Annotated in this window: 61 protein-coding genes, 3 tRNA genes and 2 rRNA genes (1 of these 66 running past the window's edge); 43 read left to right on the forward strand and 23 right to left on the reverse strand. The window is 65.9% G+C overall.

Going from position 1 to position 51,752, the window contains the following annotated elements; translation table 11 throughout:
* The 4 genes from DJ018_RS12525 to DJ018_RS12540 form a co-directional block, all read left to right on the forward strand.
* Window positions 1-108 (forward strand): 23S ribosomal RNA (locus DJ018_RS12525); the annotation flags it as partial.
* Window positions 109-183: 75 nt separating this feature from the next.
* A 5S ribosomal RNA gene (rrf, locus tag DJ018_RS12530) occupies window positions 184-298 on the forward strand.
* A 56-nt stretch (window positions 299-354) separates the two neighbouring features.
* Window positions 355-431, forward strand: a tRNA-Met gene (locus tag DJ018_RS12535).
* A gap of 146 nt (window positions 432-577) precedes the next feature.
* On the forward strand, window positions 578-859 hold the full coding sequence (locus DJ018_RS12540) for a hypothetical protein (protein WP_240609542.1): 282 nt from the start codon (window positions 578-580) through the stop codon (window positions 857-859).
* On the opposite strand, the gene DJ018_RS12545 is transcribed toward DJ018_RS12540, so the two are convergent.
* Both DJ018_RS12545 and DJ018_RS12550 read right to left on the reverse strand, forming a co-directional pair.
* Window positions 852-2,039, reverse strand: a complete 1,188-nt coding sequence (locus tag DJ018_RS12545; protein ID WP_111515313.1) for a YihY/virulence factor BrkB family protein — start codon at window positions 2,037-2,039, stop codon at window positions 852-854. The genes DJ018_RS12540 and DJ018_RS12545 overlap by 8 nt on opposite strands.
* 73 nt (window positions 2,040-2,112) lie before the next feature.
* A complete protein-coding gene (locus tag DJ018_RS12550) occupies window positions 2,113-3,996 on the reverse strand; it encodes an ABC-F family ATP-binding cassette domain-containing protein (protein ID WP_111515314.1) in 1,884 nt (627 codons plus the stop codon).
* Window positions 3,997-4,247: 251 nt separating this feature from the next.
* Between DJ018_RS12550 and ndk the strand changes: the two genes are divergently transcribed.
* Window positions 4,248-4,667 carry a nucleoside-diphosphate kinase gene (ndk, locus tag DJ018_RS12555; RefSeq protein ID WP_111515315.1) on the forward strand — a complete coding sequence of 140 codons (420 nt, stop codon included), beginning with the start codon at window positions 4,248-4,250 and terminating at the stop codon, window positions 4,665-4,667.
* Between the two features lie 119 nt (window positions 4,668-4,786).
* Window positions 4,787-5,143, forward strand: a complete 357-nt coding sequence (locus DJ018_RS12560) for a DUF6481 family protein (protein ID WP_111515316.1) — start codon at window positions 4,787-4,789, stop codon at window positions 5,141-5,143.
* Between the two features lies 1 nt (window position 5,144).
* Here DJ018_RS12560 and DJ018_RS12565 read toward each other — a convergent pair whose 3' ends face one another.
* Window positions 5,145-5,357 carry a DUF2188 domain-containing protein gene (locus tag DJ018_RS12565; protein WP_111515317.1) on the reverse strand — a complete coding sequence of 71 codons (213 nt, stop codon included), beginning with the start codon at window positions 5,355-5,357 and terminating at the stop codon, window positions 5,145-5,147.
* 243 nt (window positions 5,358-5,600) lie between these two features.
* On the opposite strand from DJ018_RS12565, the gene DJ018_RS12570 reads away from it, so the two are divergent.
* On the forward strand, window positions 5,601-6,290 hold the full coding sequence (locus DJ018_RS12570; RefSeq protein ID WP_111515733.1) for an alternative oxidase: 690 nt from the start codon (window positions 5,601-5,603) through the stop codon (window positions 6,288-6,290).
* A 65-nt stretch (window positions 6,291-6,355) separates the two neighbouring features.
* On the opposite strand, the gene DJ018_RS19655 is transcribed toward DJ018_RS12570, so the two are convergent.
* A complete protein-coding gene (locus DJ018_RS19655) occupies window positions 6,356-6,916 on the reverse strand; it encodes a YidB family protein (protein WP_111515318.1) in 561 nt (186 codons plus the stop codon).
* Between the two features lie 116 nt (window positions 6,917-7,032).
* Here DJ018_RS19655 and DJ018_RS19205 point away from each other — a divergent pair, with 116 nt between their 5' ends.
* Window positions 7,033-7,209 (forward strand): hypothetical protein, encoded by a 177-nt coding sequence (locus DJ018_RS19205; RefSeq protein WP_165842911.1) that lies wholly within the window; start codon window positions 7,033-7,035, stop codon window positions 7,207-7,209.
* A gap of 6 nt (window positions 7,210-7,215) precedes the next feature.
* Here the strand turns inward: DJ018_RS19205 and DJ018_RS12580 are convergent, their stop codons facing one another.
* Window positions 7,216-7,803, reverse strand: coding sequence for an HAD-IB family hydrolase (locus tag DJ018_RS12580; protein ID WP_240609543.1), 588 nt, complete (start codon window positions 7,801-7,803; stop codon window positions 7,216-7,218).
* Window positions 7,804-8,096: 293 nt separating this feature from the next.
* Here DJ018_RS12580 and clpX point away from each other — a divergent pair, with 293 nt between their 5' ends.
* Window positions 8,097-9,359, forward strand: coding sequence for an ATP-dependent Clp protease ATP-binding subunit ClpX (gene clpX, locus DJ018_RS12585; RefSeq protein WP_111515320.1), 1,263 nt, complete (start codon window positions 8,097-8,099; stop codon window positions 9,357-9,359).
* 110 nt (window positions 9,360-9,469) lie between these two features.
* Window positions 9,470-9,943: a surface-adhesin E family protein gene (locus tag DJ018_RS12590; protein WP_111515321.1), complete on the forward strand. Its 474-nt coding sequence runs from the start codon at window positions 9,470-9,472 to the stop codon at window positions 9,941-9,943.
* 4 nt (window positions 9,944-9,947) lie between these two features.
* On the opposite strand, the gene DJ018_RS12595 is transcribed toward DJ018_RS12590, so the two are convergent.
* Window positions 9,948-10,397: a hypothetical protein gene (locus DJ018_RS12595; protein ID WP_111515322.1), complete on the reverse strand. Its 450-nt coding sequence runs from the start codon at window positions 10,395-10,397 to the stop codon at window positions 9,948-9,950.
* Window positions 10,398-10,638: 241 nt separating this feature from the next.
* Here DJ018_RS12595 and DJ018_RS12600 point away from each other — a divergent pair, with 241 nt between their 5' ends.
* Both DJ018_RS12600 and DJ018_RS12605 read left to right on the forward strand, forming a co-directional pair.
* The gene (locus DJ018_RS12600) at window positions 10,639-11,256 is read left to right on the forward strand and encodes an ATP-dependent Clp protease proteolytic subunit (protein ID WP_111515323.1); all 618 of its coding nucleotides are present in this window, start codon (window positions 10,639-10,641) and stop codon (window positions 11,254-11,256) included.
* Window positions 11,257-11,391: 135 nt separating this feature from the next.
* The gene (locus tag DJ018_RS12605) at window positions 11,392-12,282 is read left to right on the forward strand and encodes a class I SAM-dependent methyltransferase (protein ID WP_111515324.1); all 891 of its coding nucleotides are present in this window, start codon (window positions 11,392-11,394) and stop codon (window positions 12,280-12,282) included.
* Window positions 12,283-12,307: 25 nt separating this feature from the next.
* Here the strand turns inward: DJ018_RS12605 and DJ018_RS19210 are convergent, their stop codons facing one another.
* Together DJ018_RS19210 and DJ018_RS12610 are read right to left on the reverse strand one after the other, a co-directional pair.
* On the reverse strand, window positions 12,308-12,481 hold the full coding sequence (locus DJ018_RS19210) for a hypothetical protein (protein WP_165842912.1): 174 nt from the start codon (window positions 12,479-12,481) through the stop codon (window positions 12,308-12,310).
* Window positions 12,482-12,527: 46 nt separating this feature from the next.
* Window positions 12,528-13,346: an FkbM family methyltransferase gene (locus DJ018_RS12610; protein WP_111515325.1), complete on the reverse strand. Its 819-nt coding sequence runs from the start codon at window positions 13,344-13,346 to the stop codon at window positions 12,528-12,530.
* Between the two features lie 89 nt (window positions 13,347-13,435).
* Between DJ018_RS12610 and DJ018_RS12615 the strand changes: the two genes are divergently transcribed.
* Window positions 13,436-13,520: transfer RNA gene (locus tag DJ018_RS12615), tRNA-Leu, on the forward strand.
* 167 nt (window positions 13,521-13,687) lie between these two features.
* Window positions 13,688-15,046: a trigger factor gene (gene tig / locus DJ018_RS12620; RefSeq protein WP_276309830.1), complete on the forward strand. Its 1,359-nt coding sequence runs from the start codon at window positions 13,688-13,690 to the stop codon at window positions 15,044-15,046.
* Window positions 15,047-15,145: 99 nt separating this feature from the next.
* Here the strand turns inward: tig and DJ018_RS18970 are convergent, their stop codons facing one another.
* Both DJ018_RS18970 and purM read right to left on the reverse strand, forming a co-directional pair.
* Window positions 15,146-15,424, reverse strand: coding sequence for a hypothetical protein (locus tag DJ018_RS18970; protein WP_133254283.1), 279 nt, complete (start codon window positions 15,422-15,424; stop codon window positions 15,146-15,148).
* A 67-nt stretch (window positions 15,425-15,491) separates the two neighbouring features.
* Complete coding sequence (purM, locus tag DJ018_RS12625) at window positions 15,492-16,517, reverse strand: phosphoribosylformylglycinamidine cyclo-ligase (protein WP_111515327.1); 1,026 nt, start codon at window positions 16,515-16,517, stop codon at window positions 15,492-15,494.
* 79 nt (window positions 16,518-16,596) lie between these two features.
* On the opposite strand from purM, the gene rnd reads away from it, so the two are divergent.
* Window positions 16,597-17,778, forward strand: coding sequence for a ribonuclease D (gene rnd, locus DJ018_RS12630; protein ID WP_111515328.1), 1,182 nt, complete (start codon window positions 16,597-16,599; stop codon window positions 17,776-17,778).
* A gap of 64 nt (window positions 17,779-17,842) precedes the next feature.
* On the opposite strand, the gene DJ018_RS12635 is transcribed toward rnd, so the two are convergent.
* From DJ018_RS12635 to DJ018_RS12655, 5 genes are all read right to left on the reverse strand, one after another.
* Window positions 17,843-19,336: a Ppx/GppA phosphatase family protein gene (locus DJ018_RS12635; RefSeq protein WP_111515329.1), complete on the reverse strand. Its 1,494-nt coding sequence runs from the start codon at window positions 19,334-19,336 to the stop codon at window positions 17,843-17,845.
* The gene (locus tag DJ018_RS12640; protein WP_111515330.1) at window positions 19,317-21,524 is read right to left on the reverse strand and encodes an RNA degradosome polyphosphate kinase; all 2,208 of its coding nucleotides are present in this window, start codon (window positions 21,522-21,524) and stop codon (window positions 19,317-19,319) included. The genes DJ018_RS12635 and DJ018_RS12640 overlap by 20 nt, the downstream gene beginning before the upstream one ends.
* A 68-nt stretch (window positions 21,525-21,592) precedes the next feature.
* Window positions 21,593-22,255 carry a P-loop NTPase family protein gene (locus DJ018_RS12645; RefSeq protein WP_111515331.1) on the reverse strand — a complete coding sequence of 221 codons (663 nt, stop codon included), beginning with the start codon at window positions 22,253-22,255 and terminating at the stop codon, window positions 21,593-21,595.
* A gap of 105 nt (window positions 22,256-22,360) precedes the next feature.
* The gene (locus DJ018_RS12650) at window positions 22,361-23,125 is read right to left on the reverse strand and encodes an arginyltransferase (protein WP_111515332.1); all 765 of its coding nucleotides are present in this window, start codon (window positions 23,123-23,125) and stop codon (window positions 22,361-22,363) included.
* Window positions 23,126-23,198: 73 nt separating this feature from the next.
* Window positions 23,199-24,104: a flagellar motor protein MotB gene (locus tag DJ018_RS12655; protein ID WP_111515333.1), complete on the reverse strand. Its 906-nt coding sequence runs from the start codon at window positions 24,102-24,104 to the stop codon at window positions 23,199-23,201.
* A gap of 83 nt (window positions 24,105-24,187) precedes the next feature.
* Between DJ018_RS12655 and DJ018_RS12660 the strand changes: the two genes are divergently transcribed.
* The gene (locus DJ018_RS12660; RefSeq protein ID WP_111515334.1) at window positions 24,188-24,694 is read left to right on the forward strand and encodes a GNAT family N-acetyltransferase; all 507 of its coding nucleotides are present in this window, start codon (window positions 24,188-24,190) and stop codon (window positions 24,692-24,694) included.
* On the opposite strand, the gene DJ018_RS12665 is transcribed toward DJ018_RS12660, so the two are convergent.
* Window positions 24,679-25,065, reverse strand: a complete 387-nt coding sequence (locus tag DJ018_RS12665; RefSeq protein WP_111515335.1) for an NUDIX hydrolase — start codon at window positions 25,063-25,065, stop codon at window positions 24,679-24,681. The genes DJ018_RS12660 and DJ018_RS12665 overlap by 16 nt on opposite strands.
* On the reverse strand, window positions 25,062-26,072 hold the full coding sequence (gene hemB, locus DJ018_RS12670) for a porphobilinogen synthase (RefSeq protein WP_111515336.1): 1,011 nt from the start codon (window positions 26,070-26,072) through the stop codon (window positions 25,062-25,064). Before hemB ends, DJ018_RS12665 begins: the two co-directional genes overlap by 4 nt.
* A gap of 82 nt (window positions 26,073-26,154) precedes the next feature.
* Here hemB and DJ018_RS12675 point away from each other — a divergent pair, with 82 nt between their 5' ends.
* The 5 genes from DJ018_RS12675 (at window position 26,155) to hemA (ending at window position 31,455) form a co-directional block, all read left to right on the forward strand.
* A complete protein-coding gene (locus DJ018_RS12675) occupies window positions 26,155-27,294 on the forward strand; it encodes an isobutyryl-CoA dehydrogenase (protein ID WP_111515337.1) in 1,140 nt (379 codons plus the stop codon).
* Window positions 27,291-28,349, forward strand: a complete 1,059-nt coding sequence (locus DJ018_RS12680; RefSeq protein ID WP_111515338.1) for an enoyl-CoA hydratase/isomerase family protein — start codon at window positions 27,291-27,293, stop codon at window positions 28,347-28,349. The genes DJ018_RS12675 and DJ018_RS12680 overlap by 4 nt, the downstream gene beginning before the upstream one ends.
* Window positions 28,350-28,386: 37 nt before the next feature.
* Complete coding sequence (locus DJ018_RS12685; protein ID WP_165842913.1) at window positions 28,387-29,157, forward strand: class I SAM-dependent methyltransferase; 771 nt, start codon at window positions 28,387-28,389, stop codon at window positions 29,155-29,157.
* Between the two features lie 22 nt (window positions 29,158-29,179).
* Complete coding sequence (mmsB, locus tag DJ018_RS12690; protein WP_111515339.1) at window positions 29,180-30,073, forward strand: 3-hydroxyisobutyrate dehydrogenase; 894 nt, start codon at window positions 29,180-29,182, stop codon at window positions 30,071-30,073.
* A gap of 152 nt (window positions 30,074-30,225) precedes the next feature.
* On the forward strand, window positions 30,226-31,455 hold the full coding sequence (gene hemA / locus DJ018_RS12695; RefSeq protein WP_111515340.1) for a 5-aminolevulinate synthase: 1,230 nt from the start codon (window positions 30,226-30,228) through the stop codon (window positions 31,453-31,455).
* A gap of 251 nt (window positions 31,456-31,706) precedes the next feature.
* On the opposite strand, the gene DJ018_RS12700 is transcribed toward hemA, so the two are convergent.
* Together DJ018_RS12700 and DJ018_RS12705 are read right to left on the reverse strand one after the other, a co-directional pair.
* Window positions 31,707-31,949: a hypothetical protein gene (locus DJ018_RS12700; protein ID WP_111515341.1), complete on the reverse strand. Its 243-nt coding sequence runs from the start codon at window positions 31,947-31,949 to the stop codon at window positions 31,707-31,709.
* On the reverse strand, window positions 31,949-32,383 hold the full coding sequence (locus DJ018_RS12705; RefSeq protein ID WP_111515342.1) for a Ros/MucR family transcriptional regulator: 435 nt from the start codon (window positions 32,381-32,383) through the stop codon (window positions 31,949-31,951). Before DJ018_RS12705 ends, DJ018_RS12700 begins: the two co-directional genes overlap by 1 nt.
* Before the next feature lie 187 nt (window positions 32,384-32,570).
* Here DJ018_RS12705 and glyA point away from each other — a divergent pair, with 187 nt between their 5' ends.
* From glyA to DJ018_RS12750, 9 genes are all read left to right on the forward strand, one after another.
* Window positions 32,571-33,860 carry a serine hydroxymethyltransferase gene (glyA, locus tag DJ018_RS12710; protein WP_111515735.1) on the forward strand — a complete coding sequence of 430 codons (1,290 nt, stop codon included), beginning with the start codon at window positions 32,571-32,573 and terminating at the stop codon, window positions 33,858-33,860.
* 32 nt (window positions 33,861-33,892) lie between these two features.
* Window positions 33,893-34,366 carry a transcriptional regulator NrdR gene (nrdR, locus tag DJ018_RS12715; RefSeq protein WP_111515343.1) on the forward strand — a complete coding sequence of 158 codons (474 nt, stop codon included), beginning with the start codon at window positions 33,893-33,895 and terminating at the stop codon, window positions 34,364-34,366.
* Between the two features lie 18 nt (window positions 34,367-34,384).
* Window positions 34,385-35,032, forward strand: a complete 648-nt coding sequence (locus DJ018_RS12720) for a RibD family protein (protein ID WP_111515344.1) — start codon at window positions 34,385-34,387, stop codon at window positions 35,030-35,032.
* Window positions 35,033-35,623, forward strand: coding sequence for a riboflavin synthase (locus DJ018_RS12725; protein WP_111515345.1), 591 nt, complete (start codon window positions 35,033-35,035; stop codon window positions 35,621-35,623).
* Window positions 35,624-35,661: 38 nt separating this feature from the next.
* Window positions 35,662-36,123: a 6,7-dimethyl-8-ribityllumazine synthase gene (ribH, locus tag DJ018_RS12730; RefSeq protein WP_111515346.1), complete on the forward strand. Its 462-nt coding sequence runs from the start codon at window positions 35,662-35,664 to the stop codon at window positions 36,121-36,123.
* Window positions 36,120-36,566 carry a transcription antitermination factor NusB gene (nusB, locus tag DJ018_RS12735; RefSeq protein ID WP_111515347.1) on the forward strand — a complete coding sequence of 149 codons (447 nt, stop codon included), beginning with the start codon at window positions 36,120-36,122 and terminating at the stop codon, window positions 36,564-36,566. The genes ribH and nusB overlap by 4 nt, the downstream gene beginning before the upstream one ends.
* Window positions 36,553-37,500, forward strand: a complete 948-nt coding sequence (thiL, locus tag DJ018_RS12740; RefSeq protein ID WP_111515348.1) for a thiamine-phosphate kinase — start codon at window positions 36,553-36,555, stop codon at window positions 37,498-37,500. Before nusB ends, thiL begins: the two co-directional genes overlap by 14 nt.
* Window positions 37,501-37,571: 71 nt before the next feature.
* Complete coding sequence (locus DJ018_RS12745; protein WP_111515349.1) at window positions 37,572-38,621, forward strand: type III polyketide synthase; 1,050 nt, start codon at window positions 37,572-37,574, stop codon at window positions 38,619-38,621.
* On the forward strand, window positions 38,618-39,124 hold the full coding sequence (locus tag DJ018_RS12750) for an isoprenylcysteine carboxyl methyltransferase family protein (protein WP_111515350.1): 507 nt from the start codon (window positions 38,618-38,620) through the stop codon (window positions 39,122-39,124). Before DJ018_RS12745 ends, DJ018_RS12750 begins: the two co-directional genes overlap by 4 nt.
* On the opposite strand, the gene DJ018_RS12755 is transcribed toward DJ018_RS12750, so the two are convergent.
* Window positions 39,121-40,065: an aspartyl protease family protein gene (locus tag DJ018_RS12755; protein WP_111515351.1), complete on the reverse strand. Its 945-nt coding sequence runs from the start codon at window positions 40,063-40,065 to the stop codon at window positions 39,121-39,123. The two genes, DJ018_RS12750 and DJ018_RS12755, sit on opposite strands and share 4 nt — an antisense overlap.
* Before the next feature lie 127 nt (window positions 40,066-40,192).
* Here DJ018_RS12755 and DJ018_RS12760 point away from each other — a divergent pair, with 127 nt between their 5' ends.
* Complete coding sequence (locus DJ018_RS12760) at window positions 40,193-40,627, forward strand: hypothetical protein (RefSeq protein ID WP_111515352.1); 435 nt, start codon at window positions 40,193-40,195, stop codon at window positions 40,625-40,627.
* Window positions 40,628-40,821: 194 nt separating this feature from the next.
* Complete coding sequence (locus tag DJ018_RS12765; RefSeq protein ID WP_111515353.1) at window positions 40,822-42,951, forward strand: sodium-translocating pyrophosphatase; 2,130 nt, start codon at window positions 40,822-40,824, stop codon at window positions 42,949-42,951.
* Window positions 42,952-43,029: 78 nt separating this feature from the next.
* On the opposite strand, the gene DJ018_RS12770 is transcribed toward DJ018_RS12765, so the two are convergent.
* Window positions 43,030-43,515, reverse strand: coding sequence for an outer membrane protein assembly factor BamE (locus tag DJ018_RS12770; RefSeq protein WP_111515354.1), 486 nt, complete (start codon window positions 43,513-43,515; stop codon window positions 43,030-43,032).
* A gap of 106 nt (window positions 43,516-43,621) precedes the next feature.
* Here DJ018_RS12770 and DJ018_RS12775 point away from each other — a divergent pair, with 106 nt between their 5' ends.
* From DJ018_RS12775 to DJ018_RS12805, 7 genes are all read left to right on the forward strand, one after another.
* Window positions 43,622-44,149, forward strand: coding sequence for a ubiquinol-cytochrome C chaperone family protein (locus DJ018_RS12775; protein ID WP_111515355.1), 528 nt, complete (start codon window positions 43,622-43,624; stop codon window positions 44,147-44,149).
* The gene (locus tag DJ018_RS12780; RefSeq protein WP_111515356.1) at window positions 44,146-44,667 is read left to right on the forward strand and encodes a YceD family protein; all 522 of its coding nucleotides are present in this window, start codon (window positions 44,146-44,148) and stop codon (window positions 44,665-44,667) included. The genes DJ018_RS12775 and DJ018_RS12780 overlap by 4 nt, the downstream gene beginning before the upstream one ends.
* 164 nt (window positions 44,668-44,831) lie before the next feature.
* Entirely contained in the window at window positions 44,832-45,890 is a 1,059-nt protein-coding gene (gene plsX, locus DJ018_RS12785; protein WP_111515357.1) for a phosphate acyltransferase PlsX, read from the forward strand.
* Window positions 45,887-46,864, forward strand: a complete 978-nt coding sequence (locus DJ018_RS12790) for a beta-ketoacyl-ACP synthase III (RefSeq protein ID WP_165842915.1) — start codon at window positions 45,887-45,889, stop codon at window positions 46,862-46,864. The genes plsX and DJ018_RS12790 overlap by 4 nt, the downstream gene beginning before the upstream one ends.
* Window positions 46,865-46,966: 102 nt before the next feature.
* Window positions 46,967-47,269: an integration host factor subunit alpha gene (locus DJ018_RS12795; RefSeq protein WP_111515737.1), complete on the forward strand. Its 303-nt coding sequence runs from the start codon at window positions 46,967-46,969 to the stop codon at window positions 47,267-47,269.
* Window positions 47,270-47,298: 29 nt separating this feature from the next.
* On the forward strand, window positions 47,299-47,709 hold the full coding sequence (locus tag DJ018_RS12800; protein WP_111515358.1) for a MerR family transcriptional regulator: 411 nt from the start codon (window positions 47,299-47,301) through the stop codon (window positions 47,707-47,709).
* A gap of 76 nt (window positions 47,710-47,785) precedes the next feature.
* On the forward strand, window positions 47,786-48,343 hold the full coding sequence (locus DJ018_RS12805; RefSeq protein ID WP_111515359.1) for a hypothetical protein: 558 nt from the start codon (window positions 47,786-47,788) through the stop codon (window positions 48,341-48,343).
* 33 nt (window positions 48,344-48,376) lie between these two features.
* On the opposite strand, the gene DJ018_RS12810 is transcribed toward DJ018_RS12805, so the two are convergent.
* A tRNA-Pro gene (locus DJ018_RS12810) sits at window positions 48,377-48,453 on the reverse strand.
* Between the two features lie 93 nt (window positions 48,454-48,546).
* The gene (locus DJ018_RS12815; protein ID WP_111515360.1) at window positions 48,547-48,750 is read right to left on the reverse strand and encodes a DUF2842 domain-containing protein; all 204 of its coding nucleotides are present in this window, start codon (window positions 48,748-48,750) and stop codon (window positions 48,547-48,549) included.
* A 108-nt stretch (window positions 48,751-48,858) separates the two neighbouring features.
* On the opposite strand from DJ018_RS12815, the gene DJ018_RS12820 reads away from it, so the two are divergent.
* The 4 genes from DJ018_RS12820 to argC all read left to right on the forward strand — a co-directional run.
* Window positions 48,859-49,890: a COX15/CtaA family protein gene (locus DJ018_RS12820; protein WP_111515361.1), complete on the forward strand. Its 1,032-nt coding sequence runs from the start codon at window positions 48,859-48,861 to the stop codon at window positions 49,888-49,890.
* A 165-nt stretch (window positions 49,891-50,055) separates the two neighbouring features.
* On the forward strand, window positions 50,056-50,529 hold the full coding sequence (gene rplM / locus DJ018_RS12825; protein ID WP_111515362.1) for a 50S ribosomal protein L13: 474 nt from the start codon (window positions 50,056-50,058) through the stop codon (window positions 50,527-50,529).
* Entirely contained in the window at window positions 50,529-51,014 is a 486-nt protein-coding gene (rpsI, locus tag DJ018_RS12830) for a 30S ribosomal protein S9 (protein ID WP_111515363.1), read from the forward strand. Before rplM ends, rpsI begins: the two co-directional genes overlap by 1 nt.
* A gap of 87 nt (window positions 51,015-51,101) precedes the next feature.
* Window positions 51,102-51,752, forward strand: partial view of an N-acetyl-gamma-glutamyl-phosphate reductase gene (argC, locus tag DJ018_RS12835; protein ID WP_111515364.1) — the 5' portion only. The gene runs 327 nt beyond the window's last position; the window shows 651 of its 978 coding nt (coding positions 1-651); the start codon lies at window positions 51,102-51,104; the stop codon falls past the right edge of the window.

Below are 51,752 nucleotides of genomic sequence, written 5' to 3' on the forward strand. Positions count from 1 at the left end.
CAAGGCTTCGCCGAGAGCCGTGGTAGACCACCACGTCGATAGGCCAGGTGTGGAAGTGCCGCGAGGCATGGAGCTTACTGGTACTAATCGCTCGATCGGCTTGATCGTTCTTATCAAAACCCATGAACGCTTTGGGTCGCCAAGACATACGACGTCTTCTCATCATCAGATCCGTTTCGTCGACCTGGTGGCTATGCCGAGAGGTCCCCACCCGATCCCATCCCGAACTCGGTCGTTAAGCCTCTCCGGGCCAATGGTACTTCGTCTTAAGGCGCGGGAGAGTAGGTCGCCGCCAGGTCTACAAAACGGATCAAATCAACCCTTCCAATCACCACACCAAAACACCGGCATCACCGCGGGGTGGAGCAGCCCGGTAGCTCGTCAGGCTCATAACCTGAAGGTCACAGGTTCAAATCCTGTCCCCGCACCCAAATACGCAAACGCCCCCAGCTCAACGCCGGGGGCGTTTTGCTGTGCGGACAAGAACATGCCGTAAGCTCAACGGTGAGTGGCAAGCAGAGGGCAACTCCGAGCCGCCTCGTGGATTAAGTCCAGGGAGGGAAGACAGGAGGCATCGATGGCCCACAACCAACAGCAGGATGAAACCGAGCGGGCTCTGACGCACGGCTCAAGCGGCGCCACGGCCGACGCCGCCGTGGACGCCGGCGCGCCGGAAGAGCAGCGCCACATTGACGAGCCACATGCCCGTCGGGCCGAGCCGATCCCTGCGCACGAGAAGCCGGATCAATTGGCCGACAAAAAGCGGGACGCGGAGGACCACCAGGAGGCGCTGCTCGACGAAGCGATCGAAGAGACCTTCCCCGGCAGCGATCCGATCAGCCCCAAGCACATCACCTGACGGCGCGCTGCGTCGGAAGACGGAAGTTTGGCCGGCGCGGGCTCTCCGCGCCGGCCTTCTTGTTCTGAGGACCCTTGTTCTTGTGTTGAGCCGCTCCGACCGTATCGGCCATCCGGGCGCGTCGCTGGCCCAAAGGGCGCTCCGGACCTACGGTCGTATCGCGGGCGGTCTGATGCTCGATCTCGGCATTGAGTTCGGCGCCGGCGAGAACCACGACGGTCGAAAGCCAGGTCCACATCATGAAGCCGATCACCGCGCCGAGGGGGCCGTAGGTGTCGTCGTAATGAGCAAAGTTGGCGACGTAGAGCGAGAAAGCGGCGCTCGCCACCACCCAGAAGAGGATCACGCCGGCGCTGCCCCAGCTGATCCATTGCCAGCGCACCGGATCGCGGCTGGGGCCATAGCGGTACAGAAGGGCAAGCCCGACAGCCAGGCCGACCAGAAGTAGCGGCCAGCTGACCCAACCGAACACCACTGCGGCTTGATGGCCAACAAAGGTTTCGATGACTGGGCCGGCCGCTAGCAGGCCCACGCCGATCAGCACGAACAAGATGAAGCCGAAGGTGAAGACGAGAGACGTGGCGGTCTTGCGGACGAAGCTGCGACGCTCCTGCTCTTCGTAGGCGATGTTCAGCCCCGTGATCAGCGCCTTCATGGCGCCGTTCGCGCTCCAGACGGAGGTCAGGAGGCCGGCGACGAAAGCGAGCGAGAGGCCACCTTCTTTTGCGGACGCGATACGGGTCATCTGCTCGCTCAGGAAGCGGATGGCGTCGGCCGGAAGCATGAATGAGAGCAGGGTGAGATGCTTTTGCGCCTGGGCCGGATCCGCGAACAGGCCATAGAGCGCCACGAAGGCCCCGAGACCGGGAAAGAGGGCCAGCAGGGTGTAGAAGGTCACGCCTGCCGCGACCATCGTGACCTGATCCTCACTGAACTCCTGCTTGGTGCGCAGAAGGATGTCTTTCCACCCCGCCTTCGGAATCTCCCGCGGAGAGCTTGCGCCGCGTCCGCGGCCGCGTTCGGTGCGCCGGACATCCGCTTTGGCCTTCTCCGGGTCTTGCAGAAGAGCAACGCCCGCGCCCGCCAGCAGCATGAGAGGCGCCACGTCCCAGGCGAGGTCCAGGTCCTTGCGAGCGTCTTTCGCCGGAGCTCCAGCCGGCTTCTTCCCCCGCTTGAACATGGTGAACCTGTTCCTTCCGCTACCAACCTGCAGCGGCCGCAATGCCGCAACGGCAGCTGAGTTCCGCTGCGGATCAGGCCCCGGCGCGCAAGGCCTCATAAGCCTCCTGCGCTTCCATCCACTCCAGCTCCGCGGCCTCGAGCGCGTTCTGCGCGGCGTCCCGTTCGCGAGCCAGTCTGGCAGCCTTCCCAGGATCTTTGGCGAACAGCTCCGGGTTGGTGAGGGCGGCGTCGATGCGAGCCAGAGCTTCGGTGGCGCGGCCTAGCGAAGCTTCTGCGGCTTCCGCGCGCCGCCTCGCTGTGCCCGTCGGAACCTTGCTGCGAGCCGGCGCAGGCGGAGGCGGGGCCTCTGGCGGCTTGTCCTCTCGGACCTGCGTGGGCGCGCGGGCCGCCACCCGGGCACGGTCGAGGACGAACTTGGCGTAGTCCTCCATGTCGCCGTCGAAGGGCTCGATCGTCCCGTCAGCGGCGAGCCAGAGTCGGTCGGCGACGAGCTCCATCAGCGACCGGTCGTGAGTGATCAGGATCACGGCTCCCTGATAGTCGTTGAGGGCGTCCAGCAGTGCGCGACGGCTGTCGATGTCCAGGTGGTTGGTGGGCTCGTCCAGGATGAGCAGGTGCGGCGCTTCCATCGCCACGAGGTTCAGCAACAGGCGGGCCCGCTCACCGCCGGAAAGGTTGGAGACCTTGGTCTCCACCTTCTCGTGCCCGAGGCCGAACTGGGCCAGGCGCGAGCGTCGACGCGCCTCGGTATCGCCGGGCAGCGCACGACGAATGATCTCCAGCGGCGTGTCGTCGGGATCGAGAGCTTCGATCTGGTGTTGGTGAAACCAGCCCACCTTCATCTTGCCGCTGCGGTGGAAGGCGCCCGCTTCAGGTTCGAGGGCGCCGGCGACCAACTTCGCAAAAGTGGACTTGCCGGCTCCGTTCACGCCGAGCAGACCGATGCGGTCGTCGAGATCGAGCCGAAGGTTAAGCTTCTTCAGGATTGGCGCGCCGCCGTAGCCGGCCTGGACGCCCTCGAGCCGCAGCAGCGGCGGGGGCAGGGGACGCTCGGGTGAGGGCAGCAGGAAGGGGGCGACATGCTCCTCGACCACCGCCGAGACTGGCGGAAGCTTGGCGAGCATCTTCAGGCGCGACTGCGCCTGAGTGGCCTTGGACGCCTTCGCCCTGAAACGATCTACGAAGGACTGCAGGTGCGCGCGTTGGGCATCCACCTTTGCGCGGTTCGCTTCCTGCAACCGCAGCTTCTCGGTGAGCTGCAGCTCGAATGCATCATAGCCGCCCGGATAAAGCTCCAGTTTGCCATCCTTCAGGTGAAGGATGTGGGTGACGGAGTTGTTCAGCAGCTCGCGATCGTGGCTGATGATGATGGCCGTGTGCGGGTACTTGCGCAGCCGGTTCTCTAGCCACAGCGCCCCTTCCAGGTCGAGGTAGTTGGTCGGCTCGTCGAGCAGCAGCAGGTCAGGCTCAGCGAACAGGGCCGCGGCGAGGGCGACGCGCATGCGCCAGCCGCCGGAGAACTCGGCCATCGGACGGGTGAGGTCCTCGTTGTTGAAGCCGAGGCCAGCCAGGATCTCGGCGGCGCGTGAGGGCGCGCGGTCGGCGTCGATCTCGATCAAACGCGCATAGATGTCGCCCAGCTCGTCCGGCGAGGCTGTGTCGAGTGCGGCGAGCAGGCGGCTGCGTTCTTCATCGGCAGCCAGGACGGTGTCGATAAGCGGGACGGGCGTGGCGGGGTGCTCCTGGGCCACCTGGCCCATGCGCGCCTGGCGCGGGAGGCTGACCTCTCCGCCGCCTGGGATGAACTCGCCCGTAATCAACTTGAACAGAGTGGATTTGCCCACACCGTTGCGGCCGACGAGGCCAACCTTGGAGTCTTTCGGAAGGCTGACGGTGGCTCCGTCGAAAAAGCGGCGTCCCCAGGAATCGAAGACGAGGTCGTGGATCTGAAGCATGGATTCGGAGAGGCGTCCGGACGCGCGCCGGCGCTTCGCCGGACCGCGATGAAGAGGGAAGGGCCAGGAATGTGATGAGCCGCGCCGCCGCCTGACCGGCACGGTGCATACCAGACGAGTCCGTTTTCGTCATGCCACGAGCGCGCATGTTGCAGCGCAGCGCCTTGGCTTGGCGGCGTCCTGCCTATATAGAGCGCGCCACCTGCGCGGCCCGACGGCCGCTGCTTCGCTCCACAACGAACAAAGTGACCATGACCGAACGCACCTTCTCGATCATCAAGCCGGACGCCACCCGTCGGAACCTGACCGGCAAGGTCAACGCGGTGATCGAGGACGCCGGCCTGCGCATCGTCGCTCAAAAGCGCATCCGCATGAGCCGCGACCAAGCCGAGAAGTTCTACGAAGTTCACAAGGAGCGCCCGTTCTTCGGCGAGCTCGTCGACTTCATGATCTCCGAGCCGGTCGTCGTTCAGGTCCTCGAAGGCGAGAACGCCGTGGCTCGCTACCGCGAAGTCATGGGCGCCACGAACCCGGCCCAGGCTGCGGACGGCACCATCCGCAAGCTGTACGCCGAAAGCGTTGGTGAGAACTCGGTGCACGGCTCCGACAGCCTGGACAACGCCGAGATCGAAATCGCCCAGTTCTTCACCGACGCCGAAATCGTCGGCTGAGGCCGCCTGCCGCATGGGGTTGAGCGAGCGATCGCTGAGCGCCATGTAGGCGAGCAACCGAGTTGGCGTCCGCGCGGTTAGCTGCGCGGACGCTGTCGTATTCCAATCTGAAAGTGACGATGAAAGAACAGAAGATCGGAGGGTTCTCCGAGCGCCTGAACTCGCAAGCCGAAGCTCGCAAGGCCCTGCTGGAGAAGTTCAAGCCCAAGCCGACCGTGCAACCCACGCAATTCGAGAGCACGGCCGCAAAAAAGGCTCGCGAGCTCGAAGAAGTCCGTGCGCGCCGCGCTGCCGAAAAGGAAGAGGCTCGCAAGCGGGCTGAAGAGGCCGAGGCCGCTCGCGTCGAGGCTCTCGCGAACGACGAACAGCACCAGCTGGAGCTGAAGCGCCAGGAGCGGAAAGACCGCAAAGCCGCCGCCAAAGCGGAAGCCCGCGCCAAGCGCGAGGCGAAGTCGGCGATGCGCCGCGCCGGCTAGGTCAGTCGTCGGCCCCGCCGCTCAGGCGGCGGGACATGTCGCCGTAATATCCCTGAATCAGGAGCTCGACATTGTCGCCTCGCTCCTCGGCTTCGAAAGCCAGGTCCTTGGCCATCTGAATGGCCGCGGATCGCGTCAAGCCACGCTCGATCGGCTCCCCGTCCTTGAAGACGGTCCAGTCACCGTCCTTGAGCGTCACCGCGTACTGAACCATCCCAGACAAACCCTCGCGATCAAGCTTCAGCGTACGGAGCCGCCAGTTGTTCCGTTACTGAGCGTAATCCCCTGTGGACAGAGTGTTTCCTGACTCGGCGAACGCTGGAACCACTACGTTCCAGCTCCGCCTACGTAGTGGCCCGTAGGTAGACGACCCGAAGCGCCAGACTTTCCAGGAGCGCGTATCTCCTCGACCCATGTTCAGGGCCAAGCGGCCCGCGTCGAGAAGAGGATGAGCGCCATGACCGCTCCGTTCGTTGACCTGTCGATCCACCATCAGCCCAAAGGCTTCGGTGACCGCGTCGCCTATGGGTTCGTAAAACTGCTGCGGTTCTGCGCCGACACCTTCTTCGCCGAACGCTACGGGCACCGCGCCGTCGTGCTGGAAACCGTCGCCGCCGTGCCCGGCATGGTGGGCGCGACCCTCAACCACCTCAAGTGCCTGCGCCGGATGGAGAACGACAAGGGGTGGATCAAGACCCTGATGGACGAGGCCGAGAACGAGCGGATGCACCTGATGACCTTCATCGAGGTCTGCAAGCCCACCTTGTTCGAACGGTTCGTCATCGTGGCCGTGCAGTGGGTCTTCTACCTGTTCTTCTTCGGCCTTTATCTGATCAGCCCGAAGACTGCCCATCGGGTGGTGGGCTACTTCGAGGAGGAGGCGGTGATCAGCTACACGCACTACCTCGCCGAGATCGACGAAGGCCGCAGCGAGAACGTGCCGGCTCCCGAGATCGCTAAGCAGTACTGGGGCCTGCCGGAAGACTCGACCCTCCGCGACGTGGTCCTCGTGGTCCGTGCCGATGAGGCGCACCATCGCGATGTCAATCACGGCTTCGCCAATGAGCTGATCGGCGCTCCAGTCACTGACGTGGCGCCGTGCCCTCCGCACGCCGAGCTGCAACCGAACTGGAAGGCCGCGGCCTAAGATCCAATCGGAGCACCAGAGACTTGGCCGCCGCCCTCGTGGGCGGCGGCATTGTTCTGCGCGGCTTACTGGTGCGTGATCTTGTGGAGCTCGTCATCGGTGGGCAATCGCCCGTTCGGCGTCGCCTCGTGTACTGCTTCGGGCAGGATATGGGCGAGTTCGGCCAGCAGGCTCTCTCGGGGAATGCCCGTCTGTTCCTGCAGATCCTGAACCGTGTCTTCCCCAAGGGCGTCGGCAAGCTGATGTGGGGCGAGGGGCTGGTTCTGACCGGAGCCGACCCACGAGTTCACTTGCTGGCCATAGCCCTTCTGCTGCAGCTGCCCGATCAATCCTCCAAGGGCGCCGGCCCCGCCGAGCCCCCCGAGAAAAGAGCCAAGACCGCCGCCTCCGCCGAGGATTCCGCCCAATCCACCAAGCACTCCGCCAAGGCCGCCGCCGTTCGGTCCGGCGCCTCTCGACGGATCGAAGCTGCGGCCTTCGGCGGGCTGTGCATGCTGGCGCGCCGCCTTGACCAGCAGCGCGAGCAGGACGCCGGCGGCTATGGTTTGACCCATGCCCCCTCTACGCTGTGGCTGGCGGCCCATGCCGGGTAGTGCGCTTCCCAGTACTTGATCCAACAGTCCCATGCGAACCTCGCTGCGTGAGCGTCGGAAACGCCTCGCGCCGGGCGTAGTTCGAGCGCCGCTTGTTCGAAACTCTGACGCACCTTGCTCATTGGAGCGCGGCTCGCCAGATTGAGTGAATGCCGCATGAGCGCCCGCCCGTCATCGACGCCGAGTACCGCGTCGTCCATGGCCCTTGGCCGCGCTGGATGCTGCATATCGCCCTGGTGAAGCTCGGTCTGTGGACGGCCGGCATAGTGCTGACTTGCGTGCTGATCACCCTGGCGGTGTTGTGGGGACTGAACCTACTTTTCTGATGCCGGCTATGGTTGGTCCTTGAACACACGGAAGCCGGCGGTCTCGGCCGCTTCGAGCATCTCCTTGTCTCCACCCGTGTCACCGTAAGCCGCCTTCAGCACCAGGTTCTCGCCGAACTGCGCCTTGAGGCGGGTCATCTTCTCCGGGCCCCGGCAATTCGGGCTCGCGAACCCACCGGCGACGCGATCCTGAGCGTCGAAGGCGAGTTCGGTGCCGAGCAGGTCGTCCGCGCCAAGTGCGCGTGCGAAAGGCGCGACAGTCAGGGCAGGGGATGCGGTGACGATGACGAGGCGGACCGGCTCCTCACGCCAACGACGCCAGGCCTCCAGCGCGTCAGGGCGGAACAGCGAGCGCGCATGCTGATCTGCAAATCGCCGAGCGTCCGCTTCCAAGGTCGCTCGCGGCACGCCCCTCAGGAACACAGACACGGCCGCCGCCTTGATCCGGCCACGGTCACGGTGGAACAGATAGGCGGCCGCCGCTGGTAAAAGCCTCAGGAGCCCCATCCGATAGGCCGCCGGTCCGGCGCGCCAGGCGAGGAAAGCTGTGAAGCTGTCGCGGACCGTCAGGGTGCCGTCGAAATCGAACGCCACGATCGCGGGAGCGTCAACGGAGGCGACTTCGCCTGTTTCTCTGTGGATGACAGGGTCGTTTTGGTCTTGTGCCATTTCGGCCCGTTTCCCATTTAGGCGCAGGCGCCAGTACGATCGGCGCTACGTCGCGATTTGTCGCTATCGCGAGCGAAGGCTTGTGATCCTTGGCGCAATCGGGGAATGTCAAGACTTAGACAACCCGCGGCGCGTAATCTGCATTGTAAGGGCGGCATACGCCCGGCGGGGTGGCGGTGGCCGGTTCCGGCACAGTCGCCTAGAGAGTGAGAAAGACCATGACGAAGGCCGCTAGCGGAGACTCGAAGAGCACCCTGTATTGCTCTTTCTGCGGCAAGAGCCAGCACGAGGTCCGCAAGCTCATCGCGGGTCCGACGGTGTTCATCTGTGATGAATGCGTCGAGCTCTGCATGGATATCATCCGCGAGGAGCACAAGATCTCCTTCGTCAAGTCGAAGGACGGCGTCCCGACTCCGAAGGAAATTCGGGAGGTCCTCGACGACTACGTGATCGGCCAGGACCACGCCAAGAAGGTCCTCTCGGTCGCGGTGCACAACCACTACAAGCGCCTGAACCACGCGACGAAGAACAACGACGTCGAGCTGGGCAAGGCCAACATAATGCTGATCGGGCCGACCGGCACGGGTAAGACCCTGCTGGCCCAGACGCTCGCCCGAATCATCGACGTGCCCTTCACCGTGGCCGACGCCACGACCCTGACGGAAGCCGGCTACGTCGGCGAAGACGTCGAGAACATCATCCTCAAGCTGCTGCAGGCGGCCGACTACAACGTCGAGCGGGCGCAGCGCGGCATCGTCTACATCGACGAAGTCGACAAGATCAGCCGCAAGTCGGACAACCCGTCCATCACCCGCGACGTGTCGGGCGAAGGCGTGCAGCAGGCCCTGCTGAAGATCATGGAAGGCACCGTCGCCTCCGTGCCGCCGCAGGGCGGGCGCAAGCATCCGCAACAGGAGTTCCTGCAGGTCGACACCACCAACATCCTGTTCATCTGTGGCGGCGCTTTCGCCGGCTTGGAGAAGATCATCTCCGCGCGCGGCCAAGGCACGTCGATCGGCTTTGGCGCCAAGGTGTCGGATCCGGACGAGCGCCGCACGGGTGAGATCTTCCGCCAAGTGGAGCCGGACGATCTGCTGCGCTTCGGCCTGATCCCGGAGTTCATCGGCCGTCTGCCGGTGATCGCCACCCTGGACGACCTGGACGAGAAAGCCCTGGTGAAGATCCTCACCGAGCCGAAGAACGCCTTCGTGAAGCAGTACGTCCGCCTCTTTGAGATGGAGAACGTCGGCCTGACCTTCACGGACGACGCCCTCACCGCCGTGGCCCGCAAGGCCATCCAGCGCAAGACCGGCGCGCGCGGCCTGCGCTCGATCCTCGAAGGCGTCCTGCTCGAGACGATGTATGAGCTGCCGACCTACGACGGCGTCGAAGAAGTGGTGGTCAACGCCGAAGTGATCGAAGGTCGGGCGCAACCGCTGATCATCTACGCCGAGCGTCGAGACAAAGGCGGCGCTGCTTAAGCGAACTCAGCTCTGACTGAGAGGCCCCGCGGGCGACTGCGGGGCCTTTTTCGTGGGCAGCTTCAAGTTGTGGCGCTAACCTCGACCGGACCCAGTTGCGGGAGAGCGAGATGATCGGGTTGGTGGTCCTGCTCTTCGGAGCGCAGACGGCTGCTGCGCCGCCCGCGATGCCGGCGCCGGACCCTCGGGGCATCGCGCTGCCGGTTTGGACGGACCGGCTTCAAGCGAAGGACTGGCCGTTCTTGTCCATGGACGCCAGTCGCACTGTCGTGCTGTTCGCCAAAGCCGCGCCGGGCAGGGCAGGAGAGCCCGAAGAGGTCTGGATGCGCCAGGAGTACAAGGAGGCGCAGACCGACCCGGCCGTTCCCGCAGGCGTCGTGGCGCAGCCCTACAAGTCTGAGCGGATCGTTGCGCACGTGGACTGCGCAAGGCGTGTAGCGCGCCGGTTCAGGGTCTATCGTTACCCGGAGAACAACCTCGAGGGGCGGCCAGAGGTCTACGGCTACGAAGGTGTCGAGTGGGCGGCGCCGGACCCGGAGTCATTCGATGCGGCCGTGCTGCAGGCGGCGTGCTTGCGGTCGTGAGGCGCTACAAGCCTTGCCGGATGAGCACGTCCGGATCGGCGGCCAGTCGGAACAGGTACTGCTGACGCGCAGGCATACCCGCACGATAGGTTCTTAACGTCGCGCGTTGCTCGTCGGTGAGGCGGAACGGTCGGTAGCCGCGCGCCGCCAGGCATGCGTCCAGAGCTTCGGCCACCTGCTCGGCGACTCGGATCGCCTGCGCGCTGCGGCCGATCTGCGCCTGGTCGACGTACTGCCGGACATCCACGTCGTCGGCCAGGATCATGATGTCGGCCATCGGGACGCGCACCTTGCTCACGCTGGCGGCGTAGACGCATTCCACCGTGTCGGTGCGGTACTGCAGGAACGAAATCCCAGGCTTGCCCCAACTGTGCGGAGGCAGCTTCGGCTTGGCCGAGGCTGGAGCGGCCGCGGTCGTAGCCAGCAGGACGGAGAGGATGATGGCGTTGCGCATATGGCGCTCCGAACGTCGCTCGTGCCGGAGGATAGCTCAGCTCTCAACGACCGCAACCGGAGCGTGCCCTGCTTCTGCGCGATCACAGACGCGCCACCTCTAGCGGGCGTGAGCGTTACAGAACCGGGCGTCATCTCTCGGCAGAGGCGTCCCGGCCTTGCGCCTGGCTCTCCGGCACGCGATATCGGTGGGGAGCGGGCTCCGCCAGGCTCGCCAAAGATTCCAGAAGGACTTCCTCCCTATGCGTGACCCCGTCACTACCGCGCTCGGCCTCGTGCCGATGGTCGTCGAGCAGACGAGCCGCGGCGAGCGCGCCTACGACATCTTTTCCCGACTCCTTAAAGACCGGATCGTGTTCCTGGCGGGCCCGGTCGAGGACAGCATGGCCAGCCTGATCTGCGCCCAGCTCCTCCATCTCGAGGCGGAGAACCCGAAAAAAGAAATTCAGATGTACATCAACTCGCCGGGTGGGATCGTGACCTCGGGTCTCGCGATCTACGACACCATGCAGTACATCAAGAGCCCGGTGATCACCCTGTGCCTCGGCATGGCCGCCTCGATGGGCTCGTTCCTGCTGATGGCCGGCGAAAAGGGCAGCCGCATCGCTCTGCCGAACTCGCGCATCATGGTGCACCAGCCTTCCGGCGGCTTCTCGGGCAAGGCCTCCGACGTCGAGCGCCATGCCGAGGACATCTTGAAGACGAAGCGCCGGCTGAACGAGATCTACGCGAAGCACACCGGCCAGCCGATCGAGGTGGTCGAGGAGACGCTCGATCGCGACTACTTCATGAGCGCTCAGGAAGCCAAGGACTGGGGTCTCGTCGACCACGTCTGGGAAAAGCGCGATCAGGCCGACTAAGCGCCGCGTCCGCTCCGAATCGGAACGCCCGCCGGGAGACCGGCGGGCGTTTCGCTTTGACTATGTGGCCGCTGACATGTGGCTCGGTGCAACGCGATTGTGTATCAGGTCACGCTCCTAGCGAGCGAGACTCAGATGCCCGAGTTGACGATTCCGCCGATCCACTACGACGAACGGCTTTCCCATCCCAATCTCTTCCGAGCACATTTCGGAAAGTTGTCCGACGCTGAATGGCTGGCGGTCTTGCAACGCTCCGTGCATGAGGCCGAGATCGATGGGGTGCCGTTTCCGCGCTTCCCTGACGTCGACCTCCAGATGCGTATCCATGGCACTGCGAACGAGGTCGCTGTGGAGGAAGCGTTCCGGTTCTTCAGCTTCGTGAAGACCACGGTTGGAGAGCAAAGCCTTCGGCCAGAAGCGCGATTCCTTGATTTCGGCTCAGGTTGGGGCCGCATGCTCCGCCCCTACCTCAGGTATTTCGATCTAGCGAATATCTATGCGTTCGAGCCGAACCGTCTCTTCCTGACAATCGCCCGCAGCCTGAACCCGCACGTGACGTTCCTAGCAGGCGAGTACCTGCCAAACAGGCGGATCCCGCGACATGTGTTCGACCTGATCGTGGGCTACTCGATCTTTTCGCACCTTTCGCACCATTCGACCGCGGTCTGGCTACGCGAAACCGCCGAACTGCTGACAACCGGAGGCCACGCAGTGTTCACCACTTGGGGGGAACGCTTCATAGATGGGTTGATCGCTGCAGCGGAACAGCTCGCTAATGGCGAAGAGATCCACTGGTACTATCAGTTCGTCCTGGAAAAGGTTGGAGATCCGCGTGCTCTTCGTGAGCACTTCCATAAGGGCAAGTTTATTTGGATCCGTTCACAAGAGAACGAGAACTATGGGGAGACATTGATCAGTCGGACGGCGCTTGAGCTTATCCTCAAAGAGCACGCGCTTCCGCTCGAGATCGTTAAGTTCGACACAACAAGTTTGCCCCAGGACGCCTTTGTCCTTCGACGCTTGTAGCTTCCGTAAGTCGCACCGCGCGTACCTAGACCCACATGTCGAGGTTCTCGCCTTGGCCCTTGTCCGGCTTACGCGCGAGCTTTGGTCGCGACCGTCCCTGGGCCTTGTCCGCCTTGGGCTCCGCCACCTTCCGCTTCACCGGCTGGACTTCAGCGATCGGGCGATATGTAACGGGCGTGATCAAGCGGGCACGACTCACGAGGCTGAGTTCCGCTCAAGATGCGGCGCCTGCGCTTAAGCACCTGTTAAGCGCCCACGCCATTCCAGTTCTGGGCGCGAGACGTCCAAAGTGAAGGATCGACACGCAGCATGTGCTGCACCACGGTCCGGCGCTCGTTCGGAATGCAGAGCATGTTGCGTGAGACGACCCCGCCGAAGACGTTTTCGGTGTGGCCGCGATAGTTCTGCGGATCGAACAGCGGCGGCCGGTGCCAGTACATCTGGTAGCCCATCCGATCGATCAGCTGGATCACCTCGTGGGCCTGCTCCAATCGATCATTCTCGATGTAGATGACGGGGCGGCAGCGTAGGATCGTTTCACGCGCTCCACGCAGGACCTTGGGCTCAAACCCCTCCACGTCGATCTTGAGCACGTCGAGTTTGCGCAGGTCGAGTTCGTCCAGCGGGGTGATGCGGACGCGAACGCCCCGGCTTGCATCTGTCGAAAGCGAGATCCCGCCGAAGTTGTTGGCTTGTTCGTAGGCGATCGGCGGAACAGTGGCGTAGCCGCTCTCCTCACCGCAACCTTCGGGGTAGGCCAGCACGTTTCGCACATCGTTGAGAGCTAGGTTGCCGCAGAGTACCTGGAACACACGCTGCTGAGGCTCGAAGGCGTAGAGCCGGCCCGGTGCGCAGGCCTTCGCCATGGGCACGGTGTGGGTGCCGATGTTCGCCCCGATCTCCACGACGGTCATGCCCGGCTTGATCAGTTGCTTGAACATCGCCCATTCGCCCGGGCAGTACTCCCCGTAGAGCTCCAGCGATCGTGTGATGTAGATGTCGCTGGTCAGCCCGAGCATTGGGCCGAAGCGGGTTTCGTACATCTTGACCGCGGGTTCGCTCATGGGACCTCCGTTTTCCGCGCCTGTTTAAAGAGGCGCAGCGCTGGAGGGAACTGGCGCTCAGCGGCGTTCCATCGTAATGACGCGGGCGCGCGGATGTGGCGGAACTGGTAGACGCACTGGATTTAGGTTCCAGCGCCGAGAGGCGTGGAGGTTCGAGTCCTCTCATCCGCACCAGCAACGCGGCGCTGCACCCGGCTCGCTTTGGGCTTGGAGCACCCCGCGGGGCATGACATAAGTCGCCGCCCGCCGCCGGGGCATGCTTCGGCGGCGCTCATCTTTCACGCAAAGGCGGTCGCAGGCGCTACAAGCTCGGCGCGGCGCCCGGGAATACAAGAATGTCGATGCAGATCGTTGAAAAGTCTGGTGAAGGCCTGAGCCGCGTCTACGGAGTCACCGTTCCCGTCTCGGACCTGACCGAGAAGCTCGAGGCGCGCATCGCCGAGATCACCCCGACTCTCAACATCAAGGGCTTCCGCCCCGGCAAGGTGCCGACGGCTCACGTGCGCCGCCTGTATGGCAAGGCGCTGATGACGGAAGTGGTCGAGCAGACCCTGACGGAAACCACGCAGAAAGTCTTAGAAGACAACAAGCTGCGCCCCGCGGGCGAGCCGGACCTGAAGCCGGAAGGCGACATCAACCAGGTCATCGAAGGCAAGGCCGACCTTTCCTACGAACTGGCCGTCGACATCATGCCGGAGTTCGATCCGGTGGATCCCGCCACCCTCGAGCTGACGCGCCCGGTGTACGAGCCGAGCGACGCGGAGGTCGACGAGGCTCTGACCGAACTCGCCAGCCAGAACCGCACGTACGAAAGCCGGACCGGAAAGACGGTCAAGGCGAAGGACGGCGACATGGTTGTCATCGACTTCGTCGGCAAGCTTGATGGCGAAGCCTTCGCGGGCGGCACGGCCAATGACGCCGAGCTGGTGCTGGGTTCTGGCCAGTTTATCCCGGGGTTCGAGGACCAGCTGGTCGGCGCCAAGCCGGACAGCGACGTCGAAGTGAAGGTGACTTTTCCGGAGGACTACCAAGCCGCCAATCTGGCCGGCAAGGAAGCGGTCTTCGAAGTGAAGGTGAAGGACGTCAAAGCTCCGGTGGACGCCGAGCCGAACGACGCCCTAGCTGAGCGTCTTGGCCTCGAGAGCCTCGACAAGCTCAAGGAGCTGCTGAAGGACAACCTTAAGCAACAGTATGCTCAGGCTTCCCGCTTCAAGCTTAAGCGCGCGCTGCTTGACCAGTTGGACTCCAAACACGACTTCCCGCTGCCGCCGAAGATGGTGGATGCCGAGTTCGCCACGATCTGGAGCCAAGTCCAGCAGGACAAGACCAACGGCAGCCTGCCGGCCGAAGACGCGGACAAGTCTGACGAACAACTGCAGACCGAATATCGCAAGATCGCCGAGCGCCGCGTCCGTCTGGGCTTGGTCCTGGCCGAGATCGGCCGCAACAACAATGTCCAGGTCACGGACCAGGAACTGGCCAACGCCATGCGCCAAGAGGCGATGCGCTACGGTCCGCAAGCCCAGCAGGTGTTCGACCTGTTCCGCAACAACCCGAACGCTCAGGCGCAGCTTCGCGCCCCGATCTTCGAAGACAAGGTGGTGGACCTCATCACCTCCAAGGCGAAGGTCGAGGAGCAGTCCGTCTCCAAGGACGAGCTCTTGAAGGAAGACGATCTGCCGGAAGGCTACGGTCAGTAAGCTTCGGCTTCGCCAGAACTGCGAAGGGCTCCCGCGAGGGAGCCCTGTTTGTTTCCGCCTTGCGCACAAACGCGGCGTCGCCGCGGAGCCGCCGACGGCTCAGAACTGGGATACGCTGGGACGATTGTTGCGCATGTCGCGAAGCTTCTCGCGATCCTTGCGAGCGCCTTGCTCCCGGGCGGTCATCTGCTTCTCGTTGAGGCAGACCTTCCTGGCCATGACACTGCCGGTCGGCACTTCTTTGCGACAGACCGGCTTGGTTTTGGCCGGTGGAGTTGGCGCGACTTGCGCCTCCACTGCGGAAGCCGCAGGAGCGGCCTGCAAGAGCAACGCGGTCGAAACGGCGAGTGCAATCAACGCGAAGTCCCCCAGCGTCACCAGGGTGCTTAGCTAACGAACCTTCGCCGTTCGCCCAACATAACGATGTTTAATGATCGCGGCGCCGTTAGCCGGCCGCGAGTTCCCCGATCACGAAGGCGTCCTCGTCCGCACGGACCAGGCCCTCCAAAACGTCCGGCAGGTCTTCCGGGGACACGATCAGCATGAGGCCCACGCCGCAGTTGAAGGTCCGGTGCAGTTCGTGGTCGTCAACCCCGCCTGTCCGCTGAAGCCAGTCGAAGACCGGAGGCAGGGCCCAGGCGTTCCAGTCGAACCGCGCCGTCAGGCCTTCGGCGATCGCTCTCGGCGGGTTTTCGATGAGGCCGCCGCCGGTGATGTGCGCCAGCCCCTTGATCCGGCCAGCCTTGAGGTGCGGCAGGACCGAGCGAACGTAGATGCGCGTCGGGGTGAGCAGCGCCTCAGCGAGCGTCTGTCCTTCCGAAAAGGGTGCGGCGGCTTCCCAGGGAAGGCCGGATCGCTCGACAATGCGCCGGACGAGCGAATAGCCGTTGGAGTGCGGACCGGAAGAGCTGAGGCCGATCAGGATATCGCCCGGCTTTTGGTCGCCAAGCCGCGGGAGCACCTTGTCGCGGTCCACCGCGCCGACGCAGAAGCCCGCCATGTCATAGTCGCCGTCGGCGTACATCCCCGGCATCTCGGCGGTCTCGCCGCCAACCAGCGCGCAGTTGGCCTGCCGGCAGCCTTCGGCGATGCCAGCAACCACGGTGGCGGCCGCTTCGACGTCCAGCTTGCCGGTCGCAAAGTAGTCCAGGAACATCAGCGGCTCTGCGCCCTGGGCCAACAGGTCGTTCACGCACATGCCGACGAGGTCGATACCGACGGTATCGTGACGGCCCGTCTCGATGGCGACCTTCAGCTTCGTTCCGACGCCGTCAGTGGTCGTGACCAGCAATGGATCGGCGTATCCGGCCGCCTTGAGGTCGAAGAGAGCCCCGAAGCCGCCCAGCGAGGCTTCAGCGCCCGCGCGGCGCGTCGCCTTCGCCAAGGGCTTGATCCGCTCGACGAGAGCGTTTCCGGCGTCTATGTCCACGCCGGCCTGGGCGTACGTCAAACCATTGGGCCGCTCGGACATACGAAAAACCTCAGAGGAAATGCGCCTAGACGCGCTCCGGACTTGCAGACTCGGGCGCGCGCGGGGCTATAGCTAATTGATGACGCCGATTACCACCACCGCGGAACTCGCGGTGTTCTGCGATAAGATCAAGGGCCAACCGTTCGTCGCCGTGGACACCGAGTTCATGCGCGAGACCACCTACTGGCCCAAGCTCTGTCTGATCCAGGCCGCAGCCCCGAACGCCGACGCGGTGATCGACCCGTTGGCGGACGGCATCGACCTCGAGCCGTTCTTAGAGATCCTGCGCGACGAGAAGATCCTCAAGGTCTTTCACGCCGCCCGACAGGACGTGGAAATCTTCAACAACCTGAAGGCCATGCCGCGGCCCTTGTTCGACACCCAGATTGCTGCCATGGCGGCCGGGTTCGGCGAGCAGATCGCCTACGATGCTTTGGTCCGCCAGATGTTGAAGATCGAGCTCGACAAGTCGAGCCGGTTCACCGACTGGGCGCGCCGGCCGCTTTCGGACAACCAGCTGACCTACGCTCTCGCGGACGTCACCCACTTGGCCGACCTTTATCCCAAGCTCCACGCGCGGCTGGAAAAGGAGGGGCGGCTCGCCTGGGTGACAGACGAGATGGCGAACGTCACGGACCCCGCCAACTATGACGTGGATCCCGAGAACGCCTGGAAGCGGCTGCGCCCCCGCCGTCATACGGCCAAGTACCTTGCAGTCTATCGTGCGGTCGCCGCCTGGCGCGAGCGCACGGCTCAATTGCGGGACCAGCCGCGCGGTCGCATCCTGAAGGACGAGGCGATCGACGAGATCGCAACTCAGGCGCCCACGGATGCTGACGCGCTCGATCGGCTGCGGTCCGTGCCCAAGGGCTTCTCCGGCTCGCGCTTCGGGCCGGATCTGCTGACGGCCGTGCGCGAGGCGCTGAAGGATCCGGAGGCCTACGCCCCCGTCATCGAGAAGAACAAGCAGCAGCCGTCACCGGCGGCCGGCGCCGTGGTCGAGTTGCTGAAGGTCCTGTTGAAGGCGCGGGCGGAAGAGGCGGGCGTCGCTACCAAGCTGATTGCGACGGTCGCCGACCTGGAGCAGATCGCCAACGATGACGAGGCGCCCACGGCCGCGTTGAAGGGCTGGCGACGCGAAGCCTTTGGTGAGGACGCTTTGAAGCTGAAGCGCGGCGAGTTGGCGCTTGTGCTCGACGGCGCCCGCGTGCGCGTTGTGGAGGTGCGACGCGCGCCGAAGGCGGCAGCTGCCGCCGGCTGACGCAAGCAAGGCTCCAGAGCCTGATGCAAAGGGCGGTGTTCCGAGATGGAGCGCCGCCTTTTTGCTACGCGAACGCCAGCTTGAGCTTCAGCGTGTTCGCGAGGGTCTGAGCGCGCTTGGCGACCTGTTCGCCCTGGAGGACGTCTTCCCAGCCTGCGCCCGCGGTGATCACCATTTGATCCGCGTGGATCATTAAGCTCGATTTCTCCAACAGGTGGGGATTACGCCCGGACAGGTCGCATCCCAGCCGGATGGCGGCGCCTAGCGCCCGGGCCCGCTGGCGCCGTTCGGCTGAAAGCACCCGGTTGATCGTGGCCGCCTCGGGCGTGTTGGAAGAGGAGGTATGGCGCGAGAAGGCGACGCAGGCCAGGAACGCCCGTTCCGAGTGAGACACGCCCGCCACGGGCGCCCGGAGCACCTGTTCGAATGCGATGTCGGCGCGATGGTCGGGGTGCAGCCGCGCTCCGAGATCGGCAAGGCGGCAGGCCGTCGCGAGCAGGACCGCATCTCGTCCGCCGAACAGGGGCGGCAGCTGGCTGAACGCCGGCGTCAGCCAGGCTTCCAGGGAAGGACCAAGGTCCTGGGCGAGTCCACGCGCGGCGGCTGCGGCTTCAGCGCCGGCGATCAGCGGATCCTGCCGCCGCACGTCAGGCGGCATGCTTTCCAGCAGCAGGCCCTCCCGGACACCATAGGCGGAGATCGTCACCCGCTCGACGCCGAGCCGCTCGACGACCGCTTCCAACACCAGGGCCGAGTAGGGCAGGGTTTCGATTCGCTTCTTGGAGAGCTTCTGCATCCGCTCAAGTGACGAGCGGGATTGCCTTTCGACGAAGCGAGCGACGTCGAGCGCGTCGGAGCGGCTCATCTCGTATTGGTGAGCGATGCGCAGCGGGTAATCCGCAAGCTCCATGTGCAGAAGCGCCAGGTTGCGCCAGGCGCCGCCCACGGCATGGAAGTGATCTGTCGCGAACCGCTGGGCCACAGGCGCCAGCTCGCGGTCAATAGCGCGGCGCGTGCGGTCGATGTCCAGCGCTCGCGGTGCGCCAAGCGCGAAGGGACCGAGAAGCAAACTGACGCCCTCGCTCGGACCAGACCCGTTGACGCGGATCAGCTCCAGGCTGGAGCCGCCCAGGTCGCCGACCACGCCTTGGGCTGCCGGATAGCCGGCGATTACGCCGGTGGCGGCGTAGCGCGCCTCTTCCACGCCGGTGAGGACGCGCACCTCAAGACCCGTTTCCTCCCGCACCCGGCGCACGAACGCGGGACCGTCAACGGCTTCGCGAACTGCGGCGGTGGCGGCGACGGTGATGTCTTCGGCGCGCCAGCCGTCCAGCACGGTACGGAACCGGCGCAGCGCGCTCATGGCGACCTCCACACCTTCGGCGGACAGGCGTCCGGTGGTCGGCAGGTCCTTGCCGAGGCCCGCCAGCGCCTTCTCGTTGAAGACCGTCCAAATCGCCCGGCCCTCGATCCGGTAGATCACCAGACGGACGGAGTTCGAACCGAGGTCGACGACGGCCGCCTGGCGCTCGGGACGATTATCCGCGCGGAGCCACATCTTCGATCGCGCGCGGCATGTCCTTCACCCTGTGTCCTCGTCCGGAAAGGCTGGGATTGGTCATGAAGTACTCGTGCGCCGAGAAGGCGTCCGGGTGGTCCCAGGCCGGGTCACGCGTATAGCGGCCCTGACTGTCCAAGGTCCAGCTCTGCGCCTCGTCTCGAAGATTTGCCACCATGATCTGATTGAGAACCTGCTGGTGCACAGTTGGGTTCTCGATCGGGGTGAGACATTCGACCCGGCGATCGAGATTGCGCGGCATCCAGTCGGCGGAGGTGATGAACACCCGTGACGCGCCCGACGGCATGGGCGCGCCGTTCGCAAAGGCGACGATGCGGCCGTGCTCGAGATAGCGACCGATGATGCTCTTCACGTGGATGTTCTCGGAAAGGCCCGGAATACCCGGTCGCAGGCAGCAGATGCCGCGGATCACCAGGCGGATCTCCACGCCCGCCTGACTGGCCGCGTAGAGGGCGTCGATGATCTGGGGATCAACCAGCGAGTTCATCTTGGCCCAGATCGCCGCGGGTTTGCCCGCCTGAGCCGCAGTCGCCTCGCGCCCGATGAGGTGCAGCAGATCCCGCTTCATGGTGATGGGGGAGAACGAAAGCTTCTCCAGGCTTTCGGGCTGGGCGTAGCCGGTCACGAAGTTGAACAGGCGCGCTGAGTCGCGGGCGTATGCCGGCTCAGTCGTGAACAGCGACAGGTCGGTGTAAACTCGGGCCGTGATCGGGTGATAGTTGCCCGTGCCGAAGTGGCAGTAGGTGCGCAGGGTGTCGCCCTCGCGACGAACCACTGTCGATAGCTTGGCGTGAGTTTTGTACTCCACGAACCCAAAGACAACGTGCACGCCCGCCCGCTCCAGATCGCGCGCCCACTTCAGGTTCGCTTCCTCGTCGAACCGGGCCTTGATCTCGATCACCGCAGTGACGTTCTTGCCGGCCTCGGCCGCTTCAATCAGGGCCGCCACGATCGGGCTGTCCTTGGAGGTGCGATACAGCGTCTGCTTGATCGCCAGAACGTTCGGATCACGCGCGGCCTGGCGGATGAATTGCACCACCACGTCGAAGCTTTCGAAGGGGTGGTGAACGAGGATGTCCTTTTCCCGGATCGCCGCGAAACAGTCGCCCCCGTGGTCACGGATGCGCTCTGGGAAGCGCGGTTCGAACGACTTGAACTTCAGGTCCGGCCGGTCCGAGGGGATCAGCTGGCTGAGTTCGTCTAGGCCCAACAACCCGTCGATCAGGATGATGTCGTCCGGCTGCGCGTGAAGATTGGTGCTGATGAAGCCGCGCAGGTCCTCGCTCATCGCGCTTTCGATCTCGACGCGGACCACCGAGCCCATCCGCCGCTGTTTCAGCGCGGCCTCGAACTCACGGACGAGGTCTTCGGCCTCTTCCTCGATCTCCACGTCGCTGTCCCGGATCAGACGGAAGACGCCTTGGTCCAGCACTTCGCAGCCCGGGAACAGGTGATCGAGAAACAGGGCGACCAACGACTCCAGAGAAAGGAAGCGCCGGTCCGGCTTCTTGCGACCGCTGCGCTGCGCCGGAAGCTGCCAGAAGCGGGCAACCTGCGCCGGAATTGGAACCAGGGCGTAGAGCACCTTGGTGTCGCTCACCCGCTTCAGTTTCAGAACCAGCGAGAACGCCAGGTTCGGGATGAACGGGAACGGGTGAGCCGGGTCGATCGCCAGCGGCGTCAGAACTGGAAACAGCTGGTTGAGGAAGGCGTCCTCGAGTGCGGCCTTCTCGGCGCTGGTGACATCGCCCGGCGCGACAACCTTCAGACCTTCGTCAGCCAGTTCCTGCCAGAGCTGTCGCCAGCGGGTCTGCTGGTCGGCCATCAGGTCGGCGGCTTCAGCGTTGACCCGCTCCAGCTGCTCGGCAGGCGTCATCCCGTCCTGACTGACAACCCTAACCGCTTCGCGGACCTGCGCCTTCAGGCCGGCCACGCGCACCATGTAGAATTCGTCCAGATTGTTGGCCGAGATCGCCAGAAATCGAAGCCGCTCCAGCAGCGGATGCCGCGGGTTCTTGCTTTCCGCCAGGACGCGGCGGTTGAAGGAGAGCCAGGACAGCTCCCGGTTGAAGAACCGCGCGGGGCTCGCGGCCAGACCTTCGTCCCAGCTTGCGCCGTGTGCGACCTCTTCCTCGGGCGGCGAGGCGATGGGCGCGACATAGGTCATGGACGCTTAGCTCCCGGAATTGACGGCGGACTGGTTCGCGTAGCCCACCTCAGTTGGGGTGCAAGTGTTCACTCGAAAAGGTCAAGATTTCCATTATCGCCTTCAAGAACCTCGCGAGCGAGCATGCGGCTGATTGGGCCGTCGCCAGCTTCATCCAGCCTGCGGACGATTTCGCGCGCTTCAGGGATCGACCTCTGCATGCGTCGCAGGAGATACGGGTAGACCTCTTTGGGCGGTCGAATGCTCCGTTCCCGGAAGAAGTTCCTGAGCACGCCTTCCAGAACTTCGTCGTCCGGTTCCTCGATCTCGGCGACCGGCAGCGCGTTCAGTCGCGACCGAAGGTCCGGCAATGCGGCTGGCCAGCCCACGGGTGGCGTGCGGGCCGTCAGCAGCAGTCCACCGCCCGCCTGAGCCGCAAGGTTGATCAGATGGAACAGGGCTTCGTCCGGCGCTCCTTGATCGACGTTCTCCAGCAAGACCGGGCGACCGGCCGCAGCCTCCACCTGGGGCGCCATCCGATCGAGCGCAATCGCGCCTGCGGCCTCGGCCCAGATGCTCGCCAGGTGCGTCTTCCCGACCCCGGCGGGCCCCACCAGCACCAGAGCGCCGCCATGCCAGTGCGGCCACGCTTCGACCGCTGCTCGGGCATGAGCGTTGGAAGGGCCTTCGACGAAGGTCTCGCGAGAGGGGGTGGCGGGCCGTTCCAGCCGCAGCCGAAGCTGTTGCGTCATTCGCCGGATCCGCGGGGACAAGTCACTACGCCAGTTTAGCAAGGAGCCGCCGGACGGCGCCAGAACGGCAGCTCGATGTTCCCCGCCATTCACAGGCGGTGGAGATCAGGCGGCGCGAGGTGCTTTCAGGTCACGGGCTGACATCAGGGTCCAGCCCTCGGCGCGCAGAAGCTCGATGGGCGAGAACTTGATCTTGTAGTCCATCTTGTCCGATCCCCGGACCCAATAGCCGAGGTAGACGTACGGCAGGCTGGTCATGCCCGCCTGGACGATGTGGTCGAGGATCATGAACGAGCCCAGGCTGCGCCGGGTCATGGTCGGGTCGTAGAAGCTGTAAACCAGCGAAAGACCATCGCTCATCAGGTCCACCAGGGCGCAGGCGACCAGATCGCCGGGGCCGTCATCTGCAGGGCGCGTGCGGTACTCGATGATGTGGGTCCGCACAGCCGTGTCTTCGACCATTGCGACGTAATCGGGCCAAGTCATCTCGGCCATGCCGCCGTCCGCATGGCGGGCGGTCAGATATCGGCGGAGCAGGTCGAACTGCTCCATCGTCGCTTCCGCTTCCACCAAGTGCCGTTCGAGGTCGTCGTTGCGGTTCAGTACCTTCCGCTCGGAGCGGGAGAACACGTAGTCGGCGGCCGGCAGGCGCGCCGAGACGCAGGCGTTGCACTGCTCGCAGGCGGGCCGGTAGGCGATGTTCTGGGATCGGCGGAAGCCGACCTGGGTCAGGCTGTCGTTGACTGCGGCGCCTTCCGACAAGGGCAAATGGGCGAAGACCTTCCGCTCGAAGCGATCGGGCAGGTAGGGGCAGGGGGAAGGAGCGGTCAGGAAGAACCTGAGCTGTCGTGTCGGAAAATGCTGCGTCACGGCCTAGCGTTCTTCGTCCCAATCCCGCCTGATCTGATTTGGGGCCATGCGGGGCTCGTGCGCAAGCGGAACGCTACAAGCCCTGGTCCGGCGGGAGCACCGGCGCCTCTCGCAACAACACGATCGCAATGCGACGGTTGCCGGGCAGAGTGGGATCATCGGGGTAAAGCGGCTCGGAAGTGGCCTTACCAGAGACCTGATAGATGCGATCGGCGTCCACACCTGATCCCTGGAGGATCTGCCGCGACGCATTGGCGCGGGCAGCCGAAAGGGGCCAATCGTTCTCCGTTTTCACTCCGCCGACGCTCGCGCTGGTGTGGCCGTAGATGCTGACTCTGTTGGGCATCTGGTTGATGACCTTGCTGACGGCGCGAAGCAGGAGCTTGGCGCGATCATTCGGCTGAGCCGAGCCCTGATTGAACATCGACCGCCCTTCCTGGTCGATGAGCTGGATACGCAGCCCTTCGGGCGTCTGGTCGATGATGATGTTCTTCGACAGCTCGGAAAGCTCCGGCATGTCCTGGAGCGCTTGGCGGAGAGACTGGGCGGCGGAGGCGAAGGCTGCGGCCTCTCGCTTCTGCAACTCCTCACGCAGCGCCTCGGTGGAGGCGTCCTCAGCGGACTGCCCCTTGCCGCCATCGGTGCTCTTGCCGTCATTCGGGTTGCGGCTCTCGGTCGAAAGCTCCTCGATGACGGAGCGCGATCCATTCGCCTTCGCGCCGTCTTCCCCCAGCGCTGTGCCGCCGAGGATACCGCCCGAACCGGAGGTGGTCTCTGACACGCTGGCCGGCGCAAAGTAATCGGCGATGCCGCGCTTCTGTTCCGGAGAGGTGGTGTTGATCAGCCACATCAGCAGGAAGAAGGCCATCATGGCGGTCACGAAGTCGGCGTACGCGACCTTCCAGGCGCCGCCGTGGTGTCCGCCGCCGCCTTTCTTCACCACCTTCTTGATGACGATCGGCTGGTCGCCCAGCGACATGGCGCGCTCCGGTCAAGGCTGATAGGCCGGCAAGGTGCGCGAACGCTCGTTAAGATGGCGTTGAGTTTGTTTGGGGGCGAGAGATGACGGCTGGCGAGGTGCTGCGGACGCAGCGGCTGCTTCTGCGCGAACTGACGGAAGCCGACGCGCCCTTCATGCTCGAGCTGCTCAACCAACCCGGCTTCCTCAAAAACATCGGCGATCGAGGTGTGAGGACCCTGGACGACGCCCGAGTGCACATCGGTGTGCAGCGGAGCCGATATGCACAGCTGGGTTACGGGCTGTGGGCCGCGGCGCTGTCTTCGGGCGAGTTGATCGGTCTATGCGGACTGGTGCGGCGGAACGGCTTGGAACATCCCGATCTCGGCTACGCCTTTTTGGCTCGGCACGAGGGGCAGGGGTATGCCACGGAGGCGGCCGCAGCTGTGGTGAGCCATGTCCGACGCAACCTTGGCATTGGCGCATTGGCCGCGATCACCAGTCCGGAGAATGCGGCGTCAATCGCAGTATTGGAGAAGCTGGGCTTCCGCTTCGTCGGCCTGAAGCGTCTCCCGGGCGAGGACAAGGACGTCCGTTACTTCGAGGCTTGAAGCGCCGGCAGGATGTGGTCGGCCAGCAAAGGGGCGAGGCTTACGGCGGGAGCGGCCGGGTCTATCCAGCGCATCTCCGCAATCTCCGCGCCGCATCGAGGTTCGCCTTCGACAGCCGCCAGAAAGGCGCTCGAGCGCACGATGGCTCCAGGCTCGTTCGCGGCTGGCGCTTCGAAGCGCCCGAGCAGCTCGGCGCGCGCAAGCTGAAGCCCGAGCTCCTCCTCAAGCTCACGCGGCAACGCGGCTTCCAGCGCTTCGCCCGGCTCGGGCTTGCCGCCCGGCAGCATGAATCTCGAGGTTCCGGCTTTGCGGACGGTCAGGAGGCGTCCCGCTTCATCGCGGATGACGGCGCCCACAACCTCGATGATCACGCGCCCAGCAGGCGCGCGGCGCGGGGCGCGAAGTAGGTGATCACCCCGGACGCGCCGGCGCGCTTGAAGCTGCCCAGGGTTTCGAGGATCGCCCGCTCCTCGTCCAGCCAGCCGTTCTGGGCTGCGGCCATGAGCATCGCGTACTCGCCGCTCACTTGGTAGGCGAAGGTCGGGACCTGGAAGGCGTCCACGACCTGGCGGACGATGTCCAGGTACGGCAAACCCGGCTTCACCATCACCATGTCCGCGCCTTCGGCGATGTCCATCGCGACCTCACGAAGCGCCTCCTGATGGTTGGCCGCGTCCATCTGATAGGTCTTCTTGTCGACAGGCGAGCCACCCGTTCCAAGTTTGCCCGAGCCGATGGCGTCGCGGTACGGGCCATAGAAGGCGGAGGCGAACTTCGCCGCGTAGGACATGATCATCACGTCCTGCAGACCCTCCGCCTCCAGCGCGCTGCGAAGAACGCCGCAGCGGCCATCCATCATGTCCGAGGGGGCGAGGATATCGCAGCCGGCCTGCGCCTGAACGAGGCCCTGCAGAACTAGACGTTCAATCGTTGCGTCGTTCGAGATCTTGCCGTTCTCGATCAGCCCGTCGTGGCCGTGGTCGGTGAACGGGTCGAGCGCCACGTCGCACATGATGCCGACTTCCGGAGCAGCGTCCTTCATCGCCTTCACGGCGCGACAGATCAGGCCGTCCGGATCGTGCGCCAGGGCGCCGGTAGCGTCCTTCTTGGCCCCGTCGATGTGCGGGAATATGGCGATCGCCGGAATGCCGAGCGCGCGAGCTTCCTTGGCCGCGGCCACAGCATCCTGGATCGAGAAGCGCGACACACCGGGCATGGAGGGCACCGGGACTTGGCCTTCTCCATCGTGCACCACCATCGACCAGATCAGATCGGCAGGGGTGAGCGCCGTCTCACGCACCATCCGACGGACCCAGTCGGCCTGACGCAGGCGACGAAGACGAAGAGCTGGATAGGCGGCGAGAGGGGCTTTGCTCATGATCGCGGGCGTGTGCGCCTTCACGTCGGGGAAGGCAAGTCCAGGCGTTGACAGAGGGGCGCCGGCGGGGCGTCTTCGCTCCATGGATTTCAGCCTGACAGAAGATCAGCGCGCGATCGAGGAAGCCGCTAGGGCCTTCGCCGCGCAGGAACTCGCGCCCCATTCGGCGCGGTGGGACGAGGAGAAGCATTTCCCGGTGGAGGTGATGCGCAAGGCCGCCGAGCTTGGTTTCGCGGGCCTCTATGTGCAGGAAGATGTTGGCGGCTCCGGCCTGACCCGGCTCGACGCCTCCATCGTCTTCGAGCAACTGTCGTATGGCGATGTGGCGACCGCCGCCTTCATCTCGATCCACAACATGGCGGCATGGATGATCGACCGCTTCGGGTCGGAGACGTTGCGGGCCAAGTACCTGCCGCGGCTGACGACCATGGAGCTGATCGCCTCCTACTGCCTGACAGAGCCTGGTTCGGGCTCCGACGCCGCGGCGATGAAGACCAGCGCGCGCAAGGATGGCGACAGCTACGTCCTTAACGGTTCGAAAGCCTTCATCTCGGGCGCGGGCACGTCCGACCTCTATGTGGTCATGGCGCGAACCGGCGGGCCCGGCCCAAAGGGCGTCTCGGCGTTTGTGGTGGAGAAGGACTTCCCTGGCCTCTCATTCGGAGCCCAGGAGAAGAAAATGGGCTGGAACGCCCAGCCTACAGCCCAGGTGAACTTCGACGACTGTCGCGTTCCGGAAGAGAACCGGATCGGACAGGAAGGCGAGGGTTTCCGCTTCGCCATGGCTGGCCTCGACGGCGGGCGCATCAACATCGCTTCCTGCTCCCTAGGCGGAGCGGGGCTCGCCCTGGACACCGCGAAAGCCTACCTCGAGACCCGTCAGCAGTTTGGCCAGGCGCTGAAGGACTTCCAGGGGCTGCAATGGCGACTTGCAGACATGGCGACCGAGTTGGAAGCGGCGCGACTGATGGTACGCCGGGCCGCCGACGCGCTCGACAAGCGCGATCCGAAGGCGACGCAATACTGCGCCATGGCCAAGCGGTTCGCCACTGACGCGGGGTTCGAGGTCGCAAACCAGGCGCTGCAGCTGCACGGTGGTTACGGCTACCTGAGGGACTATCCGCTGGAGCGCATCGTCAGGGATCTCCGAGTCCACCAGATCCTCGAAGGCACCAACGAGATCATGCGGGTGATCACCGCCCGGGAGCTGCTGAGACAATGAGCCAGGCTGCCGAGCCCGAGGTCCTGACGCGCGTCGAAGGCCGCGTCGGCCGGATCACGCTGAACCGGCCAAAGGCGCTTCACGCGCTTAATGTGGCGATGTGCCAGGCCATGACGGAGGCGCTGCTGGCCTGGCGCGCCGATCCCGCCGTGGAGATCGTGCTCCTGGATCACGCGGGCGAGCGCGGTTTCTGCGCCGGCGGCGACGTGAGGATGGTGGCGCAGAGCGGAGCCAGCAATGGGGAGGCGGCTCGCGAGTTCTTCCACACCGAGTACCGTCTCAACCATCTGCTGTTCGAGTACCCCAAGCACACCGTGGCCTTCATCGATGGCGTCGTGATGGGCGGCGGCGTCGGGATTTCGCGGCCGTGTCGCTTCCGCGTTGCGACCGAGCGGACGGTGTTCGCCATGCCGGAAACCAGCATCGGCCTTTTCCCTGACGTGGGTGGCGGCTGGTACCTGCCGCGCATGCCCGGGCATATCGGTCTTTGGCTGGCGCTGACCGGCGCGCGGCTGAAAGCGGCGGACTGCCAGCTGGTCGGGGTCGCCACGGATTATGTGGAGAGCGCACGCGTCGCCGAGCTGAAGGCGGCCATTATCGCTGATCCAGCCGCGACAGAGCGGCTGCTCACCGAGTTCGAGGCCGATCCCGGGCGCCCGGAGATCGCCGCGCATCAGGACGAGATCGCCCGCATCTTCTCGCTGGGCAGCGTCGAAGCCATCGTGGCCGCGCTTGAAGCGTCCGACAGCGCTTGGGCGCGGGAGCAGGCGAGAGTGCTTGCGTCGAAGTCGCCACAGACGCTCAAGGTCGCCTTTCGCCAGCTGCAGCTTGGCGCCCAAGCCGCCTCGTTCGCGCAGAACATGGCGCTGGAATATCGGATCGCCGCTCGGGTCAGCAGCCTGCACGACTTCCAGGAAGGCGTGCGTGCGGTGCTGGTCGACAAGGACAACGCCCCTCGTTGGAATCCGCCGACCTTGGACGCGGTCAAGGACGAGGCGCTCGACGCGATCTTCGCCCCCTTGCCAGCCGGCGAGGAATGGACGCCACTTGGCTGAGCCAAACGGCAACCTACGACAAAGGGAGACGCTACAGATGTCGCGCAGAATGATCTTGGCCGCCGTGGCGGCCGTTTCGATGAGCGTCACTGGCGCAGCTCTGGCGCAGGCGCATGCCGGGCACGCCGCCCCTAATGCGGCGATCACGGCCGCTCTGGCCGACCCGGCGCGTCCGGCCGCTGACCGGGAGCGTGACCCCAATCGCAAACCCGCCGAAATGCTTGCCTTCGCCGGCGTCGGGCTTGGATCGAAGGTCGCCGACTTCATCCCGGGCGGCGGCTACTTCACCCGGATCTTCGCCAAGGCTGTCGGTCCGACGGGCAAGGTTTACGCCATCATCTCGCCTCCGCCGGCCAACGCCCCGAACCCGCCAGCCATTCGCGCGGTTGCGGCCGACCCCGCCTACGGCAACATCCAAGTGGTTGAGGGTGACTTCCAGAGCTTCACCGTTCCTGAACCGGTGGACGTGGTCTGGACCTCGCAGAACTACCACGACCTTCATCAGCGCCGGCGGAACCTGGAGGTGGCGCAGGTGAACAAGGCCATCTTCAACGCCCTGAAGCCTGGCGGCGTCTTCATCGTGCTGGACCACGCGGCGAAGGCCGGAACTCCTGTGGACCCGGACGATGCGCTCCATCGCATCGATCCCGCTGCAGTCCGCCGCGAGGTGGAAGCGGCAGGGTTCAAGTTCGAGGGGGAGAGCACGGTGCTGCGTAACGCCGGCGACGACCACAGCAAGAACGTCTTCGACCCGGCCGTGCGCGGCAAGACCGACCAGTTCGTCTACAAGTTCCGCAAGCCGCGCTGAGCGGCGGAGAAGGGCTGGCGTCATGACCCGCGTTGCGTTCATCGGGCTCGGCAACATGGGCGGCGGCATGGCCGCGAACCAGGCGAAGGCGGAGCGCGAGGTTCTTGCATTCGACCTGTCATCGACCGCTCTGGAGAAGGCCGTCGCTGCTGGCTGCCGTTCGGCAGGTTCCGCCGCGGAGGCGGTCCAAGGAGTGGACGCGGTGCTGACCATGCTTCCCGCCGGACCGCATGTGCGGAAGATCTACGCCGAAGAGATCCTGCCCAACGCCCCTAAAGGCGCGCTGCTGATCGATTGCTCCACTATCGACGTGGATAGCGCGCGAGCGGTTGCGGCGCAGTCGACGGCGGCGGGGTTCCGCTTCGCCGACGCCCCTGTGTCCGGCGGCCAAGCCGGGGCAGAGGCGGGGACGCTCGCCTTCATGGTGGGCTGTGACGAGGCTGACTTTGCGGACGTCGAGGCCATCATCCAGCCTATGGCCCGTGCGGTGATCCGCGCAGGCGACCACGGGGCAGGGCAGGCCGCCAAGATCTGCAACAACATGGTGCTGGGGGCCTCGATGATCGCGGTCTGCGAGGCGTTCGCCCTCGCGGAACGGCTTGGTCTGGAGCCGGAGCGCTTCTTCGAGATCGCATCGAAGTCGTCCGGTCAGTGCTGGAGCCTGACCAGCTACTGCCCATGGCCCGGGCCGGTCCCGACCGCACCCTCGAACCGGGACTACGAAGGCGGGTTCGCCACCGCCATGATGCTGAAGGATTTGAAGTTGGCGCAGGAGGCCGCCGCCAAAGCAGGCGCCGCCACGCCGCTGGGTGCGCAGGCCGAAGGGCTCTACGCGCTTTTCGACCGGCTCGGCGGCGGATGGAAGGACTTCTCGGCTATTTTGGAGCTGTTCCGGGGCAACGCACCCCTCCGTTGACGTACGGAGTACGGCGTTTGACGCAGATCAAGCGCCTGCGGCGGCCCGCCGTGTAGACAATCAGGTGTCGCGGCGCCAAAAGGCGGTTCAGATTCAAGAGGACCGGCCTTGTCGCGCAAGATGGTCGAACGCGCGGTCGGAGTTTGAAGTCCATGGATTACAGAGACGCGTTCCGTAGCGCCCTCGAAAAGGTCCGTGCCGAGGGCCGTTACCGCGTCTTCGCCGACCTCAAGCGTCACCGCGGCGAGTTTCCGCGCGCTACCTGGACCCGCGACGACGGCACGACCCAGGACGTCGTGGTCTGGTGCTCGAACGATTACCTCGGCCAGGGGCAGAACCCCGTGGTTCTCGACGCCATGAAGCAGGCGATCGAGGAAGCCGGCGCCGGCTCGGGCGGCACCCGCAATATCTCCGGCACGACCCGCTATCACGTCGAGCTGGAAGCCGAACTCGCCGATCTGCACGGCAAGGAAGCGGCCCTGCTGTTCACCTCCGGGTACGTCTCGAACGAAGCCTCGCTGTCGACGCTCTATAAGATCCTGCCCGGCCTGATCGTCTTCTCGGACGAGCTGAACCACAACTCGATGATCTCCGGCATTCGCGCCGGCAAGCGCGAGCAGCGGCACGTCTTCAAGCACAACGACCTTGAGCATCTCGAACAGCTCCTGGCCGCGGCTCCGTCCGACGCACCCAAGCTGATCGCGTTCGAGAGCGTCTACTCGATGGATGGCGACATCGCGCCCATGCGCGAGATGGTCGCGCTGGCCAAGAAATACGGCGCCATGACCTACCTCGACGAGGTGCACGCGGTCGGCATGTACGGGCCCCGTGGCGCGGGCGTGGCTGAGCGCGACGGCGTGATGGACCAGATCGACATCGTCGAGGGCACGCTGGGTAAGGCGTTCGGCGTGATGGGCGGCTACATCGCCGCCGATGCGGTGATTGTCGACGCTATCCGCTCTTATGCCGACGGCTTCATCTTCACGACGTCGCTGCCGCCGGCGCTGGCGGCAGGGGCGGCGGCCTCGATCCGTTACCTGAAAGACCACAACGAGATCCGCGTGGCCCATCAGGAGCGCGCGGCGACCCTCAAGGCGCGCCTGACCAAGGCCGGCCTGCCAGTCATGCCGTCGGTCAGCCACATCGTGCCCGTGCTCGTGGGCGACCCGGTCCACTGCAAGATGATCTCGGACATCCTGCTGTCGGACTTCGGCATCTATGTTCAGCCGATCAACTACCCGACCGTGCCGCGGGGAACGGAACGTCTGCGCTTTACGCCTTCGCCGGCGCACAGCGATGCGATGATGGACGACCTCGCGCACGCCCTGGAGACCCTCTGGGTCCACTGCAACGTGAAGCGCGTGGGCGGCTACGCCGCTTAGGGCGGCGCTCTGCACGAGTTGTAGGGGAGGGCTCCTGCGGGAGCCATCGCCAGAACAAGCGGCATCCCGAGGAGGGACAAGGCGGGTCCTATGCCGCTGCGCGCTGTTCTGGCTGGCTCGGCGGCGTTTGCCGGGTGGGACGGGTGATCAGTCCGTCGCCGTACGCAAAGACCCGGACCGGCTCGCCGATGCACATTTGCAGATAAGAGTCCCAGCGCGCCCTTCAAGGCTGGCAGGGACCCGATTTGAGGTCAGGTGAGGGCGTTCGCCGTGCGACAGGTGGTGCTCCAGCCGCCCTTGAACGTGGCGAGTTCGACGACTTCCACCTCGAAGGTGCGTCCGGCGCTCTCAACCAGGAACAGGTCGCCAAGGCGCGGGATCAGCGGATCCACCGACCAGATCACCACCTCGCCGCGCGTCACCAGATCCTGATCGAGGATTTCGTAGCCGCTTTCGTGGAAGGGCCGCAGGCCCGCTTCGCGAAGATTCGACATTACTTGCGCCTCCGGACGCCGCGACCGAGGCCGATCTGCTTGGCGAAGTCCGAGCGGCGGGCGGCGTAGGCCGGCGCCACCATGGGATAATCAGCCGGCAGGCCCCACCTGCGGCGGTACTCGTCCGGGCTCATGTTGTAGCGGGACCGGAGATAGCGCTTCAGCATCTTCAGTCGTTTGCCGTCCTCGAGGCAGACGATGTAATCGTGCTGAACGGACTTGTTGATGGCCACTGCGGGCTTCGGGCGCTCCTCGAGAACCGGCGGCGCTTCACCACGGCTCAGACCCTCAAGAGCTCCGTGCACCGAACGGATGATGTCGGGAACAGCATCGACAGAGACGACGTTGCGGCTCACGTAGGCCGCGACGATCTCCGCCCCCAAGCGCAGCAACTCCTCCCCGGATCGACCCTGGGAGTCCGGTCCAACACTCATCAAGTCCCCCATCCTCGCACGCTGCACACCGCCTGCGGGTGCGTGTGTGCACATGCACCCTGGGCCAGCGGGGAACGCAGACAACTGGACTTTGGTTCCGGACGTTGGAACGGCGAGCGCATCAGGTTAAAGAGCCGATCCCTCCGCGGATCCGCCGACCGCCCCTCGAAAGGCCCAGCCCGTGAACCTGCACGTCCAAGCCCAGCCCTCCACCGAGTCCTTCTTCAACCAAGGCGTCGCCGAGGGCGATCCGGAGCTGGCCCGCGTCCTGGGCGGCGAGATGAAGCGCCAGCAGGATCAGATCGAGTTGATCGCCTCGGAGAACATCGTCTCCAAGGCGGTGCTTGAGGCGCAAGGCAGCGTGCTGACGAACAAGTACGCCGAGGGCTATCCGGGCAAGCGCTACTACGGCGGCTGCGAGGTCGTCGATGAAGCCGAAGCCATCGCCATCGAGCGGGCCAAGCAGCTGTTCGGCTGCGAGTACGCCAACGTCCAGCCGCACTCGGGCAGCCAGGCCAACCAGGCCGTCTTCATGGCGACCCTGCAGCCGGGCGACACCTTCATGGGCATGGACCTGGCTTCCGGCGGCCACCTGACCCACGGCAAGAACGTCAATCAGTCCGGCAAGTGGTTCCGTCCGGTGCACTACGGGGTGCGCTCGCAAGACCACCTGATCGACTATGATCAGGCCGCCGAGATCGCCTTGGCTGAGAAACCGAAGGTGATCATCGCAGGCGGTTCGGCCTATTCGCGCCAGATCGATTTCGCCCGCTTCCGCGAGATCGCCGACAGCGTCGGCGCCATCCTGATGTGCGACATCGCTCACTATGCGGGGCTGGTCGCGGCCGGCGTCTACCCGAGCCCGTTCCCGCACGCCCACGTGGTCACCACCACCACTCACAAGACCCTGCGTGGGCCGCGCGGCGGCATGGTGCTGACCAACGACAAAAAGCTGGCCAAGAAGATCGACAGCGCGGTCTTCCCCGGCCTTCAGGGCGGTCCGCTCATGCATGTCATCGCGGGCAAGGCTGTGGCGTTCGGCGAGGCGCTGAAGCCCGAGTTCAAGACCTACGCCAAGCAGGTGATCGACAACGCCCGGGCTCTGGCGGACAGCCTGCAGAGCGCTGGGTTCAAGATCGTTTCCAACGGCACCGACAGCCACCTGATGCTGGTGGATCTGACGCCCAAGGGGGTGAACGGCGCTGACGCCGAGACCGCGCTGGAGCGGGCCGGCATCACCACCAACAAGAACGGCATCCCCTTCGATCCGCTTCCCCCGATGCAAACTTCGGGTCTGCGGGTCGGCTCTCCCGCTGGCACCACCCGCGGCTTCGGCGTGGAAGAGTTCCGCCAGATCGGCGCCTGGATCGGCGAGGTCCTGGATGGTGTCGCCGCTGGCGGCGACAACACCTCTGTCGAGGCCAAGGTGCGTGGCGAGGTGCTGGAACTCACCAAGCGGTTCCCCATCTACCGCTAATAGCGCTAGAGTGGCCGCAAAGGGGCTAGATCATGCGGTGCCCGTTCTGCGGCAGTGAAGAAAGTCAGGTGAAGGACTCGCGCCCGTCGGAAGACGGCGCGGCGATCCGGCGTCGCCGCCTCTGCCCGGAGTGCGGCGGCCGCTTCACCACCTTCGAACGCGTGCAGCTGCGCGAGCTGACCATCGTCAAGCGCTCGGGCCGCCGCACGCCCTTCGACCGGGACAAGCTGGCTCGCTCGGTCGCCATCGCCACACGCAAACGGCCGGTGGATCCGGAGCGGATCGAGCGCATGATCTCGTCCATTGTCCGGCAGCTTGAGAGCATCGGCGAGACGGAGCTGCCGTCCTCGGCCATTGGCGAGCTGGTCATGAAGCACCTCAAGCAGCTCGATGACGTGGCTTATGTTCGTTACGCCTCCGTCTATCGAGACTTCCGCGAGACGCAGGACTTCGCCCGCTTCCTCGGCGAGGAAGGCCTGAGCGAAGTGGTGGACGAGCAGCCCTAGCGCTGGGCGACGCTTCCCATGACGGTCACCCTCAAGCTCGCCACCTCGCTCGACGGACGCATCGCCACGGCTGCGGGGCAAAGCAAGTGGATCACGGGCCAGCCTGCACGCGAAGCGGTTCACCGGCTACGGGCGGAACACGACGCAGTCATAGTTGGCGTTGAAACCGCGCTCGCTGATGATCCGGAGCTGACCGTGAGGCTCGTACCGGGCTTCAACGGGCCCCAACCCGCGCGGGTGGTGCTGGACAGCCGGCAACGCCTGGCTTCCGACTGCAAGCTGGTCAGCACGGCGAACGAGATCCCAACCTATGTCGTCGCCACCGAGGAGCCTGACCCGCGCCTGGTGGATGCGGGCGTCAAGGTGCTGCAGGTCCGCAAGGTCGGCGAGGACCGCCCTGAACTGAAGACCGTGGTCGAGGCTCTTGCGGCTGAAGGGCTGCAGCGGCTTTTCGTCGAGGGCGGCGGCCAGGTGGCGGCGAGCTTCCTGCGCTGTGGGCTTGTGGACCGCATCGAGTGGTTCCGGGCCGCCATCATCATCGGCGGGGAAGGACGTCCCGGCGTCGGAGCCTTGGCTGTTGCGGGCTTGTCCGACGCTCCCCATTTCCGGCGCACGGAGGTCCGCGAAGTCGGCGATGACCTCTGGGAACGCTACGCGAGGATCTAGATGTTCACCGGCATCGTCACTGACGTCGGCCGCGTTCGTGCGGTCCGCGAGACCAACCGCGACCGCCGCTTCGAGATCGAGACGTCGTTCGATCTCTCCAGCGTCGACCTCGGCGCCTCGATCAGCCATGCGGGCGTGTGCCTGACGGTGGTGGAGAAGGGCCCGAACTGGTTCGCCGTGGACGTGTCGCGCGAGACCCTCGCCGTCACGACCCTTTCCAATTGGCGCGAGGGCAAGCGCATCAATCTCGAACGCGCGGCGAAGGTCGGCGACGAACTCGGCGGCCACATCGTATCCGGCCACGTGGACGGGATCGGCGAGGTAATCTCTGTGGCTCAGGAAGGCGGCTCGCACCGCGTCCGCATCCGCGCGCCGCGTCCACTACATCGGTTCATCGCGCCCAAGGGCTCTATCACCGTCGAGGGCGTCTCCTTGACCGTGAACGAGGTGGAGGACGACGTGTTCGGCGTGAACCTGATCCCGCACACCTGGGACGTCACGACGCTGGGCGAGTTGGTGGCCGGCGTTCCGGTCAATCTCGAGATCGATATGCTGGCGCGGTATCTCGCCCGCTGGCGCGAAACGGCCTAAAGGTCGCGGCCAGACGCCGAAAGGGCCCGAAAATACCGATGAGTGAAGACAAGGTGCGCATCCTGATCGTGGAAGCGCGGTTCTATTCCGACCTGGCCGACGAGCTGTTGAAGGGCGCGAGTGACGCGCTCACGGCGTTTGGCGCGGAGTTCGATGTGGTGACGGTGCCCGGCGCTCTCGAAATTCCTGGTGCGATCGCCTTCGCGGCTGAAGGAGGCCACGGCCCGGGCCGGAGCTACGACGGTTATGTGGCGCTTGGCACGGTAATCCGCGGCGAGACTTACCACTTCGAGATCGTGTCCAACGAGTCGGCGCGCGGCATTATGGATCTCACCGTCCGCAAGCAGCTGGCGATCGGCAACGGCGTGCTCACCACGGAAGACGAGGAGCAGGCCTGGGCCCGCGCCCGCGTCAACGAAGGCGACAAGGGAGGCGGGGCCGCCCGCGCCGCTTTGACGATGGTCGAGCTGAAGCAGCAGCTGATGGGAGCTGGCCGATGAGCGCACCCCGGCAGGCCCGTTCGGTCGCTCGCCTCGCCGCTGTGCAGGCGCTGTACCAGATGGAAGTTTCCAGCGCGGGCGCCGAAGCGGTGATCCGCGAGTTCTCGGAGCACCGCTTCGACCGCGATGTCGAGGACATGACCCTGGCCACCGCCGACGAGGAGTTCTTCGCCGATCTCGTCCGCGGGGTGGTGAAGAGCCAAGCCGTCGTGGACAAGCAGATTGCGGCCAATCTGGCGCAGAACTGGCGGCTCGAGCGTATCGACGCGACCGTGCGTGCGATCCTGAGAGCCGGCGTCTTCGAGCTCGCTAACCGTCCCGACGTGCCCACCGAGGTGGTGATCGACGAATACGTCGACGTCACCAAATCCTTCTTCGAGGGCGCTGAGCCCGGCTTCGTGAACGGCGCCTTGGACGCTGTGGCCCGGGATGTCCGGGGCTGACGAGTTCGGAGAGATTGCGCGGCTCTTCCGGCCGCTGACCCGCGGAGACGCGGGGGCCTTCGACCTGCTGGACGACGCAGCGGTGATTCCGCAGCGGGCTGGCCATGATCTCGTGGTCACCAAGGACGCCATCGTCGAGGGCGTCCACTTCCCGGTCGGCGAGAAGCCGGACCTGATCGGCCGCAAGCTGCTGCGGGTGAACCTCTCCGATCTTGCGGCCAAGGCCGCCGAGCCGTTCGCCTGCTTCCTGGCGGTGGCCTGGCCGGCGGGCTTCGAAGTGCGGGACCGGGAGCGGTTTGCGCTCGGCCTGCACGCCGACCTGGAGACGTTTGGTCTGGCGCTTCTCGGTGGCGACACAGTCTCTACCCCAGGACCGTTCACAGCCAGTCTGACGGCGCTCGGCTGGGTGCCGCAGGGCCGCATGATCCGGCGCTCGGGCGCTCGACCCGGGGATCTGGTGATGGTCAGCGGCAACATCGGTGACGGCGTGCTCGGCCTGGACGCCGTTCAGGGGCGAATCGTCGACAGGGGGGGGCAGCTGGCGTTTCGCTACCGTTTCCCCGAGCCGCGTCTGGACCTGAGGGACCTGCTGCGAAAGTCCGCCACCGCTTCGGCGGACGTGTCCGATGGACTGATCGCCGATGTACGTCACATCGCGCTGGCGAGCGGGGTCCAGATCCACCTCGATCTCGATCAGCTGCCCCTCTCACGCGGCGCCGCCACCTGGCTCGAGCAACAGCCGGACATCGCGGCTGCGCTGGTTCGCCTCGCCAGCGGCGGCGATGACTACGAGGTCGTCTGCACCCTGCCGCGCGGTGTTCGCCGGCCGCCTGGGTTCACCATCGTGGGCGAAGTGACAGAAGGCGAGGGTTTGGAGGTGCGCGCCGCTGGCCGCCCCGTCGATCCTGGCCAGGGTGGCTGGACCCACGTCTAAAAGCGAGCCGCGGAACCGCGGCCATTGCTGGGGATTGGCAGAGCGCGCGTTGGGTGCGCGGAGTCTGTCCTATGCCCATGCCCGTCGGGCTACTCTCGCTGGCGACGGCGTCGCCGGCACACCAGTTGCCTCAGGACGAGGTCGCGGATGTGGCGCGTGGTCTATTTGCCGACCGCTTCCCGCAATTCGAGCGCATGGCGCCGGTGTTCCACACGGCAGGGATCCGCACCCGCCAGGCAGCCATGCCGATGGAATGGTACCTTGAACCTCGCGGCTGGCCCGAACGCATGGAGGCTTACACGCGAGTGGGCCTCGACCTCTTCGTGCGCAGCGCTCGGGCGGCGCTCGATGAGGCCGGGATAAGCGGAGCCGATATCGACATCATTGTCACTGTTTCCTCCACCGGCATCGCCACCCCAAGCCTGGAGGCCCGCGCCATGGGCCAACTGGGCTTCCGGCCGGACGCCGCGCGCGTGCCGGTGTTCGGCGTTGGTTGCGCTGGCGGGGCGACAGGTTTGGCGATCGCCTCACGCCTCGCGGCCTCGCAACCTGGAGCTCGGGTGCTGCTGGTCTGTGTGGAGCTCTGCACCTTGTCGTTTCGGATGGACGACCTCTCCAAGGCCGACATCGTGGCGACCGCCCTGTTTGGCGACGGAGCGGTAGCCTGCGTGTTGCAGGCGGGAGCGGAAGGCTTTGCCCAGGTGGTCGGACGGGCGGAGCACACCTGGCCAGACACCTTGGACGTGATGGGCTGGCGCATCGACCCGCAGGGGCTTGGCGTTATCTTCGCCAGGGCGATTCCGCCGTTTGCGCGCCAGAAGTTGCGTCCGGCCATGGATAGCATGCTGGCGACGCAGGACCTCTCGGTCGAGACCGTCAATCGCTTCATCTGCCATCCTGGCGGCATGAAGGTCTTGGAGGCCCTGGAAGCCAGCCTGGAGCTCGGACAGGGCAGTCTCGACCATGAGCGGGAGGTGCTGGCGGAGCATGGCAACATGTCGTCGCCGACAGTGCTCTACGTCCTGGACCGAGCCCGCCAGGCAGGGCTTCCACCGCGCTCCGTTGTGACCGCTCTGGGTCCCGGGTTCACCGCCAGCACCGTGACCTTGCAAGCGGCATGATCGCTTCGGTTCTCATCCTGACGTTCGTGACGCTCCAGCGGTTGGCCGAACTGGTGATCGCCCGCCGCAATACTCGTCAGTTGCTGGCCGCGGGCGGGGTTGAAGTCGGCGCAGAGCACTATCCGTTGATCGTGGGCCTGCATTCGGCCTGGATCGTCGGGCTGTGGCTGCTCGCCCGGGACGAGCCGCCGGACCTTGCTTGGCTCGCCGTGTATGCAGTCCTGCAGGTGCTTCGGGTCTGGGTGCTGGCGTCCATCGGCCGGCGCTGGACAACACGGATCATCGTCGTGCCGGGCGAGACCTTGGTGCGTCGTGGCCCGTATCGCTTCCTGTCGCACCCCAACTACGCCGTCGTGGTCGCAGAGATCGCCGTGCTGCCCCTCGTTTTCGACATGCCGGCCTATGCCGCGGTGTTCACCCTGCTCAACGCCTCGGTGCTCTGGATCCGGATTCGGGCGGAGGGCGCGGCGCTTCGGGCGAACGCCGCGCCGGTCAGTACCTAGAGGTCGAACCTCACCGACGCTTTGCCGAAGTCGAGCGCCACGGTGCTGAACTCCGACAGAAGGTCCATGCCGATCACCAGGGCCGGCTTTTCCTCGACTCCCCACACCCGGAACACGTGCGTGTTGGCGTGGACCACCGGCACGTTGCCCAGGCGAAGGCCGCCGAGGCGCAGGAAGGGCAGGTAGATCAGGTCGCCAATGAACGGCTCGCCCATGATGGTCTCGAGCCGCACCGGGCTCGGCTTGCGCTGGAGCCCTTGGGTGGGATCGATCCGGGCCACCAGGCGGCGCAGTGGGTCGTTGCACATGGTGATCTGGGAGCCTGAGTCGATCAGCGCCTGGATCGGTCGGTAGCTGACGTCGGCGTCGACGATGGTGAGCTGCCCCCAACGCTGGCGCGCGGGCACCACGACGCTGTTCAGCCGGGGCGGGTCGTTGCGGGAGAAGGTGATCTCGAGCCGCTTCTCCTTGATGTTGAGCACCAGTCGTTGGCCCTTGAGCCAGTCGACGCCCAGCACGCCGCCGAGCTGGTCGCTCTTCAGCGGCAAGGCAGGGGCCCGGACCCGGCGGCGATTGCGGCGGCCGACCTGCAACTCGTGGATCATGACCGCGGGCCGGGTCTGAACCCCGATGACGCTGTGGACCCGGGCAGGCGGCGCTGGGGTCAGCTCCAAATGCTCGGCCAAGCGGCGCGAGACGCAGGAGACGTTCGCGCCGGTGTCGATCAAGAAGGGGTAGGGGCCCTGGCCGTTGACGCCGACGGGCGCGACCATGGTGGAATAGGGATCGCCGGTGGTGTCGAGGCTGGTTTCAGGGTCTTCGTCCGGGGCGGTGACCACGGAGGTTCCAACGAGCGGCGGCTCGGGGTCGGCCAGAGCGTGGCCGGGCCAGAGCGCCGTGGCGGCGAGGGCGCCGAAAGCCTCGCGACGCGAGTACGCCATGTACAGTCCTCCCCCCGCTAGTCCTCTGTTATTTCTGCGGGTTGACAGAAAGAATATCACTGTTCGGCGAGGTCGTCATGCGGTGTCGCTTCACGATCGGGAAACCGGACGGGGGCAGAGTGAGCCGATGCTGCGCCGCGCTTTCCTCGCCGTTCCGTTCCTGCTGGCCGCCGGCTCGCCGGCCCTGGCGTCGGGGGCCGGGGGCAAGGGGGAGAAGAAGGCCGACGTCGGCCAGTACGTCGACCTGCAGCCGGTAGCGATCCCCATCGTGCTGGAAGGCCAGCTGGTGAACTATGTGTTCGTCTACGTCCGGCTGAACCTGGGCGCCAACTCGGACATCTCGCGTTGGCGGCAGAACGAGCCGGTGTTCCGCGACCGGCTGGTGCGGATGGCCCATCGCCAGTCCTTTGTCCTAGCCGGCGATCCCCAGAAGGTGGACGCGCCCAAGCTGAGCGCCGCCATGCAGCGCGAAGCGGTGTCGATCACCGGACCCGGGGTGATCAAGTCGGTGGCGATCACCTCCCAAACCTCCCGCGGCCGCGCCCAGCCCGTTCGCCGCTAAGCGAACCCGCGTTCGCAGAACGCAGGTGCGCACCGTTGCGCGCCCTCTCTTTCCTTGGCAGTGTCCCTTGGCTGAAGACACGGAGCGGCGATCGATCGCTCCGGCTTGGGGAAACGTCAGGGGCTGGGAGAGACGGCGCCGGATCCGCTCCAGGCGTCGCGCATCCCCCTCCGCGCAACGGAAGGGCGCATTTCATGAGTACTACGCTTACGCTGGTGATACTCGCCGGCTTACTCGCCGTCCTGTACGGCGCAGTCCAGGCGCGCGCCTTGCTCAAGGCCTCGCCAGGCAACGCCCGAATGCAGGAGATCGCGGCGGCCATTCAAGAAGGCGCGCAGGCCTATCTGCGCCGGCAGTACACCACCATCGCCATCGTGGGCGTGGTCATCCTCATCATCGTCGCCCTGTTGATCGGCCCGCTGGCGGCGATCGGCTTCCTGATCGGCGCCGTGCTGTCCGGCCTTGCGGGCTTTGCGGGCATGCTCATCTCGGTGCGCGCCAATGTGCGCACCGCGCAAGCCGCATCGGAGGGGCTGGAGAAGGGCCTTTCGCTGGCCTTCCGCGCGGGCGCCGTCACCGGGATGCTGGTGGCCGGCTTCGCCCTCCTGGGCGTGTCGGTCTACTTCTACGTCCTGACCGGACCGATGGACTACGACGCCACCAGCCGTGACGTGGTCGACAGCCTGGTGGCGCTGGGCTTCGGCGCCAGCCTGATCTCCATCTTCGCCCGCCTGGGCGGCGGCATCTTCACCAAGGGCGCCGACGTGGGCGGCGACATGGTCGGCAAGGTCGAGGCCGGCATTCCGGAAGACGATCCGCGCAACGCCGCGACCATCGCCGACAACGTGGGCGACAACGTGGGCGACTGCGCCGGCATGGCCGCCGACCTGTTCGAGACCTATGCAGTGACCACAGTGGCCACCATGGTCCTGGCGGCGATCTTCTTCCGCGGCACGGACGCCGTGAGCGCGATGATGCTTCTGCCGCTGGCGATCTGCGGCATCTGCATCGTCACCTCGATCATCGGCACCTTCTTCGTGCGGCTGGGCAAGAGCCGCAACATCATGGGCGCTCTCTATCAGGGCCTGATCGTCACCGGCGTGCTGTCCATCCTCGCCATCTGGTGGGTCACCAACCAGCTGGTCCCGGACGGCGTTCTCGACGTCAACGGCCAAGCCTACAGCGGCTCGAGCCTGTTCTGGTGCGGCGTCGCGGGCCTGGCGGTCACCGCCGCCATCGTGGTGATCACCGAGTTCTACACCGGCACAGGCTTCCGGCCGGTGAAGTCGGTGGCCAAGGCTTCAGTCTCCGGCCACGGCACCAACGTCATCCAGGGCTTGGCCATGTCGCTGGAGTCCACGGCCCTGCCGGCGCTGACCATCATCATCGGCATCATCGTCACCTACAGCCTGGCGGGCCTGTTCGGCATCGCCATCGCTACCACCGCCATGCTGTCGCTGGCCGGCTTCATCGTCGCCCTGGACGCCTTTGGACCGGTGACCGACAACGCCGGCGGCATCGCCGAGATGGCGGGCCTCCCGCCGGAAGTGCGGGTGTCCACCGACGCCCTGGACGCGGTGGGCAACACCACCAAGGCGGTGACCAAGGGTTACGCCATCGGCTCGGCGGGCCTGGGGGCGCTGGTGCTGTTCGCCGCCTACACGGAAGACCTTCGCTACTTCTCGGCCAACGCCGCGCCGGGCTCGTTCTTCGACGGGCTGGGCGAAGTGGCCTTCGATCTGTCCAACCCGTACGTGGTGGTGGGCCTGCTGTTCGGCGGGCTGCTGCCGTTCCTGTTCGGCGGCCTCTCGATGACCGCCGTCGGCCGCGCCGCCGAATCGGTGGTCGAGGAAGTGCGCCGTCAGTTCCGCGAGAACCCCGGCATCATGACTGGGGAGGTGAAGCCCGAATACGGGCGGGCAGTGGACATCCTGACCCGTTCGGCGATCCGCGAGATGATCGTGCCCAGCCTGCTGCCGGTGGCCAGCCCCATCGTCCTGTTCGTGGTGATCAACGCCATCGCGGGCAAGGCGAACGCCTTCGCCTGCCTGGGCGCCATGCTGATGGGCGTGATCGTCACCGGCCTGTTCGTCGCCATCTCGATGACCAGCGGCGGCGGCGCCTGGGACAACGCCAAGAAGCTGATCGAAGAGGGCCACTTCGGCGGCAAGGGCTCCGACGCCCACAAGGCGGCGGTGACCGGCGACACGGTGGGCGACCCCTACAAGGACACCGCCGGGCCGGCGGTGAACCCGATGATCAAGATCACCAACATCGTGGCGCTGCTGCTGCTGGCGGTGCTGGCCAACGGCGCGCTCGGCTGATCACGGCTGAGGCCTGAACGAAAGACGCCCCGGAGAGCGATCTCCGGGGCGTTGATCTTTGTGGAGCTGGAGGCGCTCTTAGCGGCGGTCGCCCGGCCGGTTGCCCGGCACGGTTTCGTCGTCCTGCGGAAGCATGGAGCCGCGGCCCACGGTGCCCAGCAGCTGCTCGAGCACGGTCAGCTCGCGGCCGCGGGTGGGGGTCTCGCGCCGATTGTAGGCGACCACCTTGCCGTCCTTGAGCGTGTAGTGGTTCACGCTCTCGACGACTTCGCTGTCCTTGTTGAAGGAGATGGCGGTGACGTTGCGCTGCACGACGCGCGGCTTGCGGAAGGCGACCCGCTCCTTGACCTGGTTCATGTAGAACCAGACGTTGGGATCGAAGGTCGACTGGGCCGAGGGCGAGCCGAGCTTGCCGCGCACGGTGGACTTGGTGTCCGTGCCGACAGCCACCTCTTCCGGCTTCGACTCGATGGCCTGGAAGCCCGAGTAGGTCTTGATGGGCGCGCAGGCGCCGAGCCCGGAGAGGGCGACGACGGCGACGGCGAAAGCGGCGCGGCGAAACATGCTGTTCAAGCTGTCCTTGCTCTGGAGGCTTTGACCTATCGCTCGCCGCCTCTTAGTTCAATGCCGCCCTTACGCGGGGCTTTCGGCGAAATCGAGGCCAATCGAGATGCTCAACCGTCTGTTCCGTCCACGGCCTGCCCGACTGACGGGCCGGGCCCTCTACGCTTCCTGCGTGGAACAGGCGCGCTCGCCGGCGCTCTACACCGCTTTCGGAGCGCCCGACACGCCCACCGGCCGCTTTGAAATCTACACCCTGCACATCGTGGCCCTGCTGGACCGGCTGGGCGGCCATGGGCCGCAGGCGGCGGAAACCGCGCAGGCGCTGTTCGACACCTATGTGAAGGCCCTGGACCACGCCTTGCGCGAGCTGGGGGTGGGGGACCTGTCCGTGGGCAAGAAGATGCGCAAGCTGGGCGAGGCCTTCTTCGGCCGGGCCAAGTCGTACCAGAACGCCTACAAGGCGCTGCCCGATCGCAGCGAGCTGGAAGCGCTGATCGCCCGCACGGTCTACGCGGGCGGCGATGGGGCTAAGGCGACTGAACTGGCGGCCTACGCGGCCGCGCAACGTGAACACCTCGAAGGCCAGCCGCTGGACGAGATCCTGGCCGGCCGCATCACCTGGAGGGCCGCATGAGCGAGGCCTGGACCGACATCGTCAAACTGCACGAGCTCGCCCGCGGGCCCGTCAGCGTCAAACTGGAAGCCAACGAAGCCCAGCGCGCCAAGATCGCCCGGGACCTTGCCCTCAAGAGCCTTCCGTCGCTGAGCGCCGAAGTGACCGTCCGCCCCTGGCTGGACGGTGCGGAGCTGTCGGGCAGGTTCCGGGCTGTGGTCGAGCAGATCTGCGGCGTGACGCTGGAGCCGTTCGAACAGCCTCTGAGGGGCGACATCGAGATCCGCGTCGTCCCCGCCGGCAGCCCGCACGCGCGCCCTGACGAGGAAGGCGATGTCGAGCTCGACATGGAATCACCTGATCCGCCCGACGTGCTGGAAAGCGACTCAATCGACGTGGCCGCCTACGTCGTGGAGCACCTGGCGCTGGAAATCGATCCGTTCCCGCGCAAGCCGGGCGCCGAGTTCGACTACCAGCCGCCCCCGGAGGAGATGTCCCCGTTCGCGGTGCTGAAGAAGCTGCAGGATCCCGAGGCCTAGAGGGCGCAGTTTGCATCTGCGAAAGCGGGGCGTATCGTCGGCCCGATTCAGCGCCCCGCGTTCGTCCGGCCGCCTGCGCCGTTGAAAGTCGTTTAACTATAGGCGCCTAACCAGCAGAGGGTGAGCCCCGATGCTCCGGGCGCCCGAAGGGATAAAGCCTTCTCTTGACCGACACTCTGGTGATTTCCGTCGACGCCATGGGCGGGGACCACGGGCCGTCCGTGGTGATTCCGGCGGTGGCGCAGGCGATTGCGTCCTCGCCCGCGAACGTCCGCTTCCTGATCCACGGAAACGAGGCGGCGATCGCTCCCGAACTGGCTCGCTGCAAGGGCGTGCTCGCCCGCGCCGAGGTCCGCCACGCCGAAAAGGTGGTTGGCATGGACGAGAAGCCGGCGCAGGCCCTGCGCCGGGCCAAGGGCACGTCCATGTGGAACGCCGTCGAATCGGTGCGTGACGGCGAGGCGGTGGCCGCCCTGTCGGCGGGCAACACCGGCGCTTTGATGGCGGTGTCCAAGCTGATCCTGCGGATGAGCGCGGACCTGGAGCGTCCCGCCCTGGTGGCCAGCATTCCGCACGGCGGGGGCGTGACCACGTTCCTCGATGTTGGGGCCAACGTCGATTGCGACGCCGAGCGGCTGGTGGAGTTCGCCGTCATGGGCGAGGCCTATCACCGGGCCGCGCACGGCGCGCCGCGTCCGACCGTGGGCCTGCTGAACGTCGGCTCGGAAGACATGAAGGGCCACGAGGAGGTCCGCGAGGCGCACCGCATCCTGCGCGAAGGCGGGCTGGACCTGGATTATCGCGGCTTCGTGGAAGGCGACGACCTGACCCGCGGGGCGGTGGATGTGGTGGTCACCGACGGCTTCACCGGCAATGTGGCGCTGAAGGCCATGGAAGGCGCGGCGCGTTTCATCACCAACGAGCTGCGTTCAGCTTTGACGTCGAACCTCGGCGCCAGCCTGGGCGCCATGCTGGCGCGGCCCTCGCTGCGCCGGTTCCGCGACCGCCTAAACCCGCCGCCGGCCGCGCCCCTGCTGGGTTTGAACGGCATCGTGCTGAAGTGTCACGGCGGAGCGAGCGCGCGGGACTTCGCGCAGGCGCTTAAGGTGGCGGCCGAACTTGCCCAGAGCGGGTTCGCCGCCGAGATCGAACGCAATATGAGACGCCTGCCGGCCGCTATGAGCGTGACGGCCGCCGCGTCCGCCGATGGAGCCGCCGAGTGACCCAGGTCTTGCGCAGCGTGGTGACCGGCGTCGGCGGCTATCTGCCCGATCAGGTGGTCACCAACGACGATTTGGCCAAGATCGTGGATACGTCCGACGAGTGGATCGTCGAGCGCACCGGCATCCGGCGTCGCCACAAGGCCAGCGATGACCAGCCGGTCTCAGACTTGGCCGTGGCAGCCGCCCGAAAGGCGCTGGAGGCCGCCGGCCGCAGCCCCGAGGACGTGGACCTGATCGTGGTGGCCACCACGACGGGCGACCTGACCTTTCCGGCCACCGCCACCATCGTGCAGCGTAAGCTGGGCGCGCCAGTCGGCGTGGCGTTCGACGTCCAGGCGGTCTGCTCCGGCTTCGTCTACGCCCTGTCGGTGGCGGACGGGTTCGTGGCGCGCGGGCGGGCCAAGTGCGCCCTGGTGATCGGCGCCGAGACCATGACGCGGCTGATGGACTGGACCGACCGCGGCACCTGCGTGCTGTTCGGGGACGGCGCGGGCGCCGTGGTGGTCGAGCCCCAGATGGGCGAGGGGACGACCGAGGACCGCGGGCTGCTGGGCTTCGCCCTGCGGGCGGACGGGACCAAGCAGGACCTGCTCTACGTGGACGGCGGCGTTTCCACCGGCCAAGTGGGCAAGCTGCGCATGCAGGGCAACCAGGTGTTCCGCCACGCGGTGGTCAACATCTCCGAGGCGATCACCGCCGCCGCGGCCGACGCGGGCGTCGAGGTGTCCGAGGTGGACTGGTTTATCCCCCACCAGGCGAATCTGCGGATCCTGGAAGGCGTCGCCCGCCGCGTGGGCATCGAAGACCACAAGGTGATCACCACGGTGGCCGACCATGCGAACACGTCCGCCGCGTCGATTCCGCTGGCGCTCAACACCGCCGTGCAGGATGGACGCATCAAGAAGGGCGATCTGCTTCTGCTGGAGGCGATGGGCGGCGGCCTCACCTGGGGAGCGTGCGTCGTTCGATTCTGACTTGCGCCCTTAACGACGTCTGGGAAACTGGGCCTTGAAGTCGTTGAGGCGATGGGACAATCAAGGGCCATGAACAACATCGCTGCGAGAGAAGCTGTGTCGATGAAGGGCGCGACGGTCACCCGGGCCGATCTCTGCGAGGCTGTTCACGAGGAAGTCGGCCTCACGCGCCAGGATTGCAGCGAGCTGGTGGAGCGGGTTCTGGAGCTGATGGCCCAGGCCCTCGAGCGCGGTGAGCAGGTCAAGCTCTCGGGCTTCGGCGTCTTCCAGGTCCGCGCCAAGAACGCCCGCATGGGGCGAAATCCGAAAACCGGCGAGCCCGCCGCGATCGATCCCCGCCGGGTGATCGGCTTCCGGGCCTCGCAAGTCATGAAGGCGCGGGTCGACCGCGCTCTTTCCCAGTGACTCCGGCCGCGACGGGGACGCCTTAAGCGGTGGCCAAGGGCCCGGACGCCTTCCGGACGATCTCCGAAGCGGCGGACGAGCTGAACGTGCCGCAGCATGTGCTGCGGTTCTGGGAAACCAAATTCTCCTTTATCCGGCCCATGAAGCGCGCCGGCGGGCGCCGGTTCTATCGGCCGCAGGATATCGCCGTGCTCAAGGGCGTGCGGCGGCTGCTGCACGACGATGGCTACACGATCAAAGGCGTGCAGCGGCTGTTTCGCGAGCAGGGCGTGCGCCGGCTGATCGGCGCAGGAGAGGGCGAGGCGCCGCCGCCGCCCGAAGGCGACCTGACCGAGCTGCTCAACACTGACCTGGACGAGGAAGGCCGCGAGCGGCTGTCCGACGCGCTGCAGGACTTGGAAGCGGCGAAGCAGAGGCTGGATCGGCTGCTGGGTCGCTGACGAGGCGCCGCGCGGCGTTATGGCAGTCGCCACGCGCCTAGGTGGCGCCTAGGGTGGTCTCGAACGGGAGCGCCTCATGTCCAAGATCCTGACCGCGGCGATGGCCGCGCTGCTGCTCGGCTTTGCGCCGCAGGCTCATGCCGACCTGAAGGACGAGAACCTGCTGATGCCGATGCCGACCGGCTTCAGCGAGGCCTACACCGCCCAGGACGGCGGCATGCACATGAGCGAGTTCGTGCCCGACGGCGAAAACGTCGACGACTGGTCGCAGATGATCACGCGCCAGGTGTTCCAGGGCCTGCGCAAGACCGATCCGGACATGCTGCCCAAGGCGATGCAGGGCAAGTGGGCGCAGGCGTGCCCGAAGGGCGAGGGCCAGAAGCTGACCTCCGCCCAGGAGAACGGCTATCCGGTGTCGATCTGGATGTTCACCTGCCCGATGAACCCGGCGGCGAACCGCCCCGAGACCATGTGGCTGAAGGTGATCAGCGGCGCTGACGCCCACTATCTGGTGCAGTACGCCCATCGCCGGCCGGTCACCGACAAGATGGTGGTGTCCACCATGGTGTTCCTGAAGCAGGTCAGCGTGTGCGACACGCGCATCAGCGCCCAGGCCTGCCCGGCCGGGATGTAGCTGCTGAAAGAAGGATATCTCGCCGCCGGGCGATGGTCGGAGCGGCGGGATTCGAACCCACGACCCCTTGACCCCCAGTCAAGTGCGCTACCAGACTGCGCTACGCTCCGGCGCCTGGCGGCGAGGCGCGCCTTATAGGCGTGGCGCGGGGCGCGCCGCAATCCCCAAACCGGAAAACTTGAGCGGCGGGAAGGCGGTGCCGCTCAGCGCAGCCGGCCGTGCTCCATCCACTTGATCATCGGCATCAGGGGCAGCACCCAGCCGAAACCCGCGGCCACGTAGTAGACCAGCTCGACCAGGCGGTTGTCGGGCAGCGCGTCGCCGATCATCGCCACCACCACCACATAGGCCAGCAGGTAGAAGGCGATCAGGAACAGGCCGAGGAACTTGCGCAGGCGAACGTTCATGGGGGGCTCATACCGGGTATAGGCGGGGCGCGGAAGCGTGGACGCCCGCGTCATTTGGGGGTAGCAGCGCGCCAAAGTTCAGCCGCGAAAGAGGGCGATTTCCGGCCCATGACTTCGTTCCTGCGTTCCGACCGTTCCCGCGCCGTCGCCATCTGGCTGATCGCGGTGGCCGTTCTGGTGCTGGCCATGGTGGTGGTGGGGGGCGCGACCCGGCTGACGGGCTCGGGCCTGTCGATCACCCAGTGGAAGCCGGTGACGGGCGCCCTGCCGCCGCTGTCGCAGGCCGACTGGCAGTCCGAGTTCGCCAAATACCAGGCGATCCCGCAGTACCAGCTGGTCAACAAGGGCATGACCCTTGGCGAGTTCAAGCAGATCTTCTGGTGGGAATGGGGTCACCGGCTGCTGGGCCGGGTGGTCGGGGTGGTGTTCTTTGCGCCGTTCCTGTGGTTCGCGATCCGGCGGGAGATCCCGCGTCGGCTGTTCTGGCGGCTGGGCCTGATCTTCGTGCTGGGCGGCCTGCAGGGGGCGATCGGCTGGTGGATGGTGGCAAGCGGCCTGTCGGAGCGGGTGTCCGTGGCGCCCGAGCGGCTGATGGTTCACCTGGGGCTGGCGTTCGCCCTGCTGGGGGCGCTGGTCTGGACGGCCCTGGATGCGTGGTTCGGCTATGCCCGGCAGACGCTGCCGAGTCCTTGGGGGCGGCGTGGCCTGGCCTTGGTCGCCTTGCTCTATGCGCAGATCCTGCTGGGGGCGCTGGTGGCCGGCACCGACGCAGGCTTCCTCTACAACGACTGGCCGCTGATGAACGGGCGGTTCTTCCCGGCCGACTATGGGGGGCAGGGGCTGTGGTCGACCCTGGCCCACAGCCAGGCGGCCGTGCAGTTCAACCACCGCATTCTGGCTTATGTGGTCACGACCGTGGCGATCGGCCTGGGGCTAGCGGCCTGGCGCTCCCACTACCTCAATCACGACGCCAAGCGGCTGGCGGCGGGGGTTGCCGGGGCGGTGCTGTTCCAGATGCTTCTGGGGATCGCGACCCTGATGGCCGTGGTGCCGATCGGCCTGGGCATCGCCCACCAGCTGATGGCCGCCTTCACCCTCTGCTTGGCCGTGGCCTTCGCCTGGCGGGCGCGGAGGGTGTAGAAAAAGCGCGGTATAATGTTACCGCACAACATAAGTGTAGGATTTTGCTATAGTTTGCGGCTGTAGTGAGAAATCGCTGCTGTTGACATCGGCGTTCATCCTGGGCATATGCGCCGCCTCACGTCGGGGCGCGTAGCGGTCCCGCGCAACTAACGGATCGTTCCCATGATGAAGACCACGGCTTCGCTGAAGCCCGCCGAGGTCGAGAAGAAGTGGATCGTGATCGACGCTCAGGACGCCGTGGTCGGCCGTCTGGCTTCGTTCATCGCCAACCGTCTTCGCGGCAAGTACCGTCCTGACTACACCCCGCACGTGGACTGCGGCGACTTCGTCGTCGTCGTGAACGTCGACAAGGTGCGGTTCACCGGCCGCAAGCTGCAGAACAAGACCTACTTCTGGCACACCGGCCACCCGGGCGGCATCAAGGAGCGCACCGCGGACAAGATCCTCGGCGGCCGCTTCCCCGAGCGCGTCCTGGAAAAGGCCGTCGAGCGCATGCTGCCCAAGGAAAGCCCGCTGGCCCGTAAGCAGATGACGCACCTGCGTCTCTACACCGGCGCGGAACATCCGCACGCCGCTCAGAACCCCGAGACCATCGCGTTCGCCGATCTGAACGCCAAGAACGTGCGGAGCGCGTAATGTCGGAACAAGCCACTCCCGCCGAAGGCTTCGACGCCCTGCGCGGCCTCGGCACGGCCGCTTCGGAAGAAGTCGTCCGCGAGCCCAAGATCGACGCCCAAGGCCGCGCCTATGCGACCGGCAAGCGGAAGAACGCCATCGCGCGCGTCTGGATCAAGCCGGGCAACGGCAAGATCACCATCAACGGCCGCGACCAGGAAGTTTACTTCGCTCGCCCCGTGCTGCGCATGATGATCGCCCAGCCGCTGGAGCTGACCGATCGCGCCGGCCAGTTCGATGTCATCGCCACCGTTGAAGGCTCCGGCCTTTCCGGTCAGGCGGGCGCCGTTCGCCACGCCATCTCCAAGGCGCTGACCTACTACGAGCCGGGCCTGCGCCCGGTGCTGAAGCCGCACGGCCTGCTGACCCGCGACCCGCGCGTCGTCGAGCGGAAGAAGTACGGCAAGGCCAAGGCCCGCCGCAGCTTCCAGTTCTCGAAGCGCTAAAGGCCGCGCGAGCTTTATCGCGTTTTCGGAAAGGGCGCTTCGGGAGACCGGAGCGCCCTTTTTCTTGTCTGGTTCGGAGCCCACCCCATGGCCCACACGGTCTTCATCGACGGCGAAGCCGGCACCACCGGCCTGCAGATCCGCGCGCGGCTCGACGGCCGGCAGGACCTGGAGATCGTCTCCATCGATCCGGCCAAGCGCAAGGACCCCGCGGCGCGGGCCGAGCTGCTCAACGGCGTGGACGCCGTGGTGCTGTGCCTGCCTGACGATGCGGCGCGCGAGGCGGTGAGCCTGATCCGCAACGACAAGGTCCGGGTGGTGGACGCCTCCACAGCCTACCGGGTGGATCCAGACTGGACCTATGGCTTCGCCGAGCTGACGGCGGGGCAGCGCGACGCCATCCGCAAGGCCAAGCGGGTCAGCAATCCCGGCTGCTATCCCACAGGCTTTATCGGCCTGATGCGTCCGCTGGTCAGCGCGGGGCTGATCCCCGCGACTTGGCCGGTGACAGTGAACGCGATCTCCGGGTACTCCGGCGGCGGGCGCGGGCTGATCGAAGAGTTCGAAAAGGGCGCGCCGGACGGCACGGCCGACGCTTATCGAACCTATGGTCTGACGCTGGGCCACAAGCACGTGCCGGAGATGCAGAAGCACGCCGGGTTCGACTTCCCGCCGCTGTTCGCGCCAGCGGTGGGCCGGTTTGCGCAAGGCATGCTGGTGGAGGTCCCGCTGCAGCTG

Origin of the sequence: Phenylobacterium deserti (assembly GCF_003254705.1) — a bacterium.
Taxonomy (GTDB): domain Bacteria; phylum Pseudomonadota; class Alphaproteobacteria; order Caulobacterales; family Caulobacteraceae; genus Phenylobacterium; species Phenylobacterium deserti.

Excerpts from the sequence above, each read along its gene's own strand:
- DJ018_RS12540 (WP_240609542.1), top strand. The coding sequence starts at position 578 with ATGGCCCACAACCAACAGCAGGATGAAACCGAGCGGGCTCTGACGCAC.
- DJ018_RS12545 (WP_111515313.1), bottom strand. The coding sequence starts at position 2,039 with ATGTTCAAGCGGGGGAAGAAGCCGGCTGGAGCTCCGGCGAAAGACGCT.
- DJ018_RS12550 (WP_111515314.1), bottom strand. The coding sequence starts at position 3,996 with ATGCTTCAGATCCACGACCTCGTCTTCGATTCCTGGGGACGCCGCTTT.
- ndk (WP_111515315.1), top strand. The coding sequence starts at position 4,248 with ATGACCGAACGCACCTTCTCGATCATCAAGCCGGACGCCACCCGTCGG.
- DJ018_RS12560 (WP_111515316.1), top strand. The coding sequence starts at position 4,787 with ATGAAAGAACAGAAGATCGGAGGGTTCTCCGAGCGCCTGAACTCGCAA.
- DJ018_RS12565 (WP_111515317.1), bottom strand. The coding sequence starts at position 5,357 with ATGGTTCAGTACGCGGTGACGCTCAAGGACGGTGACTGGACCGTCTTC.
- DJ018_RS12570 (WP_111515733.1), top strand. The coding sequence starts at position 5,601 with ATGACCGCTCCGTTCGTTGACCTGTCGATCCACCATCAGCCCAAAGGC.
- DJ018_RS19655 (WP_111515318.1), bottom strand. The coding sequence starts at position 6,916 with ATGGGACTGTTGGATCAAGTACTGGGAAGCGCACTACCCGGCATGGGC.
- DJ018_RS19205 (WP_165842911.1), top strand. The coding sequence starts at position 7,033 with ATGCCGCATGAGCGCCCGCCCGTCATCGACGCCGAGTACCGCGTCGTC.
- clpX (WP_111515320.1), top strand. The coding sequence starts at position 8,097 with ATGACGAAGGCCGCTAGCGGAGACTCGAAGAGCACCCTGTATTGCTCT.
- DJ018_RS12590 (WP_111515321.1), top strand. The coding sequence starts at position 9,470 with ATGATCGGGTTGGTGGTCCTGCTCTTCGGAGCGCAGACGGCTGCTGCG.
- DJ018_RS12595 (WP_111515322.1), bottom strand. The coding sequence starts at position 10,397 with ATGCGCAACGCCATCATCCTCTCCGTCCTGCTGGCTACGACCGCGGCC.
- DJ018_RS12600 (WP_111515323.1), top strand. The coding sequence starts at position 10,639 with ATGCGTGACCCCGTCACTACCGCGCTCGGCCTCGTGCCGATGGTCGTC.
- DJ018_RS12605 (WP_111515324.1), top strand. The coding sequence starts at position 11,392 with ATGCCCGAGTTGACGATTCCGCCGATCCACTACGACGAACGGCTTTCC.
- DJ018_RS12610 (WP_111515325.1), bottom strand. The coding sequence starts at position 13,346 with ATGAGCGAACCCGCGGTCAAGATGTACGAAACCCGCTTCGGCCCAATG.
- tig (WP_276309830.1), top strand. The coding sequence starts at position 13,688 with ATGCAGATCGTTGAAAAGTCTGGTGAAGGCCTGAGCCGCGTCTACGGA.
- purM (WP_111515327.1), bottom strand. The coding sequence starts at position 16,517 with ATGTCCGAGCGGCCCAATGGTTTGACGTACGCCCAGGCCGGCGTGGAC.
- rnd (WP_111515328.1), top strand. The coding sequence starts at position 16,597 with ATGACGCCGATTACCACCACCGCGGAACTCGCGGTGTTCTGCGATAAG.
- DJ018_RS12635 (WP_111515329.1), bottom strand. The coding sequence starts at position 19,336 with ATGTGGCTCCGCGCGGATAATCGTCCCGAGCGCCAGGCGGCCGTCGTC.
- DJ018_RS12640 (WP_111515330.1), bottom strand. The coding sequence starts at position 21,524 with ATGACCTATGTCGCGCCCATCGCCTCGCCGCCCGAGGAAGAGGTCGCA.
- DJ018_RS12645 (WP_111515331.1), bottom strand. The coding sequence starts at position 22,255 with ATGACGCAACAGCTTCGGCTGCGGCTGGAACGGCCCGCCACCCCCTCT.
- DJ018_RS12655 (WP_111515333.1), bottom strand. The coding sequence starts at position 24,104 with ATGTCGCTGGGCGACCAGCCGATCGTCATCAAGAAGGTGGTGAAGAAA.
- DJ018_RS12660 (WP_111515334.1), top strand. The coding sequence starts at position 24,188 with ATGACGGCTGGCGAGGTGCTGCGGACGCAGCGGCTGCTTCTGCGCGAA.
- hemB (WP_111515336.1), bottom strand. The coding sequence starts at position 26,072 with ATGAGCAAAGCCCCTCTCGCCGCCTATCCAGCTCTTCGTCTTCGTCGC.
- DJ018_RS12675 (WP_111515337.1), top strand. The coding sequence starts at position 26,155 with ATGGATTTCAGCCTGACAGAAGATCAGCGCGCGATCGAGGAAGCCGCT.
- DJ018_RS12680 (WP_111515338.1), top strand. The coding sequence starts at position 27,291 with ATGAGCCAGGCTGCCGAGCCCGAGGTCCTGACGCGCGTCGAAGGCCGC.
- DJ018_RS12685 (WP_165842913.1), top strand. The coding sequence starts at position 28,387 with ATGTCGCGCAGAATGATCTTGGCCGCCGTGGCGGCCGTTTCGATGAGC.
- mmsB (WP_111515339.1), top strand. The coding sequence starts at position 29,180 with ATGACCCGCGTTGCGTTCATCGGGCTCGGCAACATGGGCGGCGGCATG.
- hemA (WP_111515340.1), top strand. The coding sequence starts at position 30,226 with ATGGATTACAGAGACGCGTTCCGTAGCGCCCTCGAAAAGGTCCGTGCC.
- DJ018_RS12700 (WP_111515341.1), bottom strand. The coding sequence starts at position 31,949 with ATGTCGAATCTTCGCGAAGCGGGCCTGCGGCCCTTCCACGAAAGCGGC.
- DJ018_RS12705 (WP_111515342.1), bottom strand. The coding sequence starts at position 32,383 with ATGAGTGTTGGACCGGACTCCCAGGGTCGATCCGGGGAGGAGTTGCTG.
- nrdR (WP_111515343.1), top strand. The coding sequence starts at position 33,893 with ATGCGGTGCCCGTTCTGCGGCAGTGAAGAAAGTCAGGTGAAGGACTCG.
- DJ018_RS12720 (WP_111515344.1), top strand. The coding sequence starts at position 34,385 with ATGACGGTCACCCTCAAGCTCGCCACCTCGCTCGACGGACGCATCGCC.
- DJ018_RS12725 (WP_111515345.1), top strand. The coding sequence starts at position 35,033 with ATGTTCACCGGCATCGTCACTGACGTCGGCCGCGTTCGTGCGGTCCGC.
- ribH (WP_111515346.1), top strand. The coding sequence starts at position 35,662 with ATGAGTGAAGACAAGGTGCGCATCCTGATCGTGGAAGCGCGGTTCTAT.
- nusB (WP_111515347.1), top strand. The coding sequence starts at position 36,120 with ATGAGCGCACCCCGGCAGGCCCGTTCGGTCGCTCGCCTCGCCGCTGTG.
- thiL (WP_111515348.1), top strand. The coding sequence starts at position 36,553 with ATGTCCGGGGCTGACGAGTTCGGAGAGATTGCGCGGCTCTTCCGGCCG.
- DJ018_RS12745 (WP_111515349.1), top strand. The coding sequence starts at position 37,572 with ATGCCCATGCCCGTCGGGCTACTCTCGCTGGCGACGGCGTCGCCGGCA.
- DJ018_RS12750 (WP_111515350.1), top strand. The coding sequence starts at position 38,618 with ATGATCGCTTCGGTTCTCATCCTGACGTTCGTGACGCTCCAGCGGTTG.
- DJ018_RS12755 (WP_111515351.1), bottom strand. The coding sequence starts at position 40,065 with ATGGCGTACTCGCGTCGCGAGGCTTTCGGCGCCCTCGCCGCCACGGCG.
- DJ018_RS12760 (WP_111515352.1), top strand. The coding sequence starts at position 40,193 with ATGCTGCGCCGCGCTTTCCTCGCCGTTCCGTTCCTGCTGGCCGCCGGC.
- DJ018_RS12765 (WP_111515353.1), top strand. The coding sequence starts at position 40,822 with ATGAGTACTACGCTTACGCTGGTGATACTCGCCGGCTTACTCGCCGTC.
- DJ018_RS12770 (WP_111515354.1), bottom strand. The coding sequence starts at position 43,515 with ATGTTTCGCCGCGCCGCTTTCGCCGTCGCCGTCGTCGCCCTCTCCGGG.
- DJ018_RS12775 (WP_111515355.1), top strand. The coding sequence starts at position 43,622 with ATGCTCAACCGTCTGTTCCGTCCACGGCCTGCCCGACTGACGGGCCGG.
- DJ018_RS12780 (WP_111515356.1), top strand. The coding sequence starts at position 44,146 with ATGAGCGAGGCCTGGACCGACATCGTCAAACTGCACGAGCTCGCCCGC.
- DJ018_RS12795 (WP_111515737.1), top strand. The coding sequence starts at position 46,967 with ATGAAGGGCGCGACGGTCACCCGGGCCGATCTCTGCGAGGCTGTTCAC.
- DJ018_RS12805 (WP_111515359.1), top strand. The coding sequence starts at position 47,786 with ATGTCCAAGATCCTGACCGCGGCGATGGCCGCGCTGCTGCTCGGCTTT.
- DJ018_RS12815 (WP_111515360.1), bottom strand. The coding sequence starts at position 48,750 with ATGAACGTTCGCCTGCGCAAGTTCCTCGGCCTGTTCCTGATCGCCTTC.
- DJ018_RS12820 (WP_111515361.1), top strand. The coding sequence starts at position 48,859 with ATGACTTCGTTCCTGCGTTCCGACCGTTCCCGCGCCGTCGCCATCTGG.
- rplM (WP_111515362.1), top strand. The coding sequence starts at position 50,056 with ATGATGAAGACCACGGCTTCGCTGAAGCCCGCCGAGGTCGAGAAGAAG.
- rpsI (WP_111515363.1), top strand. The coding sequence starts at position 50,529 with ATGTCGGAACAAGCCACTCCCGCCGAAGGCTTCGACGCCCTGCGCGGC.